This window comes from Micromonospora sp. RP3T, assembly GCF_003027925.1.
Classification (GTDB): domain Bacteria; phylum Actinomycetota; class Actinomycetes; order Mycobacteriales; family Micromonosporaceae; genus Micromonospora.
In genome coordinates, this window is the sequence record NZ_PYPS01000033.1 from 1 (window position 1) to 54654 (window position 54654).

The 54654-nt window shown below is 73.4% G+C and carries 61 protein-coding genes and 2 pseudogenes (1 of these 63 only partly in view); 27 read left to right on the forward strand and 36 right to left on the reverse strand.

Annotated elements, in window-relative coordinates; translation table 11 throughout:
- The 6 genes and pseudogenes from C8054_RS23815 to C8054_RS33370 all read right to left on the reverse strand — a co-directional run.
- Window positions 1–469: biotin/lipoyl-binding protein (locus C8054_RS23815; protein ID WP_146179959.1), on the reverse strand; the 469-nt coding region annotated here is incomplete at its 3' end.
- 49 nt (window positions 470–518) lie between these two features.
- A complete protein-coding gene (locus C8054_RS23820) occupies window positions 519–2348 on the reverse strand; it encodes a hypothetical protein (RefSeq protein ID WP_233220131.1) in 1830 nt (609 codons plus the stop codon).
- Window positions 2349–2493: 145 nt separating this feature from the next.
- Window positions 2494–2829, reverse strand: coding sequence for a YrdB family protein (locus C8054_RS23825; RefSeq protein WP_107160383.1), 336 nt, complete (start codon window positions 2827–2829; stop codon window positions 2494–2496).
- Window positions 2826–3395, reverse strand: coding sequence for a TetR-like C-terminal domain-containing protein (locus C8054_RS23830; protein ID WP_107160385.1), 570 nt, complete (start codon window positions 3393–3395; stop codon window positions 2826–2828). The genes C8054_RS23825 and C8054_RS23830 overlap by 4 nt, the downstream gene beginning before the upstream one ends.
- Window positions 3388–3603: pseudogene (locus C8054_RS33365) on the reverse strand (alpha/beta fold hydrolase); the annotation flags it as partial. The pseudogene C8054_RS33365 and the gene C8054_RS23830, both read right to left, overlap by 8 nt.
- A 97-nt stretch (window positions 3604–3700) precedes the next feature.
- Window positions 3701–4183, reverse strand: a pseudogene (locus tag C8054_RS33370) (alpha/beta fold hydrolase); the annotation flags it as partial.
- Between the two features lie 77 nt (window positions 4184–4260).
- Here C8054_RS33370 and C8054_RS23840 point away from each other — a divergent pair.
- Window positions 4261–4665: a VOC family protein gene (locus tag C8054_RS23840; RefSeq protein ID WP_107160388.1), complete on the forward strand. Its 405-nt coding sequence runs from the start codon at window positions 4261–4263 to the stop codon at window positions 4663–4665.
- 1 nt (window position 4666) lies between these two features.
- On the opposite strand, the gene C8054_RS23845 is transcribed toward C8054_RS23840, so the two are convergent.
- Window positions 4667–5587, reverse strand: coding sequence for a proline dehydrogenase family protein (locus C8054_RS23845; protein ID WP_107160391.1), 921 nt, complete (start codon window positions 5585–5587; stop codon window positions 4667–4669).
- Between the two features lie 73 nt (window positions 5588–5660).
- Here C8054_RS23845 and C8054_RS23850 point away from each other — a divergent pair, with 73 nt between their 5' ends.
- The 3 genes from C8054_RS23850 to C8054_RS23860 are packed head-to-tail and all read left to right on the forward strand — an operon-like array spanning window position 5661 to window position 7687.
- Window positions 5661–5933, forward strand: a complete 273-nt coding sequence (locus C8054_RS23850) for a hypothetical protein (RefSeq protein WP_233220142.1) — start codon at window positions 5661–5663, stop codon at window positions 5931–5933.
- A 1-nt stretch (window position 5934) separates the two neighbouring features.
- Window positions 5935–7101 (forward strand): glutathionylspermidine synthase family protein, encoded by a 1167-nt coding sequence (locus C8054_RS23855; RefSeq protein ID WP_107160405.1) that lies wholly within the window; start codon window positions 5935–5937, stop codon window positions 7099–7101.
- A 19-nt stretch (window positions 7102–7120) separates the two neighbouring features.
- Entirely contained in the window at window positions 7121–7687 is a 567-nt protein-coding gene (locus tag C8054_RS23860) for a CGNR zinc finger domain-containing protein (RefSeq protein WP_107160407.1), read from the forward strand.
- A 21-nt stretch (window positions 7688–7708) separates the two neighbouring features.
- Here C8054_RS23860 and C8054_RS23865 read toward each other — a convergent pair whose 3' ends face one another.
- Together C8054_RS23865 and C8054_RS23870 are read right to left on the reverse strand one after the other, a co-directional pair.
- Window positions 7709–8515, reverse strand: a complete 807-nt coding sequence (locus tag C8054_RS23865; protein ID WP_199199899.1) for a sugar phosphate isomerase/epimerase — start codon at window positions 8513–8515, stop codon at window positions 7709–7711.
- A gap of 76 nt (window positions 8516–8591) precedes the next feature.
- Window positions 8592–9536: a Ppx/GppA phosphatase family protein gene (locus C8054_RS23870; protein ID WP_107160409.1), complete on the reverse strand. Its 945-nt coding sequence runs from the start codon at window positions 9534–9536 to the stop codon at window positions 8592–8594.
- 74 nt (window positions 9537–9610) lie between these two features.
- Between C8054_RS23870 and C8054_RS23875 the strand changes: the two genes are divergently transcribed.
- Window positions 9611–10417, forward strand: a complete 807-nt coding sequence (locus C8054_RS23875; protein ID WP_107160412.1) for a hypothetical protein — start codon at window positions 9611–9613, stop codon at window positions 10415–10417.
- Between the two features lie 45 nt (window positions 10418–10462).
- Here C8054_RS23875 and C8054_RS23880 read toward each other — a convergent pair whose 3' ends face one another.
- Window positions 10463–11041 (reverse strand): TetR/AcrR family transcriptional regulator, encoded by a 579-nt coding sequence (locus C8054_RS23880; RefSeq protein WP_107160414.1) that lies wholly within the window; start codon window positions 11039–11041, stop codon window positions 10463–10465.
- A 140-nt stretch (window positions 11042–11181) separates the two neighbouring features.
- Here C8054_RS23880 and C8054_RS23885 point away from each other — a divergent pair, with 140 nt between their 5' ends.
- Complete coding sequence (locus C8054_RS23885) at window positions 11182–11835, forward strand: NADPH-dependent F420 reductase (protein WP_107160416.1); 654 nt, start codon at window positions 11182–11184, stop codon at window positions 11833–11835.
- 51 nt (window positions 11836–11886) lie between these two features.
- Here the strand turns inward: C8054_RS23885 and C8054_RS23890 are convergent, their stop codons facing one another.
- From C8054_RS23890 to C8054_RS23900, 3 genes are all read right to left on the reverse strand, one after another.
- Complete coding sequence (locus tag C8054_RS23890; protein WP_107160418.1) at window positions 11887–12438, reverse strand: hypothetical protein; 552 nt, start codon at window positions 12436–12438, stop codon at window positions 11887–11889.
- A gap of 497 nt (window positions 12439–12935) precedes the next feature.
- Window positions 12936–13619, reverse strand: a complete 684-nt coding sequence (locus C8054_RS23895; RefSeq protein WP_107160420.1) for a response regulator transcription factor — start codon at window positions 13617–13619, stop codon at window positions 12936–12938.
- A gap of 21 nt (window positions 13620–13640) precedes the next feature.
- A complete protein-coding gene (locus C8054_RS23900; RefSeq protein ID WP_107160581.1) occupies window positions 13641–14921 on the reverse strand; it encodes a cell wall metabolism sensor histidine kinase WalK in 1281 nt (426 codons plus the stop codon).
- Between the two features lie 190 nt (window positions 14922–15111).
- Between C8054_RS23900 and phoU the strand changes: the two genes are divergently transcribed.
- The gene (gene phoU, locus C8054_RS23905; RefSeq protein ID WP_107160422.1) at window positions 15112–15756 is read left to right on the forward strand and encodes a phosphate signaling complex protein PhoU; all 645 of its coding nucleotides are present in this window, start codon (window positions 15112–15114) and stop codon (window positions 15754–15756) included.
- A gap of 101 nt (window positions 15757–15857) precedes the next feature.
- Here the strand turns inward: phoU and C8054_RS23910 are convergent, their stop codons facing one another.
- Entirely contained in the window at window positions 15858–16625 is a 768-nt protein-coding gene (locus C8054_RS23910; protein WP_107160424.1) for a phosphoglyceromutase, read from the reverse strand.
- 150 nt (window positions 16626–16775) lie between these two features.
- On the opposite strand from C8054_RS23910, the gene C8054_RS23915 reads away from it, so the two are divergent.
- Window positions 16776–18101, forward strand: coding sequence for an MFS transporter (locus tag C8054_RS23915; protein WP_107160426.1), 1326 nt, complete (start codon window positions 16776–16778; stop codon window positions 18099–18101).
- A gap of 80 nt (window positions 18102–18181) precedes the next feature.
- Window positions 18182–19432, forward strand: coding sequence for an MFS transporter (locus C8054_RS23920; protein ID WP_107160428.1), 1251 nt, complete (start codon window positions 18182–18184; stop codon window positions 19430–19432).
- A gap of 369 nt (window positions 19433–19801) precedes the next feature.
- Here the strand turns inward: C8054_RS23920 and C8054_RS23925 are convergent, their stop codons facing one another.
- The 3 genes from C8054_RS23925 to mshA form a co-directional block, all read right to left on the reverse strand.
- Window positions 19802–20665, reverse strand: a complete 864-nt coding sequence (locus tag C8054_RS23925; RefSeq protein WP_233220157.1) for a hypothetical protein — start codon at window positions 20663–20665, stop codon at window positions 19802–19804.
- 188 nt (window positions 20666–20853) lie between these two features.
- The gene (locus tag C8054_RS23930; protein WP_107160583.1) at window positions 20854–21387 is read right to left on the reverse strand and encodes a YbjN domain-containing protein; all 534 of its coding nucleotides are present in this window, start codon (window positions 21385–21387) and stop codon (window positions 20854–20856) included.
- Window positions 21388–21432: 45 nt separating this feature from the next.
- Window positions 21433–22794, reverse strand: a complete 1362-nt coding sequence (gene mshA, locus C8054_RS23935) for a D-inositol-3-phosphate glycosyltransferase (protein WP_107160432.1) — start codon at window positions 22792–22794, stop codon at window positions 21433–21435.
- Between the two features lie 171 nt (window positions 22795–22965).
- Between mshA and C8054_RS23940 the strand changes: the two genes are divergently transcribed.
- Window positions 22966–23730 carry an SDR family NAD(P)-dependent oxidoreductase gene (locus C8054_RS23940; protein ID WP_107160434.1) on the forward strand — a complete coding sequence of 255 codons (765 nt, stop codon included), beginning with the start codon at window positions 22966–22968 and terminating at the stop codon, window positions 23728–23730.
- Window positions 23730–24530 carry a class I SAM-dependent methyltransferase gene (locus C8054_RS23945; RefSeq protein WP_199199900.1) on the forward strand — a complete coding sequence of 267 codons (801 nt, stop codon included), beginning with the start codon at window positions 23730–23732 and terminating at the stop codon, window positions 24528–24530. The genes C8054_RS23940 and C8054_RS23945 overlap by 1 nt, the downstream gene beginning before the upstream one ends.
- Here the strand turns inward: C8054_RS23945 and C8054_RS23950 are convergent.
- A complete protein-coding gene (locus C8054_RS23950; RefSeq protein WP_107160436.1) occupies window positions 24514–25611 on the reverse strand; it encodes a UDP-N-acetylmuramate dehydrogenase in 1098 nt (365 codons plus the stop codon). The two genes, C8054_RS23945 and C8054_RS23950, sit on opposite strands and share 17 nt — an antisense overlap.
- A gap of 70 nt (window positions 25612–25681) precedes the next feature.
- Between C8054_RS23950 and C8054_RS23955 the strand changes: the two genes are divergently transcribed.
- The 7 genes from C8054_RS23955 to C8054_RS23985 all read left to right on the forward strand — a co-directional run bounded on the left by C8054_RS23955 (window position 25682) and on the right by C8054_RS23985 (window position 33201).
- A complete protein-coding gene (locus tag C8054_RS23955; RefSeq protein WP_107160438.1) occupies window positions 25682–26437 on the forward strand; it encodes a maleylpyruvate isomerase family mycothiol-dependent enzyme in 756 nt (251 codons plus the stop codon).
- Between the two features lie 177 nt (window positions 26438–26614).
- Window positions 26615–27922, forward strand: a complete 1308-nt coding sequence (locus C8054_RS23960; RefSeq protein WP_107160440.1) for an extracellular solute-binding protein — start codon at window positions 26615–26617, stop codon at window positions 27920–27922.
- Window positions 27923–27991: 69 nt separating this feature from the next.
- Complete coding sequence (locus C8054_RS23965; protein WP_107160442.1) at window positions 27992–28981, forward strand: carbohydrate ABC transporter permease; 990 nt, start codon at window positions 27992–27994, stop codon at window positions 28979–28981.
- Entirely contained in the window at window positions 28978–29811 is an 834-nt protein-coding gene (locus C8054_RS23970; RefSeq protein WP_107160444.1) for a carbohydrate ABC transporter permease, read from the forward strand. Before C8054_RS23965 ends, C8054_RS23970 begins: the two co-directional genes overlap by 4 nt.
- A complete protein-coding gene (locus C8054_RS23975) occupies window positions 29808–31175 on the forward strand; it encodes a GH1 family beta-glucosidase (protein WP_107160446.1) in 1368 nt (455 codons plus the stop codon). Before C8054_RS23970 ends, C8054_RS23975 begins: the two co-directional genes overlap by 4 nt.
- Before the next feature lie 19 nt (window positions 31176–31194).
- Window positions 31195–32202 carry a LacI family DNA-binding transcriptional regulator gene (locus C8054_RS23980; protein WP_107160448.1) on the forward strand — a complete coding sequence of 336 codons (1008 nt, stop codon included), beginning with the start codon at window positions 31195–31197 and terminating at the stop codon, window positions 32200–32202.
- A gap of 93 nt (window positions 32203–32295) precedes the next feature.
- Entirely contained in the window at window positions 32296–33201 is a 906-nt protein-coding gene (locus tag C8054_RS23985; protein ID WP_107160450.1) for a GNAT family N-acetyltransferase, read from the forward strand.
- A gap of 102 nt (window positions 33202–33303) precedes the next feature.
- Here the strand turns inward: C8054_RS23985 and C8054_RS23990 are convergent, their stop codons facing one another.
- Entirely contained in the window at window positions 33304–33819 is a 516-nt protein-coding gene (locus tag C8054_RS23990) for an O-acetyl-ADP-ribose deacetylase (protein ID WP_107160452.1), read from the reverse strand.
- Between the two features lie 26 nt (window positions 33820–33845).
- Entirely contained in the window at window positions 33846–34637 is a 792-nt protein-coding gene (locus tag C8054_RS23995; RefSeq protein ID WP_107160455.1) for an EI24 domain-containing protein, read from the reverse strand.
- A 108-nt stretch (window positions 34638–34745) separates the two neighbouring features.
- Between C8054_RS23995 and C8054_RS24000 the strand changes: the two genes are divergently transcribed.
- A complete protein-coding gene (locus C8054_RS24000) occupies window positions 34746–35792 on the forward strand; it encodes a YafY family protein (protein WP_233220145.1) in 1047 nt (348 codons plus the stop codon).
- On the opposite strand, the gene C8054_RS24005 is transcribed toward C8054_RS24000, so the two are convergent.
- The gene (locus C8054_RS24005; protein ID WP_107160457.1) at window positions 35783–36697 is read right to left on the reverse strand and encodes an SDR family oxidoreductase; all 915 of its coding nucleotides are present in this window, start codon (window positions 36695–36697) and stop codon (window positions 35783–35785) included. The genes C8054_RS24000 and C8054_RS24005 overlap by 10 nt on opposite strands.
- A 75-nt stretch (window positions 36698–36772) precedes the next feature.
- Here C8054_RS24005 and C8054_RS24010 point away from each other — a divergent pair, with 75 nt between their 5' ends.
- Window positions 36773–37444, forward strand: a complete 672-nt coding sequence (locus C8054_RS24010) for a nucleotidyltransferase domain-containing protein (protein WP_107160459.1) — start codon at window positions 36773–36775, stop codon at window positions 37442–37444.
- 104 nt (window positions 37445–37548) lie between these two features.
- Entirely contained in the window at window positions 37549–39858 is a 2310-nt protein-coding gene (locus C8054_RS24015; RefSeq protein WP_233220152.1) for a trypsin-like serine protease, read from the forward strand.
- Window positions 39859–39910: 52 nt separating this feature from the next.
- Here the strand turns inward: C8054_RS24015 and C8054_RS24020 are convergent, their stop codons facing one another.
- From C8054_RS24020 to C8054_RS24040, 5 genes are all read right to left on the reverse strand, one after another.
- Window positions 39911–40648, reverse strand: a complete 738-nt coding sequence (locus tag C8054_RS24020; RefSeq protein WP_107160463.1) for an alanyl-tRNA editing protein — start codon at window positions 40646–40648, stop codon at window positions 39911–39913.
- A gap of 11 nt (window positions 40649–40659) precedes the next feature.
- Window positions 40660–41547: an alpha/beta fold hydrolase gene (locus C8054_RS24025; protein WP_107160465.1), complete on the reverse strand. Its 888-nt coding sequence runs from the start codon at window positions 41545–41547 to the stop codon at window positions 40660–40662.
- Window positions 41544–41858: a DUF2516 family protein gene (locus C8054_RS24030; protein WP_107160467.1), complete on the reverse strand. Its 315-nt coding sequence runs from the start codon at window positions 41856–41858 to the stop codon at window positions 41544–41546. The genes C8054_RS24025 and C8054_RS24030 overlap by 4 nt, the downstream gene beginning before the upstream one ends.
- Before the next feature lie 72 nt (window positions 41859–41930).
- Window positions 41931–42608 (reverse strand): hypothetical protein, encoded by a 678-nt coding sequence (locus tag C8054_RS24035; protein WP_107160469.1) that lies wholly within the window; start codon window positions 42606–42608, stop codon window positions 41931–41933.
- Window positions 42605–43252 carry a helix-turn-helix domain-containing protein gene (locus tag C8054_RS24040; protein ID WP_107160472.1) on the reverse strand — a complete coding sequence of 216 codons (648 nt, stop codon included), beginning with the start codon at window positions 43250–43252 and terminating at the stop codon, window positions 42605–42607. Before C8054_RS24040 ends, C8054_RS24035 begins: the two co-directional genes overlap by 4 nt.
- A 112-nt stretch (window positions 43253–43364) precedes the next feature.
- Between C8054_RS24040 and C8054_RS24045 the strand changes: the two genes are divergently transcribed.
- Complete coding sequence (locus C8054_RS24045) at window positions 43365–44162, forward strand: alpha/beta fold hydrolase (protein WP_107160474.1); 798 nt, start codon at window positions 43365–43367, stop codon at window positions 44160–44162.
- Between the two features lie 85 nt (window positions 44163–44247).
- Here C8054_RS24045 and C8054_RS24050 read toward each other — a convergent pair whose 3' ends face one another.
- The 4 genes from C8054_RS24050 to C8054_RS24065 all read right to left on the reverse strand — a co-directional run bounded on the left by C8054_RS24050 (window position 44248) and on the right by C8054_RS24065 (window position 47779).
- Entirely contained in the window at window positions 44248–45207 is a 960-nt protein-coding gene (locus C8054_RS24050) for an asparaginase (protein ID WP_107160476.1), read from the reverse strand.
- A gap of 94 nt (window positions 45208–45301) precedes the next feature.
- Window positions 45302–46129, reverse strand: a complete 828-nt coding sequence (locus tag C8054_RS24055; protein ID WP_107160479.1) for a 3-keto-5-aminohexanoate cleavage protein — start codon at window positions 46127–46129, stop codon at window positions 45302–45304.
- Window positions 46130–46241: 112 nt separating this feature from the next.
- On the reverse strand, window positions 46242–47351 hold the full coding sequence (locus C8054_RS24060; RefSeq protein WP_107160481.1) for a folate-binding protein YgfZ: 1110 nt from the start codon (window positions 47349–47351) through the stop codon (window positions 46242–46244).
- Complete coding sequence (locus C8054_RS24065) at window positions 47348–47779, reverse strand: Fur family transcriptional regulator (protein ID WP_107160483.1); 432 nt, start codon at window positions 47777–47779, stop codon at window positions 47348–47350. Before C8054_RS24065 ends, C8054_RS24060 begins: the two co-directional genes overlap by 4 nt.
- A 68-nt stretch (window positions 47780–47847) precedes the next feature.
- On the opposite strand from C8054_RS24065, the gene C8054_RS24070 reads away from it, so the two are divergent.
- Complete coding sequence (locus tag C8054_RS24070) at window positions 47848–48708, forward strand: aminotransferase class IV (RefSeq protein WP_107160486.1); 861 nt, start codon at window positions 47848–47850, stop codon at window positions 48706–48708.
- A gap of 71 nt (window positions 48709–48779) precedes the next feature.
- Here C8054_RS24070 and C8054_RS24075 read toward each other — a convergent pair whose 3' ends face one another.
- Both C8054_RS24075 and mtfM read right to left on the reverse strand, forming a co-directional pair.
- Complete coding sequence (locus C8054_RS24075; RefSeq protein WP_107160488.1) at window positions 48780–49406, reverse strand: FABP family protein; 627 nt, start codon at window positions 49404–49406, stop codon at window positions 48780–48782.
- Window positions 49372–49476: a small membrane protein MtfM gene (gene mtfM, locus C8054_RS33280; protein ID WP_013288813.1), complete on the reverse strand. Its 105-nt coding sequence runs from the start codon at window positions 49474–49476 to the stop codon at window positions 49372–49374. The genes C8054_RS24075 and mtfM overlap by 35 nt, the downstream gene beginning before the upstream one ends.
- A gap of 12 nt (window positions 49477–49488) precedes the next feature.
- Here mtfM and C8054_RS24080 point away from each other — a divergent pair, with 12 nt between their 5' ends.
- The 3 genes from C8054_RS24080 to C8054_RS24090 all read left to right on the forward strand — a co-directional run bounded on the left by C8054_RS24080 (window position 49489) and on the right by C8054_RS24090 (window position 52374).
- Complete coding sequence (locus tag C8054_RS24080; RefSeq protein WP_107160490.1) at window positions 49489–49863, forward strand: DsrE family protein; 375 nt, start codon at window positions 49489–49491, stop codon at window positions 49861–49863.
- Between the two features lie 76 nt (window positions 49864–49939).
- Entirely contained in the window at window positions 49940–50323 is a 384-nt protein-coding gene (locus C8054_RS24085; protein WP_107160492.1) for an SCP2 sterol-binding domain-containing protein, read from the forward strand.
- Entirely contained in the window at window positions 50320–52374 is a 2055-nt protein-coding gene (locus C8054_RS24090) for a glycogen debranching N-terminal domain-containing protein (protein ID WP_107160494.1), read from the forward strand. The genes C8054_RS24085 and C8054_RS24090 overlap by 4 nt, the downstream gene beginning before the upstream one ends.
- A gap of 9 nt (window positions 52375–52383) precedes the next feature.
- Here the strand turns inward: C8054_RS24090 and C8054_RS24095 are convergent, their stop codons facing one another.
- Both C8054_RS24095 and C8054_RS24100 read right to left on the reverse strand, forming a co-directional pair.
- Window positions 52384–53235 (reverse strand): hypothetical protein, encoded by an 852-nt coding sequence (locus tag C8054_RS24095; RefSeq protein WP_107160497.1) that lies wholly within the window; start codon window positions 53233–53235, stop codon window positions 52384–52386.
- A 137-nt stretch (window positions 53236–53372) separates the two neighbouring features.
- On the reverse strand, window positions 53373–53612 hold the full coding sequence (locus C8054_RS24100; RefSeq protein ID WP_107160499.1) for a winged helix-turn-helix domain-containing protein: 240 nt from the start codon (window positions 53610–53612) through the stop codon (window positions 53373–53375).
- A 285-nt stretch (window positions 53613–53897) separates the two neighbouring features.
- On the opposite strand from C8054_RS24100, the gene C8054_RS24105 reads away from it, so the two are divergent.
- Entirely contained in the window at window positions 53898–54152 is a 255-nt protein-coding gene (locus tag C8054_RS24105; RefSeq protein ID WP_107160501.1) for a hypothetical protein, read from the forward strand.
- A 131-nt stretch (window positions 54153–54283) separates the two neighbouring features.
- On the opposite strand, the gene C8054_RS24110 is transcribed toward C8054_RS24105, so the two are convergent.
- Together C8054_RS24110 and C8054_RS24115 are read right to left on the reverse strand one after the other, a co-directional pair.
- A complete protein-coding gene (locus C8054_RS24110) occupies window positions 54284–54616 on the reverse strand; it encodes a DUF1416 domain-containing protein (RefSeq protein ID WP_107160503.1) in 333 nt (110 codons plus the stop codon).
- Window position 54617: 1 nt separating this feature from the next.
- Window positions 54618–54654 carry the 3' portion of a sulfurtransferase gene (locus C8054_RS24115; protein WP_107160505.1) on the reverse strand. Its footprint extends 812 nt past the window's final position, so the window shows 37 of its 849 coding nt (coding positions 813–849); its start codon lies beyond the right edge, outside the window; the stop codon is at window positions 54618–54620.

Consider the following 54654-nt stretch of genomic DNA (forward strand, 5'->3'; position numbering starts at 1 on the left):
CCTTGCCGGCGGCGGCGCGGGCGGCGGCGAACGCCTCGGCGGCGGCCCGGTCGGTGCCACGCCGGTCACCGCCCAGGTCGCCGACGCCGACACCCCGGCCGGCCCGCTTCGCGGCGCGCAGCGCGTCCCGCGCCCGGGCGAGGCGCTCCCGGGCGGACGGCGAGTCGATCACCGCGAGCACCTGGCCCCGGGTGACCCGCTGTCCGGGCTGGACCTTCAGGCCGGCCACCGTGCCGTCGGCGGGGGCGGTGAGCGTCGCCGCCGCCCGCGCGGTGACGGTGGCCGGCGCGTCGATCACCTCGGTGACCGGCGCGCGCCCCACGGCGGCGACGCTGACCGCGGGCGTGTCGTCGCCGCACCTGGCGGCGGTGGTGCCGGTCAGCGCGACGGCGGCGAGGAGGGCGGTGACGAGACGAGGGCGGCGGGCCGCGGGCAACCGCGGCGAGGGGGTGCGGGCCACCCGGCCCATGCTACGACCCGTCGACCGGTGTCGACGCTTCGGCGCGTCGGGTCGCCGCTCACCCGGCGGCCGACCGGACGTAGGCGACGCAGTCGTCGTGCAGCGCCGGCCACGGATCGCCGAACACCTCCTCGGCGGCCTCGTCCGGCGCGCGGCGCTGGTGCACCACGGCCCGGAAGAAGTCCAGCACCCGCTGCTCGCCGTACCTGTCGACCAGGTGGCGCACCGCCAGGTACCCGACGCCGTAGGCGCCGCCGACCCGGTCGTCGGTCGCGTCGTCGGCCGGCGCCACCGCGTCCAGCCGGCCGGACCACCCGCCCCGGAGCAGCTTGCGCACCTCGGCCAGCCCCTCGTAGCGGTCCACCGGCTGGCCGTCCGCGCCGGCGTACTCGGCCAACCCCTCCACCAGCCACCAGTCCGCGCGGTCCGCGTAACCCTGGTCGGGCAGCGAGGCGGCGTGCGTCAACTCGTGCCGGAGCAGGTCGTCGACGCCGGCCGGGGCGAGGCTCTGCGCGTTGAGCACGACGTCGTGGCGGCCACCGCCGACACCCACCGCGTAACCGGCGGTCCACTTCGGCCGGCCCCCGCCGTACCAGCGCTGCCACTCGGCCCGACCGGCGTAGTACACCAGGTACCGGTCCGGCGGCGGGCCGACCGCGTACCGGTCGGCGGCCCGGGCCGCGGCCTCGGCGCGGGCGAGCAGGCCGGGCAGCTTGGCCCGCTGGGCCGGCGTGGTGGCCACCAACGCCCGCTCACCGACCGCCACCGCCAGGTCGTCCACCTCCCACGGGCGTACGCCGGTCGGGTCCGTCCGGGACGGCTCCACCGCCACCAGCCGTGGCTCCTCCCCCACCATCCGCCACCGGGTGCCCAGCTCCGCCGTGCTCGGCGCGCAACCCGGCACCACGAAGCAGTAGCCCACTGTCACGGTCAGTCGCCACTGACCGGGCTGCCCGTCCACCGCCACCGGCACCCGCTCGGTGCCGGGCCGCCACGTGGTGACCCGGAGCGCCCGCAGCGCCGCGTACCGCCGGGTGAGCGCCGGCCGCGCCGTCGGCTCCGCCACGGCGAGGAAACCGGCCTGGTCGCCGCGCAGCAGCGCGCTGCCCTGCCGGTCGAGCTGCGCGACCATCCGCGCGGCGAGTTGCCGCTCGGCCGCCGTACCGGGCGCCTCCCGGCCCGCCGTCTGCTGGCCGGCCGCGTCCGGCGCGAGCTGCCGCAGGAGTACGCCGGGCACCGCGCCCGCGACCAGCCCCAGGGCCAGCCCGAGCACGGTCCAGAGCGGCCACCGCCGCCGCGTCCCGGTCGTCGGGGTCGGGGCGGGCACGGCGGGTACGACGGCCGCCTGCGCCGCCGCCGCTCGGGTGGGCGGTGCGGTCGGGGCCGCATCCGGCACGGCCGGGCTCGACACCGGCGCAGTCGGTGCCGGCGTGCTCGGCCCCGGCGTGCTCGGCCCCGAAGCGGTCGGCTCCGGGGCAGGCGACTCGGGGGCAGGCGACTCCGGGGCACGGGTCGGGTTCGGCTCCGGGGCCTCCGGCTTCTCGGCCGGCTCCGCACCGGGCAGGGGCGGAGCCGGCGTCACGGCGGGGCCGGATGCGCCCGCCTCGGTGGGCACGATCGGGCTCGGGCCGGAGCCACCGGCCTCACCCGGCTCAGCGGCGGCCGGGCTCGGGCCCGCGGCCACCGACGGCGGGCCGGCCACGGTCGGTCGAGGGGTGACCGGGTGCGACGGGGACGGACCGTCCGTCGACGTTTCCGCTGCCGGAACGGGGTGTGTCGACGCCTCGTCGACATCGGTCCGTGGGCGCTGCCCCGCGCCGTCATTCCCGGCGCCCGGCTCGTCGCCGTCGACTACCCGGCCGGAGGGCTTGTCGTCGCCGTCGGTCACCGGCGAAGGGTACGACCAATCGGGCGTTCCGGGAAAGAGTCCTGCGAGTGTCCCTTCGCTCGCATCTCGCATCAGATCTTGGAAGGAATTGGCCCGTACCGGGGCCCTCCGCTTCCAAGATCTGCCGTGCCCCGGTCGGGTGCGGTCAGACGGGGGTGCCGGCGCGGGTGAGGAGCGTTCTGGTGCCCGCCCAGAGGAGCACGAGCGCCGCGCCCGCCGGGAGGTGGCCGGTCAGGGCCAGCAGCGTCCCGCCGGTGAGGAAGCAGGTGGCCTGGACGCCGAGCTTGGCCGCGGCGGGCAGCGGCACGGTGGCGCGGGGCGAGCAGAACAGCCCCCAGACCAGGGCCAGGATCAGCGGCGCGCCCAGGCCGGCGAGCAGCCGCACCGGCCAGCCGGCGTCGAGCGTGAAGCCCCAGAAACCGGCGGCCGCCAGCAGCGCCACCTCCAGCAGGAAGATGCCGCCCAGCAGCGCCGCCTTCACCGGGACCGCCAGCCGCGGTACGCGAGGTCGAGCCCGTCGATCATCCGGTCGAACGAGCGGTCGACGTCCCGGGGCAGCCCGAAGCCGCCCGCCGCCTCCAGCGTGACGAACCCGTGCACGGTGGCCCGGAACATCCGGGTGGCGTCGACGGCGGCGTCCCCGTCGATGCCGTACCCGCGCAGGATCGCGAAGATCGCGTCGACCGCGCGTTCGGCGGCGGCCAGGTGCTCGGGGTCGGCCGGGTCGGGTGCGCGCTGGGTGGCCGGGTAGCGGCCGGGGTGCCGCCGGGCGTACGCCCGGTAGGCGGTGGCGACCGCGCGCAGCGCGTCGTCGCCGGCCCGGCCCGCGGCGGCGCTGGTCAGCACGTCGGCGATCTCGGTGGTGGCGAGCACGGCGAGCTTCTGGTGCAGCGCGTCCACGCCCCGCACGTGCTTGTAGAGGCTGGGCAGCGCGACGCCGAGCCGGGCGGCGAGCGCGGCCAGGGTGAGCCGGTCGTGGCCGACCTCGTCGGCCAGCACGGCGGCCTCCCGGACCACCGTCGCCGGGGTCAGGCCGGCCCTAGGCACGCGCGGTCACCGCCAGGAACTCGACCAGGTCGGCGGCGGTGGCGTCGGGCTGGTCGGCGTGCGGGTAGTGGCCGGAGTCGGCGATCATGCGCGCCTCGGCGACGGCGAACTGCCGGCGGGCGGCCCGCGCCTCGGCGCCGGGGTCGGGGAAGTCCGGGTCCTTCGTGCCCATCAGCACCAGCACCGGCTGGGCGCACCGCGCGGGCCCGCGCGGTCCAGTGCGGGTCGACCGGCGCGACCACGCCGCGCACCGCGTCCATCCGGCCGCGCAGCCTGGCGACCAGTTCCTTCCGGTACGCGGCGTCGTCGGCCGGCCGGCCGCAGGGGAAGAGCGTGCGGTGGAACATCCCGAACAGTCGTGGGCTGCGCAGCACGGCGGCCTGGAGCGCGCGCATCACCGGGCTCGGCTTCGGCCGGCTGACGAACGGGCTGATCTGCACGATGCCACTGACCAGCTCCGGCGCGTCGGCGGCGGCGAAGACCACGCCCGCCCCGCTGGACGAGCTGCCGACCAGCGTGGCCGGCCCGCCGTCCAGCTCGCGCACCACGGCGAGCAGGTCGCCGCCGACCTCGGCGGGGGCGTACGTGGGCCAGTGCGGGCTGGAGTCGCCGTGCCCGCGCACGTCGATCGACGCGACCCGGTAGCCGGCCGCCACCAGCAGCGGCGCCAGGTGGCGGAACGCCGCCCGGTTCTCCCCCATGCCGTGCGCGAGCACCACCAGCGGCCCCGCGCCGTGCACCTCGTAGGCGATCGTCCCGCCGCTTCGCGCCACCTGGCTAACTGTCATAGCCTGAAGGCTAATGACATTAGCTTTGCGCGTCAAGGCTTGACCTCAACACGACCTGAGGTCGGACGATCACCGACATGCCGATCTCCGCCGACACCCACGTACGCCTGGCGCGGCCCAGCCGCGACCTGGCCGCAGCCGTCCGGTTCTGGGCCGACGGCCTGGGCCTCGACGTGCTCTACCGGGGCGCGCCCGACGGGCCGGGCGAGCACGACCTGGGGTTGCTCGGCCTTCCCGGCGCGGCCTGGCACCTGGAACTGGTGGGCGGCGCGTCGCCGACCGTCGAACCCCGTCCCACCGAGGATGACCTGTTCGTGCTCTACCTCGACGGCCCGGTGGAGGACGGCCTGGTGACGAGACTGGAACGGGCCGGCGGGACCAGGGTCTCCGCCGGCCCGTACTGGGACAGGTGGGGGATCACGTTCGCCGACCCGGACGGCTATCGCCTCGTGCTCTGCACCCGGACCTGGTCGAACGACTGACTCACTTCTTCGACATCACCGCACGGCCGAAGAACGCCAGGTTGGCCGGGCGCTCGGCCAGCCGCCGCATCAGGTAGCCGTACCACTGGTCGCCGTAGGGGACGTAGGTGCGCACCGTGTAGCCCTCGCCGACCAGGCGCTGCTGCTCCTCCGGTCGGATGCCGTAGAGCATCTGGAACTCGAACCGGCCCGGGTCGCGGTCGAACCAGCGCGCCCGGTCCTCGCCGATCGCGATCAGGCGCGGGTCGTGGGTGGCGAGCATCGGGTAGCCGTCACCCGCCATCAGCACGTTCATGCAGCGCACGTACGACTTGTCCACCTCTCGGGCGGACTGGTACGCCACCGACTCCGGCTCCTTGTACGCGCCCTTGCACAGCCGCACCCGGGACCCGGCGGCGGCCAGCTCGCGGCAGTCCGACTCGGTCCGCCGCAGGTACGCCTGGAGCACCGCGCCGGTCGACGGGTGGTCCTTGCGCAGCTTGGCCAGCACGTCCAGCGTCGAGTCGGTGGTGGTGTGGTCCTCCATGTCCAGCGTGACGGTGGCGCCGGCCGCGTCGGCCGCCACGCAGATCTGCCGCGCGTTGTCGTACGCGAACTGCTCGTCGAACGCCTGGCCGAGCGCGGACAGCTTCACGCTGACCTCGGCGGCCGGGGTGAGGCCGGCGGCGCCGAGCAGGCGCAGCAGGGTGAGGTACTCGTCCCGGGTGGCGTTCGCCTGCTCCGGGGTGGTGGTGTCCTCGCCCAGGTAGTCGAGGGTGACCGCTTGGCCGTCGCCGACGAGTGCACGGGTCGCGCGCAACGCGTCGTCGGTGCCGGCGCCGGCGACGAACCGGCGGACGACGTCCCGGGTGAACGGGGCCGTCGCGACGAGCCGCTCCACCTGGGATGACCGGGAGGCGGCGAGGATGACGGAACGGAGCATGAGCCGAGCGTAACGCCCACCCCCACATCCGCGCCGGGTACCCGAAGTGGCGACGATCAGCTACAACGTTCACGTGGAACGACACCCCCGCCGCCGGCTCCGCTCCGCCACCGTGCAGCTCGGTGCGCTGACCGCGCTGGCGCTCGCCCTCTCCGGCTGCAACAACGGCTACGACGACGACGATGACGACTGCGCCCTCGGGCCGGCCGGCGGGGGCGGTGACACCGTCGCGGTGGCGCTGCGGGTCCCCGCGCCGGCCGCCGCGCGCGGCGACGCCGCCCCGAGCACCGCCGCGCTGCCCGACCGCGGCGGCTTCGGCACCTTCCTCGCCTCCTGCGGCGGCTGACGTGCGCCGCGAGGCCAGCACGCCGCGCCCCGACTGGGACGACACCATCCGGGCCCAGGGCCTGGTGTACGTGGACACCGAGCTGCCCGACGGCGAGATCATGTCGTACTGGGACGAGACCGCGGCGTACGCGTTCACGTTGGACGAGGTGCTCCGGCTGGAGGAGGCGACCGAGGAGCTGCACCGGATGTCGGTGGCCGCCGCCGAGCACGTGGTGGCCCGCCGCCGCCACGCCGAGTTCGGCATCCCGGAGTGGGCCGCCGAGGCGGTCGCCCGCTCGCTGCGGGAGGCCCCGCCGACGCTCTACGGCCGCTTCGACCTCGCCTACGACGGCAGCTGGCCGCCGAAGATGCTGGAGTACAACGCGGACACCCCGACCGCGCTGGTCGAGGCCAGCATCGTGCAGTGGTACTGGCTGGAGCACACCCACCCGGACGCGGACCAGTGGAACAGCCTGCACGAACGGCTGGTCGGCGCGTGGGCCAAGATCGGCGCCGGGCTGCACGACCCGCGCGTGCACGTGCTCTGGTCGAACGAGGAGGAGTCGGGCGAGGACCAGATCACCGCCGGCTACCTCGCCGAGACGGCCCGCCAGGCGGGGCTGGACGTGACGCTCATGCCGATCCAGCGGGTCGGCTGGGACGGGCGGCGCTTCGTCGACGCCGACGACCGGCCGATCACCACCTGCTTCAAGCTCTACCCGTGGGAGTGGATGCTCGCCGAGCCGTACGGGCCGCCGGCGCTGGACCCGGGCACGCCGACCACCTGGATCGAGCCGGCCTGGAAGCTGCTGCTGTCGAACAAGGCGCTGCTGGCCGTGCTCTGGGAGCTGCACCCCGGGCACGAGCTGCTGCTGCCGGCGTACCTCGACTCGCCACGCGGGATGTCCGAGTACGTGGCCAAGCCGTTGCTCGGCCGCGAGGGCGGCTCGGTACGCATCGTGACCGGCGACACCGAGATCACCAACCCGGGGCTCTACGGCGACGAGGGCTTCTGCTTCCAGGAGTTCCGCGCGTTGCCCCAGTTCGACGGCAACCACATGGTGCTCGGCAGCTGGATCGTGGATGGCGGGTCGGCCGGCGTGGGCGTACGCGAAAGCGAGAGCCTCATCACAGACGGTTACGCGCGGTTTCTGCCCCACTACATCGACGCGCCGCGTCCGCGCTGAGTCGTCTACCGTTGGTCCCGTGAACTTCGACGCGTACGCCCGGACCGGGGTCGAGCTCGTCAACGCCCGGCTGGACGACCTGGACGGCCTGCGGGCCCTCTTCCCGGACGAGAACGCCTGGATGCGCGACGAGGTCGCGGAACGGGACCTGGCGATCTTCCGGCGGGCGCAGAAGCGCCTCCGGGACGTCTTCGAGTACGGCACGTCGGGGCGCGACGCCGACGCCGTCACGGAGCTGAACGCGCTGCTGGAGGCGTTCCCGGTGCAGCCCCGCATCTCCGGGCACGACTCCTCCGACTGGCACATGCACGTGACCAGCCGGGGCGCGTCGGTCTCCGCGGAATACCTGGCCGGCGCGGTCTGGGGCCTGTCGGTCTGGCTCTGCGAGTACGGCAGCGCCCGGTTCGGCGTCTGCGCGGACGAGCGCTGCGGCAACGTCTACCTGGACACCTCGTCGAACTGCTGCCGGCGGTTCTGCTCGGAGCGCTGCGCCACCCGCTCGCACGTGGCGGCGCACCGGGCCCGCAAGCGCGCCGCGGTCGGCGAGCAGCCGGTGCCGGCCCAACCGCTCGCCCCGGTGAGCTGACACCCACCGACGCGGGTCGAGTCAGGCGTCGACCGGCGAGGGGGCGGTCAGGTTCGCGCGGGCGAACTCCAGCGCCTCGCGCAGATCCGCCTCACGGACCGCGCGGCTCTTCGCGCCCCGGGTGGTCACCTCCACCGCCACCGAGCCGGTGAAGCCGCGCCCGGCCAGCGAACGGAGCAGCTCCGCGCAGGGCTGACCGCCCCGGCCGGGCACCAGGTGTTCGTCCCGCCCCTCGCCGGTGCCGTCACCCAGGTGCACGTGCGCCAACCCGGCGCCCATCCGGTCGGCCATGGCCAACGCGTCGGTGTGCGAGGCCGCGCAGTGCGACAGGTCCAGCGTGTAGGAGGCGTACCCGGTGTCGGTCGGGTCCCAGCCCGGCACGTACGGCACGAACTGCCGGCCGGCCATCCGCACCGGGAACATGTTCTCCACCGCGAACCGGAGCCCGCCGAAGCGCCCGGCGGTGGCCTCCAACCCGTCGCCGAACGTCCGCGCGTAGTCCCGCTGCCAGGTGAACGGCGGGTGCACCACCACGGTCGGCGCCTCCAGCGTCTCGGCCAGCTCGGCGGCCCGGCGCAGCCGCTCCCACGGGTCGGCGCTCCACACCCGCTGGGTGACCAGCAGGCACGGCGCGTGCACCGAGAGCACCGGAATGCCGTAGTGCTCGGCGAGGCCGCGCAGCGCGCCCGCGTCCTGGCTCACCGGGTCCGTCCAGACCATCACCTCGACGCCGTCGTAGCCGAGCGCGGCGGCGAGCTGGAACGCCGCCGCGGTCCGTTCGGGAAAGACCGAGGACGTGGACAGGAGCACCGGCACGCGGGAAGTCACACCCCTCAGGGTAGCCGCCCCCGCCAGGAGGCATCAGGACGAGCACCCGCAAAGCGCCCGTAGCGAGCGCCCCGGATCACATCGGCGCGAGCTGATCCAGCCGACGCAGGATGACGCCCTCCCGCAACGCCCACGGGCAGATGTCCAGGCTGTCGACGTCGAGCCGGCGCATCACCGCCTCGGCCACCACCGCGCCGGCGAGGAGCTGGTGGGCCCGCTGCGCGCTGACCCCCTCCAGCTCCGGCAGGTGGGCCGGTGGGATGTGCCGGACGAAGCCGAGCACCTGCCCCAGCCCGGTGCGGGTCAGGCTGCGCCGGGCCCAGAGACCGGCACCGGACGGCGCGGCCCCGGCCAGCCGGGCCAGCGTGCGGAACGTCTTCGAGGTCGCCACCGGACGCTCCCAGCCCACCTCGGTCAACTGCTTCACCACCGGGTCGAGCTGCGCGTCCACGTACTCCCGCAGCCCCTCCACGGCCTCGGCGGACGGCGGCAGCAGGCCGGCCGGATCGACCGCCAGCCGCTCCCGGCTGAGCCGGCCCGCGCCGAGCGGCAGCGAGACCGCGACGTCCGGATGCTCGTCGATGCCGGCGGCCAGCTCCAGCGAGCCGCCGCCGATGTCCATCGCCAGCAGCCGGCCGGCGGACCACCCGAACCACCGCCGCACCGCGAGGAACGTCATCCGCGCCTCGTCCGCGCCGGAGAGCACCTCCAGCCGTACGCCGGTCTCGTCGCGGACCCGGGCCAGCACCTCGCCCGCGTTGGTGGCGTCCCGGACCGCGCTGGTGGCGAACGCCAACAGGTCCTCGGCGCCCAGCCCGTCGGCCGCCGCACGTGCCATGCCGACCGCCTTGACCAGCCCGTCCGCGCCCGCGTCGGTCAACGCGCCGTCCGGGCCGATCTGCTCGGCCAGCCGCAGCACCACCTTCTCGGAGTGCGCCGGCCAGGGGTGCGCGCCGTGGTGGGCGTCGACCACCAGGAGGTGCACCGTGTTGGAACCGACGTCGAGGACACCCAGTCGCATGGGAAAGACCCTAGGGGCAACACGTTTCGTCGGCTCGCCGGCCGGGCGGAGAGAGCACGCGTACGCTGGTCCGGGTGACAGGGCAGATCGAGCTTCGCGTGCTGGTGGACGACCCGGACGACCCGCGCAGCCGCGAGGTCGGGCTGGATTTTCCCCGGGAGTGGATCGAGTTCGTCGACCCGGCCGACCCGAAGCACGTCGTCCGCGCCGACCTGACCTGGCTGCTCTCCCGCTGGACGTGCATCTTCGGTCAGGGCTGCCACGGCATCGTCGCCGGGCGGGCCGCGGACGGGTGCTGCTCGCACGGCGCGTTCTTCACCGACTCCGACGACGAGAAGCGGGTCCGGGCGGCCGTCAAGCGGCTCACGCCGGAGACCTGGCAGCACTTCCGTCGTGGCTTCAAGAACTGGACCGAGAACGACACGGTCGACGGCAAGACGCCGGCCCGGCGCACCGCCACCCGGGACGTGGACGCGCCCTGCGTGTTCCTCAACGACGCCGACTTCCCCGCCGGCGGCGGCTGCGCGCTGCACGCCCAGGCGCTACGCGACGGTGTGCACCCGCTGGAATACAAGCCCGACGTCTGCTGGCAACTGCCGGTCCGCCGGGACCAGGAGTGGCACAAGCGGCCGGACAACACCAAGGTGCTCATCTCCACGCTGGCCGAGTTCGACAGGCGCGGCTGGGGCGCGGGCGGGCACGACCTGGACTGGTGGTGCACCTCGTCCACGGACGCGCACGTCGGCGCCGAGCCGATGTACGTCTCCTACGGCCCGGAGCTGACCGCGCTGATCGGCGCGCCCGCGTACGCGAAGCTGGTCGAGCTGTGCGCCGCCCGCCACCGCCAGGGCCAGATCGCCCCCCACCCCGCGAGCGAGTAAGGAAGGGCCCCTTCTTAACGCCTCCGGTAGAGCAGGGGCCCCCGCTTAACGCCTCGGGAGCGCCGCGTCGATCAGGGCGCGGGCGCTCCGCTTCGCCGCGTCGGCGATCGCCGGATCACCGTCGAGGACGCCGCCGGCCAGGCCACCGTCGAGCAGCAGGGTGAGCTGGCGGGCCAGCGACTCCGGCTCGGCCGCGCCGGCCTGCCGGGCCAGGCCGGTCACCCAGTCCCGGACCGCGTTCTTGTGCGCGACGGTGCGGGCGTGCACCGGGCTGCCGGCCGGTGTCTCCGCAGCGGTGTTGATGAACGCACAACCGTGGTAGCCCTCCCGGCGACAGGCTCCGCCGAGCGCGTCGAACATGCCGACGAGCTGCTCGCGCGGGTCGGCCCCGGCGGCCTCCGCCGCCGCCCGGAGCGCCGCCGACCAGGCCAGGTCCACCTTGTCGAGGTACGCCAGCACCAGGTCGTCCTTGCTCGGGAAGTGCTTGTAGAGCGTGGCCTTGGCGACGCCCGACTCGGCGATGACGGTGTCGACCCCGACGCCGCGCGGCCCGTACGCGTAGAACAGCCGGAACGCGGTCTCCAGGATGCGTTCCCGGGCAGCGCCGGCAGGGGTGCGGGCCATGGTTCCTCCTCGTACGACGCCGCAGAGTCTACAGACAGGTACGTCTCCTCGGGCCTGGCAGTAGACAGACCTGTCTGTTAGCCTGGATCGCACCGAGCACGTTCAGCGAAGCTCGGCCGAGACCGGAGGACGGATTCGTCATGCGCATCGCAGTACTGGGCACCGGCATGGTGGGCCGGGCCATCGCCGCCCGCGCCGCCGAGCTGGGCCACGAGGTGACCGTCGGCACCCGGGATGTCGTCACCACCCGGGACGGGAGTTGGGGCGAATGGGCCGGCGGACATCCGGGGATCGTCCTGGCCGGGTACGCCGACGCCGCCGCCGGGGCGGACCTGGTCGTGAACGCCACCAACGGCGACGGATCCCTGCCCGCCCTCGACGCGGCGGGTGCGGAGAACCTGGCCGGCAAGATCCTGCTCGACATCGCCAACCCACTCGACTTCAGCCAGGGCTTCCCGCCCACCCTCTCGGTGCTCAACGACGACTCGCTCGGCGAGCGGATCCAACGGGCGTTCCCGCGTACCCGGGTGGTGAAGGCGCTCAACACGCTCACCGCCGACCTGATGGCCCACCCCAAGCAGCTCGCCGACGGCGACCACACCGTCTTCGTGTCGGGCGACGACGCCGACGCCAAGGGCGTGGTCACCGAACTGCTCACCAGCTTCGGCCACACCGACGTGCTCGACCTGGGCGACATCACCACGGCGCGGGGCACCGAGATGCTGCTGCCGATCTGGCTGCGTCTCTACGGCCGACTGGGCACGCCGCTGTTCAACGTGAAGGTCGTGCGCTGAGCGCACGCAGAAGGCCGGCACCCGTGTCCGGGTGCCGGCCTTCGCGCTGTCTCAGCTGTTCCAGTGCTTGGTGACGAGGTCGGTGGCCTGCTTCTCCCACTGGGCGTACGCGTCCGGGTAGGCCGACACCTGCACCGTCTGGGCGGCCTCGGTCAGCGGCATGTCCTGCCAGCCGTCGACCTGCTTCAACCCCTTCAGGAACGCCAGCGTCGAGTACTCCGGGTCGGTGATCTGCTCCGGCGTGCCCCAACCACTCGACGGGCGCTGCTGGAACAGACCCAGCGAGTCGTGGTCATTCTTGTCGCCGAGGTGGCCCAGGTTCTCCAGCTTCGACTCCTGCAACGCCGTCGCGATCGAGACGACCGCCGCCCGCTCCGGCAGCCCGGCCTTCTTCGTCGCGGCGATGATCGCCTTCACGTTGGCCGTCTGCTCGTCGTTCAGGTTGATCGTGGACTGCTCACCCTGCACGCTCGCCACCGCGACCGGCTTCGCCGTGGCGGCGTGCGCGGACTCGACGTGACCGGCGATCGGACCGGCGAACACACCACCGGTGAACGCCAGACCAGCAATACCCAGCACACTCTTACGCAGCATCGTGTTCATCAGAAGGGCTCCATTCGGGGGTCAACGCACCGGGGGGTGCGGGCACCGTCAGGCGCACAACAAGTTCTCGGGGGGATCCGGCTGCTCGCGGGGCGGGGGCCTCGACGCGGCGCCGGAAGACTGTGCAACGACCGGGGCCCCACCGTCATTCCCAGGGGCCTGGCGGGCGATCGCCTTCCTCGGCCGTGCACGGGGATACAACGCCGCGACCCCCCGACCCATTCCGCCGTCAGCGTGCCGCCCACCACCACCCAAACGGACAAATCACCCACGGGGCCCGTTCGGCAGTAAGCCACCCGCACCTTGAATCGCCCAGACACCCACACCGACACCGTTCCACCCACCGGCCCACGCCGCCCTCAGCGGAACACCACGGGAGCCCCCGCACCACATTCGACAAAGCGCCAGCGATCATGAAGTTGACGGGACCTGGTGTCCGATTTGTCGGTGCCAACTTCATGATCGACGCAGACGGGCAGGCGGGCTGTCGGGGTGGGTTACGGCTCGAACTTGTAGCCCAGGCCCCGGACCGTGACGATGTAGCGCGGCGCGGACGGTTCGGGCTCGATCTTGGAGCGCAGCCGCTTCACGTGCACGTCGAGCGTCTTGGTGTCGCCCACGTAGTCGGCGCCCCAGACGCGGTCGATGAGCTGCCCCCGGGTGAGCACCCGGCCGGCGTTGCGCAGCAGCAGCTCCAGCAGCTCGAACTCCTTGAGCGGAAGCTGGACGCCCGCGCCCTCCACGGTCACCACGTGCCGCTCGATGTCCATCCGGACCGGGCCGGCGGCCAGCGTCGGCGCGCCCGACTCGCTCGCCTCGGTGCTCTGCCGGCGCAGCACCGCCCGGATCCGGGCAACCAGCTCACGGGGCGAGTACGGCTTGGTCACGTAGTCGTCGGCGCCGATCTCCAGGCCGACCACCTTGTCGATCTCGCTGTCCCGGGCGGTGACCATGATGATCGGGACGTGCGACCGCTGGCGGAGCTGGCGGCAGACCTCGGTGCCCGACATCTCCGGCAGCATCAGGTCGAGCAGCACGATGTCGGCGCCGGTCCGGTCGAACTCGGTGAGGGCGGAGGTGCCGGTCGCGGCGACCGAGACCTCGAACCCCTCCTTGCGGAGCATGTAGGACAGGGCGTCGGAGAACGACTCCTCGTCCTCGACCACCAGTACGCGGCTCAACGGGTGTTTCCTTTCCTGTGGTCAGACCTGCCGGAGCTCGGCCGGGCCGGCCTCGATCCCAGCGGAGGCGAGTGTCGCCTCCAGGTCGTCCGGGGGGCGGGCAGGCAGCCGGAGGGTGAACGTCGAGCCCCCACCAAGGGTGCTCGACACATCCACCCGACCGCCATGGTTGCTGGCGATGTGTTTCACGATGGCCAGCCCCAGGCCGGTGCCACCGGTCGACCGGGAGCGGGCCTGGTCGGCGCGGTAGAAGCGCTCGAAGATCCGGTCGACGTCGTTCGGGGCGATGCCGATGCCCTGGTCGGCCACCGCGATCTCGACGTGTTCGTCGGTGGCCCGCGTGGTCACCCGGACCGTGGTGTCCTCGGCCGAGTAGGTGACCGCGTTCTCCACCAGGTTGGCCACCGCGGTGGCGAGCTGGCTGTCGCTCCCGTACGCGGTCAGGCCCCGCTGCCCGGCCACGACGATCTCCACCCGGCGGGCGGTGGCCGCGGTGCGGGTCCGGTCGACCACCTCGGCGAGCACCCAGTCCAGCGAGACCGGCTCGGGCGGGGGCTGGGGTTCGGCGCCCTGGAGCCGGGTCAGCTCCAGCAGCTCCTGGACCAGCCGGCCGAGCCGGGTCGACTCGTGCTGGATCCGCTCGGCGAACCGCCGCGCGGCGATCAGGTCCTCGGACAGGCCGGGCCCGTCGTCGACGGCCGGCTCGGTGGCGTCCACCAGCGCCTCGGCGAGCAGTTGGAGCGCACCGATAGGGGTCTTCAGCTCGTGGCTCACGTTGGCCACGAAGTCGCGGCGGACCCGGGCCAGACGGTGTGACTCGGTGACGTCGACCGCCTCGATCGAGATGAAACCGGCGCCGAGTCCCATGGCCCGCAGGTGCACGCCGAGCGGGTTGTCACCGGCGCTGTCGCGACCCCGGGGCAGGTCCAGCTCGATCTCGCGACGCACGCCCGTGCGGCGGACCTGACCGGCCAGCGTACGGATCAGCGGATGCGCCGCGATCGAACCCGGCGTCGCCCCGGCCCGGAGCAGGCCCATCGCGCGGGCCGCCGGGTTCACCAGCACCGGCACGTCGTTCGGGTCGAGCACCACCACGCCGGCGCGCAACGAGTCGATCGTCTTGCGGCCGAGCCCGGAGAGGCCCCCCTGCGCTTCGTCCGGAATCGTCGGCCTCCCTGCGTCCCGGCGGGCGGTCCCGCCGCCCCGCGACGCCCACCGGCGCCGCAACTGTCCCACCGGCCCGGACAGCATCGACCCGGCGACCAGTCCGGTCACCAGCGCCACGGCCACCGCGATGGCCACCGCCCATTCCACCCGGCGATCGTAGGGTCATTGTTAACCCAGGGATCGGTCAGAACGGGATGAACCACTCTCGCTTCCGGGAATGTTCACCCACGGGTCCCGCGTCGTTCATCCGCGTTCACCCTGGTGCCGGCCGTCCGGCCTACCGTGGGGCGCGCACCTGCTCATGCCGTACCCGAAGGAAGTGACGATGCGCGACGAGTTCCGGGCCGACCTGCAGATTGTCAGCCAACTGCTGGTGGACATGGCCGAGGCGGTGCGCGCAGCAATGCGGCAGGCCACCAGAGGGCTGCTCACCGCGGACCGCGTGGCGGCCGAGACGGTGATCGCGCGGGACGCCGAGATCGACGATCTCTACCGGCACGTGGAGGAGCGGGTCTGCGACCTGCTGGCGCGGCAGGCGCCGGTCGCCTCCGACCTGCGGGCCATGATCACCGCGTTGCACGTGGCGGCCGACCTGGAGCGGATGGGCGATCTGGCCGATCACGTGGCCAAGACGGCGTTGCGCCGGCACCCCTCCCCCGCGGTGCCGGCCGAGCTGCGGCCGGTCTTCACCGACATGGCCGGTATCGCGGACCGGATGGCCGAGAAGATCGGCGCGGTGCTGGCCGAGCCCGACGCGGACGTCGCCGCCGAACTGGACCGCGACGACGACGTGATGGACGACCTGCACAAGAGCCTGTTCGGCGTGCTGCTCGGCGACGACTGGCCGTACGGGGTGGAGACCGCTATCGACGCGACGCTGCTGGGCCGCTTCTACGAGCGTTTCGCCGACCACGCGGTGAACGCCGGTGAGCACGTGGTCTACCTGATCACCGGCTCGTCGTCCGCCTGACCGACCCACCCGGGGGGAAGGAGGGGCCCCTTCTTAACAGGGGAGTGTTAAGAAGGGGCCCCTCCTCTACCAGAGGCGTTAAAAGGGGGCCCCGCCTTACATCAGCGGCCCTGGTTGGCTACGGCGGCGGCAGCCGTCTTGGCCGCCTCGGGGTCCAGGTAGGTGCCGCCGAGCACCTGGGGGCGCAGGTCGGCGTCCAGGTCGTAGCGCAGCGGGATGCCGGTCGGGATGTTCAGCTTGGCGATGGCCTCGTCGGAGATCTGGTCGAGGTGCTTCACCAGGGCGCGCAGTGAGTTGCCGTGCGCCGCCACCAGCACCGTCCGGCCGGCCAGGATGTCCGGCACGATCGAGTCGTACCAGTAGGGCAGCATCCGGTCGACGACGTCCTTGAGGCATTCGGTGCGCGGCATCAGCTCGGTCGGCAACAGCGCGTACCGGGGGTCGCCGACCTGCGACCACTCGTCGTTGTCGTCGATCGGCGGCGGCGGCGTGTCGTACGACCGGCGCCAGAGCATGAACTGCTCCTCGCCGTACTCGTCCAGGGTCTGCTTCTTGTCCTTGCCCTGGAGCGCGCCGTAGTGGCGCTCGTTGAGCCGCCACGACCGGCGTACCGCGATCCAGTGCCGGTCGGCGGCGTTCAGCGCCAACTCGGAGGTGCGGATCGCCCGGCGCAGCAGGCTGGTGTGCACCACGTCCGGCAGCAGGTCGTGCTCACGGAGCAGTTCGCCGCCGCGCCGCGCCTCGGTCTCGCCCTTCTCGGTCAGGTCGACGTCCACCCAGCCGGTGAAGAGGTTCTTGGCGTTCCAGTCGCTCTCGCCGTGCCGCAGCAGGACCAGCGTCCCGATGGTGGGCCCTTCGCTCGCAGTCATGCCGATCATCCTGCCGTACCGGCCCGGCGGACACGCGGGGACCGGTGGTGACGACCACCACGTGGAAATGCGGGTGACCGGCGTTCCGGCAGGCTACTAAGTTGTAAGGCGTCTGAGTTTGATCGGTCATTACCAACGGGGGCGTCGGGGATGCGGACGGTACGGGGCTGGTTCCGGGACACGGCGGGCGGCTTGCCGCGTTCCTTCTGGTACCTCTGGACCGGCACGCTGATCAACCGGCTCGGCTCGTTCGTGCTGATCTTCCTCGCGATCTACCTGACCCGGGAGCGCGGTTTCTCGGCGGTCCAGGCCGGCCTGGTGATCGGCCTCTGGGGCGTCGGTGGGGCGATCGGCACCACGGTCGGCGGCACGCTCACCGACCGCTGGGGGCGGCGGCCCACGCTGCTGACCGCGCACCTCGGCGCGGCCACCATGATGGTCGGGCTCGGCCTGGCCCGCCCGCTCTGGGCGGTGGCGGCGGGCGCGCTGCTGCTCGGCCTGTTCGCCGAGGCGGCCCGTCCGGCGTTCGGCGCGATGATGGTCGACGTGGTGCCGGAGTCCGACCGGCTCCGCGCGTTCTCGCTCAACTACTGGGCGATCAACCTCGGCTTCGCCTGCGCCGCCGTGCTGGCCGGGCTCGCCGCCCAGGCCGGGTACCTGCTGCTCTTCCTGGTGGACGCGACCACCACGCTGGTCACCGCCTTGATCATCTTCACCCGGGTCAAGGAGACCCGGGTCGCGCCGACGGTCGTGGTCGCCAAGGGCGCGGCGGTTCCGGCCGGCGCGCTGCGCACCATCCTCCGGGACCGGGTCTTCCTCGGCTTCGTGGCGCTCAACCTGTTCGCCGCGCTGGTCTTCCTCCAGCACATCTCGATGCTGCCCATCGCCATGGGCGACTCCGGGCTCAGCCCGGCCACCTACGGCTCGGTGATCGCGCTCAACGGCGTGCTCATCGTGGTCGGGCAGCTCTTCGTGCCCCGGCTCATCTCCGGCCGCAGCCGGTCACACGTGCTGGCGCTGTCCGCGCTGATCATGGGCGTCGGGTTCGGGCTGACCGCGTTCGCGGACACGGTCTGGCTCTACGGCCTCACGGTGCTCATCTGGACGCTCGGCGAGATGCTCAACTCGCCCTCCAACGCCACCCTGATCGCGGAGCTGTCGCCGGCCGCGCTGCGCGGTCGCTACCAGGGCGTGTTCTCCCTCTCCTGGCAGCTCGCCGGCGCCAGCGCGCCGATCCTCGGCGGCCTGCTGCGGGAGCAGGCCGGCAACACCGCGCTGTGGCTGGCCTGCGCCGCGATCGGCGCGCTGACCGCGATCACCCACCTGGTCTCCGGTCCGGCCCGGGAACGGCGGGCCGCCCAACTCCGCACCACCGGCACCCCGGTCACACCGGTCACCCTCACCCGCACCCCGGCGCCGGAGTCGGCCGAGGCCGCGGCGGCGTCCCCAGCCGCACCGGTCCGGGCCGGTTCCTGAGTACGCCCGCGCGCACCCGCCACCGACCCGGTCGCTACCGTGTCGGAAGGAATCAGTAAGGAAACCTTCCTGGAGGACGGGTGCACGGCCTGCGACGCTGGTGGGACGACACGGCCGGCGGGCTGCCCGCCACCTTCTGGTACCTCTGGTCCGGCCTGCTGATCAACCGGGCCGGCGCGTTCGCGCTGCTGTTCCTGTCGCTCTACCTCACCGCCGCGCGGGGCGCCTCGCCGTCGCTGGCCGGGCTCGTCGTCGGCGCCTACGGGATCGGCGGCGCGGCCGGCACGCTGCTCGGCGGCGTCCTGGCCGACCGCTGGGGCCGGCGGGCCACCCTGCTCGCCGCCCACCTCGCCGCCGCCGGGCTGATGGCCGCGTTGGCGTTCAGCCGGCACCTGGCGGTGATCGCCGTGCTGGCCACGCTGGTCGGGGTGGCGCACTCGATGCCGAGCCCCGCGTTCGTGGCGGCCATCGTGGACGTGGTGCCGGAGGCCCGCCGGTCCCGCGCGTTCAACCTCCAGTTCTGGGCGTTCAACCTGGGCATGGCGGTGGCCTCGCTGCTGGCCGGGGTGCTCGCCGAGGCGAGCTTCCGGGCGCTGTTCCTGGTCGACGCCGGGGCCACCCTGGCGGCGGCGGTGGTCATCGCGCTCACGGTGCCGGAGACGCTGCGCCACCGTCCGGTGGTGACCCCGGAGGCGGTGGTGGGACGGCGACCCGGACTGCACACCGCGCTGACCGACCGCACCTTCCTCACCTTCGTCGCGCTGACGTTCCTGCTGGCGGTGCTGACCATGCAGACGTCGACGATCATGCCGCTGGCGATGCGCGCGGACGGCCTGCGCCCGTCCGCGTACGGGCTGGTGGTGGCGCTCGGCGGGGCGCTGATCGTGGCCGGGCAGCTCTTCGTGCCGCGGCTGATCGAGCCGTACCGGCGCTCGACCGTCCTGGCCGTCTCGACCGGGCTGATGGCGCTCGGCTTCGGCACGCTGACCGTCGCCGACGGGCTGCCGCTCTATCTGGGGGCGGCGGTGGTCTGGACCGCCGGGCAGATGCTCGCCGCGCCACCGAACGCGCAGATCAACGCGGATCTCGCGCCACCGGAGCTGCGCGCCCGTTACCAGTCGGTGTTCTACCTGACGTTCCCGGCGGCGTCCTTCGTGGCGCCGGCGCTCGGCGGGCTCAGCCTGGAGCGGCTCGGCGACCGGCACTGGCTGGTGGTGGGCGGGCTGGGCCTGCTGGCCGCTGCCGGCCACCTGATCGTCGGGCCGCCACGGGAGCGCCGGGTCGCCGCGCTGCGGGCCGCGTCCCGACCGGTGCAGACGATCCACCGGTGAGAACGGCCGAGCGCCCACCCCGACCCCCGTCGAGATGGGCGCTCGCACCGTACGCCCGGCGGCGGCGGGCGACACTCACCCCCGTAAGCGTCGCCCGCTCGCGCCGCCGGTTTCCCCGGGCGGCACCGTCCCCCAACGGTGTGCTCCGCCCGATCTTCGCGTCGCGCCTGCGCGGATCTGATCGATCCGCCGCTCCCCCGAACGAAAACAAGCGGGACGCGGTGCAATAAAGTTAGTTCGCCCGGATTCCGGATTCAACCCGGATCGCTGTCTTACCCGTCACAGCATCCGTGTCGGGAATCCGGCTGTCCCTGCTGCGGCCTCCCGGATGGCCAACACGCGGATTCCCGCCGGCCATTCCCGTAAACCTCAGCCGTCCTCGCGATTCGGGTTCTCGGTACGGAAGAAGTTGCTCTGCCGGCCGTCCCGCAGTTGCTCCTGGTAGATCAGATTCAGCCGCCGTGAGTCGAACGTCCGGAACCAGGCGTCCCAGGTGATCTCCCGGAGCCGGCTGCTCTCCCGGTAACCCGGCAGGTTGAACGTCAACACGCCGGGCCGGTCGCCCCGCTCGGTGCCGGCGATGGTGGCCGGTTTCGCACCCCGGGCCCGCGCCCACCGCTGGATCACCTCGTGGTTGCGGGTCACCAGGCTGCGCCCCGGACGCTCCGGACGGTCCGCGAGAGACGTGATGAGCTGGGACGATCCGATCGACCGACTGGACGCCGGCCCACGCGTCGGCGCGGCCTGCGCCCGCGCCGGAGCCGACTTCCGTGCCGGCGCCGCCTTCGCCCCGGACGACGTGGCCCTGGCCCGCGCCGGTGCCGCCTTCGCGCGAGCGGGCAATGCCCCGGCCCGCGCGGGTACCGCCTTCGCGCGGGCCGGTGTCGCCTTCGCGCGGGCGGCGGTCGCCTTGGCGCGGGCGGGGGCCGCCTTGCGCGTACCCGTCGCCTTGGCCCGGGCGCCGGTGGCCCGGGTGGCCGGCGCGGCCTTGGCCGCGGAGGTGGCCTTCCGGCGGGCCGGCGTGGCCTTCCGGGCGGCGGCCTTCTTCGCCGCGGTGGTCTTCTTCGCCGCCGCCGGCCGACCGGCCGGGCCGGTGCTCCGCCGGGCCGCGCCGCCGCGCCCCTCCGCGCGCATGGTGCGCGCGAGCGTCCTCACCAGCTCCGGCTTGCGCAGCGTGGAGGTCCCGGAGACCCCGCGCCGGCGGAGCTGGCCCCGGATGTCGTCGACCTTCATCCGGGAGATCTCGGACTCCGACACCTTCGGGGTGTTCGGCGTCCGGTTACCGGTGTGCCGCTTGGTCCGGGTCGCGGTCGTGCCGCGACCTGAGCTGTTGCGCTGAGCCATGGGACACGCTCCTCGACAGTCCGTCCTCGGCGCGCGGCGGGTCCCGATGCTCCGCACCGCGCGAGGCGGCATACCCGTCAGGCGGGCCCTGAACCTCCGGCGGCCGGGCCGGCCGGGGTCGACGGCTCGAAGAGGTGGGCGAACGCGGCCAGGTTGGCGGTCGACTCGCCGCGCTTCACCCGCCACTCCCACTCCCGGCGGATGGCGGTCCCGAAGCCGATCTCCAGCATGCTGTCGAACGACTCGTCGGCATAGGTCAGCACGGAGCCGAACAGGCGGTCCAACTCGTCGGCGTCGAGCCCGGCCAGGTTGACCCGGCCGGTCAGGTAGACGTCGCCGGCCGCGTCGATGGAGAACGAGACGCCGTACATCCGCGCGTTGCGCTGCAACAGCCAGGCCCACAGCTCCTCGCGGCGCTCGTCCGGCTGGCGCATCACGAACGCCTCGATCCGCAACGCGTGCTCGCCGACGATCAGGTTGCAGATCGTCTTGAGCTTGTGCGTGCCCGGCAGGGTCACCGCGTACGACGCCTCGCCGGTGGACTCCCACTCCAGCTCGCGCTCCGCGCAGACGGCCTCGATCAGCGCGGCGACCTCACTCGTACGGCTCATCGCGTCCACTCTACGGTCGGCCGGGCCTGCTCGCCCGACGGGCGGTCACCAGGAGCAGCTCAGCGCCGGGTCACCGAGCCGGCCGGCCAGCCGGGCCCGGTGCTCGGTGATCGCCTCCCCGTATACCGCGAGCAGCCCGGAGACGGTCCGGTGCCAGGAGAAGTCGCGGGCGTGCCGCTCGGCACCTCGGGCCAGCACGGCGCGACGCCCCCGCTCGGGCAGCAGGCGGGCCAGGGCGTCGGCCCAGTCGACCGGGTCGTGCCCGTCGATCAGCATCCCGCTGACGCCGTCGCGTACCGCGGTGACCAGTCCGCCCACGGCGGCGGCCAGCACCGGCGTGCCGCAGGCCTGCGCCTCCAGCGCGACCAGCCCGAACGACTCGTTGTGCGACGGCACCGCGACCAGGTCGGCGGCGCGGTAGAGCGCGGGCAGGTCGTCGCCGGTCCGCGGCGGGAGGAAGCGGACCCGGTCGGCCACGCCGAGCGAGTGGGCCAGCTCGATCAGCGCGGCGGGCCGGTCCAGCCCGCTGCCGCTGGGGCCGCCGCAGATCACCACCGTCAGCTCGTCGGCGAGTGCCGGGTCCCGTTCGCGCAGCGCGGCGACGGCGCGGACCAGCACGTCCGGGGCCTTGAGCGGCTGGATGCGGCCGACGAACGCGACCACGTACCCGTCGACCGGCAGACCGAGCCGGTGGCGGGCGGCCCGGCTCGCGGCCTCCCGGTCACCGGCGGCCGGGCGGAACCGGTCCAGGTCCACGCCGGGTTCCACCACGGCCACCCGGTCGGGCTCGGCGGCGTACCTGTCGAGCAGGTCGCGGGCCTCCACGCGGGTGTTGGCGATGAGTCGGTCCGCCTCGGCGACCACCTGCTCCTCGCCGATCACCCGGGCCTTCGGCTCCGGCCGGTCACCGGCCGCGAGCCGGGCGTTCTTGACCTTGGCCAGGGTGTGCGCGGTGTGCACCAGCGGAACGCCCCAGCGCTCCTTGGCCAGCCAGCCGACCTGGCCGGAGAGCCAGTAGTGCGAGTGGATCAGGTCGTAGTGGCCGGGCGGGCGGGCCGCCTCGGCACGCAGCACGCCGGCGGTGAACGCGCAGAGCTGCCCGGGCAGCTCCTCCTTGGTCAGCCCCTCCAACGGCCCGGCGGTGACGTGCCGGACGGTCACCCCGGGCGCCATCTCGACCACCGGGGGCAGGTCACCGGCGGTGGCCCGGGTGAAGATCTCCACCTCGACGTCGGCCTCGGCCAGCCGCCGGGCGACCTCCAGGATGTAGACGTTCATGCCGCCCGCGTCGCCCGTGCCGGGCTGGTGCAGCGGCGAGGTGTGCACCGACAGGGTGGCGATGCGGCGCGGCCGGGGCCACGGCAGGGCACCTCGCTGACGACCGACACCGGTGTGCACATCCGCCACGTCCGCTCCCTCTGTCACGGTTGATGCCGTCCCGCACGACCGGCGCCTCTCGGTCAACCCGTACGCCGGGTGTCATCTTCCCCATCGGGGTTCGGAAATACCTGTCGCGGGTTCCCGGGCGTGACGGACCTCATCACGTCGCGGGCCGCGACGGCGGGAGAGAATGACCGGATGACTGCAGTCGCCATCGTCACCGGAGCGTCCAGCGGGATCGGCGCGGCCACCGCCCGCCGGCTGGCCGCCGAGGGTTTCCACGTGCTGGCCGCGGCGCGGCGTACCGACCGGCTGGCCGCGCTGGTCGCCGAGATCGAGGCGGCCGGCGGCACGGCCACCGCGGTGGCCTGCGACGTGACCTCGGACGAATCGGTCGCCGGCCTGGCCGCCGCGGCGGCGGCCGCGCCCGGGCCGGTCACGCTGCTGGTGAACAACGCCGGCGGCGCACGCGGCCTGGACCCGGTGGAGACCGCCGACGTCGGCGACTGGCAGTGGATGTACGACGTCAACGTGCTCGGCACGCTGCGGGTCACCAAGGCGCTGCTGCCCGCGCTGGAACGCTCCGGCGCCGGCACCGTGGTGATCGTCAGCTCGACCGCCGGGCACGTCGTCTACGAGGGCGGTGGTGGCTACACGGCGGCCAAGCACGCGCAGACCGCGATCGCCGGCACGCTCCGCCTGGAGTTGTGCGGCCGACCGGTCCGGGTGGTCGAGATCGACCCGGGCATGGTGCGGACCGAGGAGTTCGGTCTGGTGCGGTTCGACGGTGACGCGGAGCGCGCCGAGGCGGTCTACGCCGGCGTGGCCGAGCCGCTTGTCGCCGACGACGTGGCCGACTGCGTCGCCTGGTGTGCCACCCGCCCGCACCACGTCAACGTCGACCGGCTCGTGGTCCGCCCGCTGGCCCAGGCCGCGCAGCACAAGGTGCACCGGGTGACCTGATGAAGCCCCTGGGCGTCGTCACCCGGGGCACGACGAACCCGAACCGGCTCCGGCGGGTGGACAACTGGATCGTCGAGAACTGCGGCGACGCGCTCCGCGCCGCCGCCGATCCGCTGGTGGTGGACCTCGGCTACGGCGCCACCCCGGTCACCCCGGTCGAGCTGCGGGCCCGGCTCGCGACCGGCGTCCGTGCGGACGTGCGGGTGGTCGGGCTGGAGATCGATCCGGTACGCGTGGCCGCCGCCCGGCCGGCCGCGGACCCGCCCGGGCTGACGTTCGCCCGGGGCGGCTTCGAGCTGGCCGGGTTGCGTCCCGTCCTGGTACGGGCGTGCAACGTGCTGCGCCAGTACGACGAGAGCGAGGTCGCCGACGTCTGGCGCACGATCGTCGGGCAGCTCGCGCCGGGCGGGCTGCTGGTCGAGGGGACCTGCGACGAGCTGGGCCGGCTCGGCGCCTGGGTGCTGCTGGACGCCACCGGCCCGCGCACGCTCACGCTGGCCGCGAAGCTGACCACGCTGGAGAGCCCGGCGTCGCTCGCCGAGCGGCTGCCGAAGGCGCTGATCCACCGCAACGTGCCGGGTGAGCGCGTGCACGAGCTGTTCGGCGCGCTGGAGCACGCCTGGCGCTCGGCCGCCGGCTACGCCCCGTTCGGCCCCCGCCAGCGCTGGCTGCGCACCGTGGCCGCCCTGAAGGAGGCAGGCTGGCCGGTCCAGGACCGCCCCCGAGCCTGGCGCCACGGCTACCTGACCCTCCCCTGGCCCGCCGTCGCCCCCACCGACGGGGTCAGATGGTGCAGTTGACCAGGACGGGCTCGGGGTGGAGGGGGACGCCGAAGCGGGCGTGCACGCCGTCGCGGATCTCCCGGGCCAGCGCCACCAGCGCGGCGGTGCTGGCGGTGCCGGACCGGTTGGTGAGCGCCAGCGTGTGCTTGGTGGAGATGGCGACGCCCTCCGGGCCGGCGTACCCCTTGCCGAAGCCGGCCTGTTCGATCAACCAGGCCGCGCTGATCTTCACCACGTCACCGGCGCCCGGCCAGGCCGGCGGCTCACCCACGCCCAGGTCGGCCGTGCGCACCCGGAGCAGCTCGTACGCCTCGCGGTCGAGCACCGGGTTGGTGAAGAACGAGCCGACCGACCGGGTGTCCGGATCGGCCGCGTCGAGCACCATGCCCTTGCCGGCCCGCAGTCGGCGCACGGTGGCCCGGGTGTCGGCCAGTGGCGCCCGGTCCCCCACCTCGACGCCGAGCGCGCGGGCCAGCTCGGCGTAGCGGATCGGGGTGGACAGCGGCGAGCGGGTGAGCCGGAAGTCGACCGAGAGCACCACCCAGCGGTCGCTGTACTTGAAGATGCTGCCCCGGTAGGCGAACCCGCAGTCGGCCGCCGGGAGGTGGACCACCTCGCGGTGCGCGCGGTCGTACGCCTCGACCGCGACGATCGTGTCGGCGACCTCCTGGCCGTACGCGCCGACGTTCTGGATCGGCGTCGCGCCGGTCGAGCCGGGGATGCCGGAGAGGCACTCCAGCCCGGCCCAGCCGCGCTCGACGGTGGCCGCGACCAGCTCGTCCCACGGCTCGCCGGCGGCCACGCGTACCGTGACGGTGTCGCCGTGCTCGGCGACGACCGTGAGGCCCCGGGAGCGGACGAGCACGACGGTGCCGGGGAAGCCCTGGTCGCCGATCACCACGTTGCTGCCGCCGGCCAGCACCAGGACGGCCTGTCCGCGGGCCTCCGCCGCCCGCACCTTCGCCACCAACTCGGCGGCGTCGCCGGCGATCTCCAGCCGGCCGGCCGGGCCGCCGAGCCGCAGCGTGGTGTAGCGCGCCAGGGTGGCCGGATCGGTCGGTCCGGCGGCGGTCGTCGGTTCGGCGTAGACGTCTGGCACGCCTTTCACCCTAGGCTGAGGGGTAGCCGTGGCACCCACTGGTGGCCCGGTCACCCCCGGGAGGATGGCGATGAGCAGACTGCACCACACGAAGGACTTCTGGATCGGCGCGTTGCGGACGGAGGGCCCCGCGTTCGCCACGGCGGTGGCGGAGGCGCCTCCGGAGACACCCGTGCTGTCCTGTCCCGGCTGGACGGTCACCGATCTCGCCCATCACCTGAGCCGCGCCTACCTCTGGGTGGGCACGGTGCTGACCGCCGGTGGCACCGGCCGTCCGGAGCGGCACGAGGTGGAGCCGCCGGCCGGTCTCACCCCGGCCCAGTGGTACGCCCAGGAGTACGAGCGGCTGACCGCGCTCCTGGAAGGGCTGGACCCGGAGGCGCCGGCGTGGAACTTCGCGCCCCAGCCGAAGAAGGCCGGTTTCTGGCCGCGCCGGGTGGCGCACGAGACGGCGGTGCACCGCTGGGACGCCCAGCTCGCCATCGGCGCGGGCGACCCGATCGAGGCCAAGCTCGCGGCCGACGGCGTGAGCGAGGTGCTGGACACCTGGCTGCCGGCGGGCCGGCGGGTGCGGTCCGGCCAGTGGCACGGGGTGGTCCAGTTGACCGCCACCGACGCCGCGCAGGAGTGGTACCTGCGGTTGCGGGGCGAGGGGGTCGCGCTGTTGGACACCGCGACGATCCTGGACCACGACGACCACCGGGCACGGGCGCAGGTGACCGGCACGGCAAGTGATGTGCTGCTGGCGCTGATGGGTCGGATCAGCTTCGACACGCTGGGCGTGGCCGGCGACCGCACCCTGTTGGACGGGCTGCGGGTGGGCTGACCGAGGCGGCGATACCGGGCGGAGAGGGGCGGGAACGGCCCTCTCCGCTTTTTTCGGGCAGTAAGAGAGCGCTCTCTTGACAGGATCGAGGGCATCGACCACGCTCTCGTGAGAGCGCTCTCTGAGTACCGGAACCGCCCTCCACCACCCGTTACGACCCCGAGAGGTCAGGACAGCATGCTCACCTTCACGCGCCGTCGACTGGCGGCGGTGGCCCTCGTCGCCGCCACCGCACTGCTCGGCACCACCGGCTGCGGCGGCGGCGACGAGCCCGCCGGCGACGGGCCGGTCACGCTCACCGTCGACGTCTTCGGCCAGTTCGGCTACGCGGACCTCTACCAGGAGTACATGGCCAGCCACCCCGACGTGAAGATCGTCGAGCGGGGCACCGGCAGCAACCTCGACGAGTACTCACCGAAGCTCACCCAGTGGCTCGCCGCCGGCAAGGGCGCCGGCGACGTGGTCGCCATCGAGGAGGGGCTGCTGGTCGAGTACAAGGCCAACCCGCAGAACTTCGTGAACCTGCTCGACCACGGCGCGGCCGACCTGAAGGGCAACTTCCTCGACTGGAAGTGGAACCAGGGGCTCACCGCCGACGGCAAGCAGCTCATCGGTCTCGGCACCGACGTCGGCGGGATGGCCATGTGCTACCGCAAGGACCTGTTCGCCAAGGCCGGCCTGCCCACCGACCGGGAGGCCGTGTCCAAGCTCTGGCCCACCTGGCAGGACTACGTCAAGGTCGGCGAGCAGTTCACCGCGAAGAAGACCGGCGCCGCGTTCCTCGACGCCGCGACGAACACGTTCAACACCATCCTGCTCCAGACCGCCGGCAACACCAGCGGCTACAGCTACTACGACACCAGCAACAACCTGGTCGTGGGCAGCAACCCGGCGGTACGGCAGGCGTACGACACCACCATGGACATCATCGACTCCGGCCTCTCCGGCAGGTACGGCTCCTGGTCCGAGGAGTGGGTCTCCGCGTTCAAGCAGTCGAAGTTCGCCACCATCGCCTGCCCGGCGTGGATGACCGGCGTGATCGAGGGCAACGCCGGCCCGGCCGCCAAGGGCAAGTGGGACATCGCCCAGATCCCCGGCAACGGCGGCAACTGGGGCGGCTCCTTCCTCGCCGTGCCGAAGCAGAGCAAGCACCAGGCCGAGGCGATCGAGCTGGCCAAGTTCCTGACCAGCGCCAAGGGTCAGATCGGCGCGTTCAAGCTCAAGGGCCCGCTGCCCTCGTCCCCGCAGGCGCTGGCCGACCCGGCGATCGTCGACTCGAAGAACGCCTACTTCTCCGAGGCCCCGGTCGGCAAGATCTTCGCCGAGGGCGCCAAGAACCTGAAGCCGGTCTACATGGGCCCGAAGAACCAGGCCGTCCGCACCGAGGTGGAGAACGCCGTGCGCACCGTGGAGCTGGGCAAGCGCTCCCCGCAGCAGGGCTGGACCGACGCCGTCGCCAACGCCGAGAAGGCCGCCGCCAAGTAACCCGAGCAGCGCGTGCGGGCGGTCCCGGCGACGGGTGCCGCCCGCACGGCGGAGAGGAGTTCTCAGGTCATGGCCGTCCAGCTCGACGCCCGCCCGCCGGTCGCACCGGCCCCCCGGCACAGCCGTCCCGTCCGGGGCGCCCGGCTCAGCCGGTTCGACACGAAATACTCGCCGTACCTCTACATCGCCCCGTTCTTCCTGCTCTTCGGCGTCTTCGGGGCGTACCCGCTGGCGTACACGTTCTGGGTCTCGCTGCACGACTGGGACCTGCTCGGCGCGGAGCACCCGTTCATCGGCCTCGACAACTACAGCCAACTCCTCGCCGACCCGGACTTCTGGCACTCCGTGGTCAACACGCTGGGCATCTTCGTCATCTCCACGGTCCCGCAGCTGCTGGCCGCGCTCTGGCTGGCCAACCTGCTCAACCGCCAGCTCCGGGCCCGCACCACGTGGCGGATGGCGGTGCTGGTCCCGAACGTCACGTCGACCGCCGCGGTGGCGATCGTGTTCGCGGTGCTGTTCGGCCGCGAGTTCGGCATGATCAACTGGCTGCTCGACCACGTCGGCGTGAGCGCGATCGACTGGAAGGCGAACAGGTTCGCCGCCTGGGTAGCCATCTCCACCATGGTCGACTGGCGGTGGACCGGCTACAACGCGCTGATCTTCCTGGCCGCCATGCAGGCCATCCCGCGCGACCTGTACGAGTCGGCGTCGATCGACGGCGCCGGCCGGGCCCGGCAGTTCTGGTCCATCACCGTGCCGCTGCTCAAGCCCACCATCATCTTCGCGGTCATCATCTCCACCATCGGCGGCCTGCAACTCTTCACCGAGCCGCGGATGTTCAACTCCGGCACCAACGCGATCCGCGGCGGGCCGCTGCGCGAGTCGCAGACCGTGACCATGTACATGTTCGAGAACGCGTTCGCACCGCACTACAACTTCGGTTACGGCTCCGCCATCGCCTGGCTGCTCTTCGCGCTGATCGCGGTGGTCGCGGCGATCAACGTCCTGCTCCTGCGCCGGCTCGGCGGCGGCTCCCGCAAGGAGGTCTCCCGATGACCCGCGTCTGGTCGGCCAGCCGGCTCACCTACCTGGCCCTGGGGCTGTCGGCCCTGCTGTCGATCTTCCCGATCTACTGGATGTTCGTGGTGGCCAGCCGCACCAGCGACGCGATGGGGCAGGTCCCGCCACCGCTGACGCCCGGCGGCAACCTCGGCGCCAACATCGCCCGGCTGTTCGACAACACCGACGCGTACTTCCTCACCGGCCTGATCAACTCGACGATCGTGGCCGTCACGGTGACCGTCTCGGTGGTCTTCTTCGCCACGCTCGCCGGGTTCGCGTTCGCCAAACTGCGCTTCCGTGGACGCAACGCGCTGCTGCTGGTCATCGTCGCCACCATGATGGTGCCCACCCAGCTCGGCGTGATCCCGCTCTACCTGCTGATGACGAAGTTGAACTGGAACGACCGGCTGCCCGCCGTGATCGTGCCGGCGCTGGTCACCGGCTTCGGCGTGTTCATGATGCGGCAGTACGCCGGCCAGGCGGTCAGCACCGAGCTGATCGAGGCGGCCCGGATGGACGGCTGCAACACCGCCCGGATCTACTGGAACGTGGTGCTGCCCGCGCTACGCCCGGCCGCCGCCGTGCTCGGCCTGCTCACGTTCATGACCACCTGGAACGACTTCCTGTGGCCGTACGCGGTGCTCAACGACCCGGAGAACCCCACCGTACAACTGTCGCTGCGGGCCCTCTCCGACGGTTACTACCAGGACATGTCGCAGGTGTTCACCGGCACGGCCATCGCCACGTTGCCGCTGCTGCTGGTCTTCGTCCTGTTCGGCCGCCAGATCATCGGCGGGATCATGGAAGGTGCGGTCAAGGCATGACGGATCTCCGATTTCCCGAGGGCTTCGTCTGGGGGGCGGCCACCGCCGCGTACCAGATCGAGGGCGCTGCCCGCGAGGACGGCCGCGGCCCGTCGGTCTGGGACACCTTCAGCCGTACGCCGGGCGCGGTGCACTCCGGCCACACCGGCGACGTCGCCTGCGACCACTACCACCGGTACGCCGAGGACGTCGCGTTGATGGCCGAGCTGGGGCTGCGCGCGTACCGGTTCTCGGTGGCCTGGCCCCGGATCCAGCCGGACGGCACCGGCCCGGTCGAACCGCGCGGGCTGGACTTCTACGACCGGCTCACCGATTCGCTGCTGGCGCGGGGCATCGACCCGATCGTCACGCTCTACCACTGGGACCTGCCGCAGTCGCTCGAGGACCGGGGCGGCTGGACCGTCCGGGAGACCGCCGAGCACTTCGCCGACTACGCGGTCGCGGTGCACCGCTGCCTCGGCGACCGGGTCCGCACCTGGACCACGCTCAACGAGCCGTGGTGCTCGGCGTACCTCGGCTACGGCAACGGGGTGCACGCGCCGGGCCGGCAGGACGCCGGGGACGCGTTCCGGGCCGTACACCATCTGCTGCTCGGCCACGGCCTGGCCGCGCGGGCGCTGCGCGCGGCCGGCGCGGAGACGCTCGGGATCACGCTCAACCTGGCCGACGTGCAACCGGCCGACGCCGCCAGCGCCGCCGATGCCGAGGCGGTACGGCTCGTCGACGGGCTGCACAACCGGATCTTCCTGGACCCGCTGACCGGCGCCGGCTACCCGGAGGACGTGCTGGCGCACGTCAGCCGGATCGTGGCGACGGACTTCGTCCGGGACGGCGACGAAAAGATCATCGCCGCGCCGCTGGACCTGCTCGGCCTGAACTACTACTCGCCCACCTACGTCGCCGGGCGGCCGGACGGCGCGGGCGGCAGCGCGTACCCGGGCACCGAAGGCGCGGTCGAGTTCCTGCCGGCGGCGGGGACGCTCACCGACATGGGCTGGGCCGTCGAGCCGGCCGGGCTCACCCGGCTGCTGGAACGGGTGGCCGCCGACCACCCCGGGCTGCCGCTGATGATCACCGAGAACGGCGGCGCGTTCCCGGACGCCACCCGGGACTCCTCCGGGCGGGTGGCCGACGCCGACCGGACCGCCTACCTCGACGGACACCTGCGCGCGGCACACCAGGCCATCGCCCGTGGCGTCGATCTGCGCGGCTATCTCGTATGGTCGTTGCTGGACAACTTCGAATGGGCCGAGGGTTACCGGAAGCGGTTCGGGATCGTCCACGTCGACTACCTGACCCAGCGGCGCACACCCAAGCAGAGCGCCCGCTGGTACCAGGAGGTGATCGCCCGGAACGGGCTGTGACGAGGTGGTGGTAACGGGGATGACGACGGCACAACGGCCGACCCTGGAGGCGGTGGCCCGGCGGGCCGGCGTCTCCCGGGCCACGGTCTCCCGGGTGGTCAACGGCTCGACCACGGTCGCCGAGTCGATCCAACAGGCGGTGCGTCGGGCGGTCGAGGAACTCGGGTACGTCCCGAACCTCGCCGCCCGCAGCCTGGTCACCCAGCGCACCGACTCGGTCGCGCTGGTCATGCCCGAGGCGGCCACCCGGGTCTTCTCCGACGACCAGGTCTTCCCCGGCATCATCCGGGGCGCCGCCCAGGAGCTGGAGGCGGCCGACAAGCAGCTCGTGCTGATGCTGGCCGGCTCGCCGGCCGGGCACGAGCGGGTCGAGCGGTACACCACCGGACGGCACGTCGACGGCGTGCTCTTCGCCTCGCTGCACGGCGAGGACCCGCTGCCCGGCCGGCTCGCCCGGCTCGGCATCCCGGTGGTGTGCAGCGGCCGGCCGCTCGACGGCGCCGACGTGCCGTACGTCGACGTGGACCACGAGGGCGGCGTCACCCGGGCGGTGGAGCACCTGATCGCCACCGGCCGGCGGCGGATCGCCACCATCGCCGGCCCGCAGGACATGGTCGCCGGCATCGAGCGGCTGATCGGCTACCGCACCGCGCTCACCGCCGCCGGGCTGCCGGAGCTGGTCGCGTACGGCGACTTCACCCGGGAGTCCGGCACCGCCGCGATGCGCGAACTGCTCGCCGCCGACCCGGAGCTGGACGCGGTGTTCGCCGCCTCCGACCTGATGGCGCACGCCGCCCTGCGGGCCCTGCGTGAGGCCGGGCGGCGGGTGCCCGGGGACGTGGCGGTGATCGGGTTCGACGACATCGAGACGGCCGCCTACACCGAGCCGCCGCTGACCACGGTGCGGCAGCCGATAGTGGAGCTGGGCCGGGCGATGACCCGGCAACTGCTGCGCATCGCCGCCGGCGAGCACGTCGAACAGGCGCTGATGCTCCCGACGGAGCTCATCCTCCGCGACTCCGCGTAAGGCGGGGCCCCCTGTTAACGCATTCCGCATAGCAGGGGGCCCCGCTTAACAAACCGGTCGCGGCGTCGACGTGGGGTGGCTAGCGTCGCCCGGATGAGTGAAGCCCTGATCCGGCCCGCCCGCGTCGACGACGCGCCCGCCGTGGTGGCGCTGCGCGCGCTGGTCTTTCCCTACCTGGTACGCGGCGTCGAGTCGACCCGCCGGATGATCGGCCAGCCGCCGCCCGGCGAGGACTGGGCGGCCTGGGTCGCCGAGGCGGACGGGCAGGTGGTCGGCTGGGTGTCGGCGTACCGCAACACGCAGACCTCGACGCCCGGGGTCGGTGAGATCTCCACGCTGCACGTCCACCCGGAGCACCGCGGCCTGGGCGCCGGCACCGCGCTGCTCGACACCGCGCTCGCCCACGTTCGCGCGCTCGGGTCGACGCGGGTGCTCGGCAACGCCCGCGAAGAGTCGCTCCCGTTCGCGCAGCGGCACGGCTTCACGCCCAGCCGCGAGCTGCGCTACTCCGCGCTCGACCTCGATCCGACCCCACCGGCGCCCGAGCCGCCGCCGGGCGTACGGCTGCTGCCGACCGCCGGGCTCGACCCGCGCCGGGTCCATCGGGTGGACTCCGAGTCGGCCCGCGACGAACCGGGTGACGTGCCGACGGACGCGCTCGGCTACGACCTGTGGCTCCACGAGTGCTGGGAGAACCTCGGGCTGGACCGGGAGGCCAGCACCGTCGCCGAGATCGACGGCGAACTGGTCGCGGTGAGCCTGGTGAAACGCGACGGCGACCGGATGTGGTCGGACTTCACCGGCACGCTGCCCGGGTACCGGGGTCGGGGGTTGGCCCGGCTGACCAAGCAGGCCGCGCTGCACGCCGCCGCCGCGCGCGGGGTGCGGACCGCGTACACCTCCAACGACGAGGCGAACGCGCCGATGCTGGCGATCAACGCGGCGCTCGGCTACCGGCCGGTCGACAGCCAGTGGTCGTGCCGGCGCACGCTCACCTGAACCGCCCGGCGACCCGGCGGCCGTGCCGGGCGCGCGCTCCGCGCTCGGCGAACCGGTGGCCGTGCCGGCGCACGCTCAGCCTCGTGCCGGCGCACGCTCAGCTCAGCGCCCGGCGGCGACCCGCACCGCGGTCGCGTGCGCGTCGGCGCCGAACAGCACCAGCCGGGCCTCGACCAGGTGCGCCGGGTCGGCCGCGTGCAGCACGGTCAGCGCCTGCGCGACCGCGTCCTCGACCGGCCAGCCGTAGATCCCGGCGGAGATCAGCGGGAACGCGACGGTCAGCGCGCCCAGCTCGTCGGCGACGCGCAGGCTGTTGGCGTAGCAGTCGCGCAGCACCGCCGAGCGGTCCTCGCGCGGCGAGAAGACCGGCCCGACGGTGTGCACCACCCAGCGCGCCGGCAGGTCGCCGGCCGTGGTGGCGACCGCCTGCCCGGTCGGCAACCCCCGCCCGTAGCGGGAGGCGCGCAGTGCCCGGCACTCGGCCAGGATCGCCGGCCCGCCGCGCCGGTGGATCGCGCCGTCCACGCCCCCACCGCCGAGCAGCGACGAGTTCGCCGCGTTGACGATCGCGTCGACCTGCTGGGCGGTGATGTCGCCCTGGATCAGCACCGTGTCCATGGTGTCAGCGCTCCTCGTCCACGGTGTCAGCGCTCCTCGACGTGCTGGCCGAGCGACCGGCGGGTCAGCAGGGCGGCCCCGGCGACGGCGGCCGGCATGACCAGCACCGCGCCGAGCGGGATCAGGAAACACAGGAAGACCGCCACCCCGAAGCCCAGCGCGGTCGGCCGGTCCGCCCGGAGCTTCGACCGCCGGTCCGGCAGCCGCATCCCGCGCCGCTGGAACGGCGCGCCGACCAGCTCCAGCGCCAGGAACCAGCCGCCGACCAGGGCTCCGACCACCGGCACCACCGTCTGCCCCACCAGCGGGATGAAACCGGCCACGAACAGGGGTACGCCGATCAGCGCGGAGATGGCCACCAGGCGCAACGAGTCGGCGATGCTACGCCGCATCGAGGCCCAGAACGGCACGTCCACCTGGTCCGGGGTGCCGCCGAGGCGGTCCTCGACCCGCTCGGAGATGGCCTCGTAGAACGGGTCGCCGACGGCCAGCGTGACCGCGGTGAACGTGAGCACCCCGACCAGCGCGGCCACCCCGACGACGGCCAGCCCGGCGGCGACCCGCAGCAGCCCGCGCGCGGTCGACGACCAGTCGTCGGCGAACGGGGTGAGCCAGGCGGCCAGGTCGTCCACGAAGTAGAGCAGGGTGGCGAAGAGAGCCAGGTAGAGCACGCCGGAGATGAGCGCCGGCACCACACCGAGCAGCATCAGTTTCGGACTGCGGACGTACATGCCGAAGCCACGCAGCAGCAGGCCGGCGCCGCCGAGGAAGCGGGTCGCCGCGCCGGTGACGGGCGCGACGGTACGGGAGGCGTTCACGACGGCACAGCCTAGTGGGCCCACGCACCCCGCCCGGGTGAGGTGTTAGGAGGGGCCCCCTCCAATCCCTATGCGTTAAAAGGGGGCCCCTCCTTACACAATGGGTGGGTGCGTGCGTCGCGGCTGATCTCGTTGGTGCTGCTGCTCCAGTCCCGGGAGACGATGACGGCGGCCGAGCTGGCCCGCGAACTGGAGGTCTCGGAACGCACCGTCTACCGGGACGTGCTGGCGCTCTCCGCCGCCGGGGTGCCGGTCTACGCCGACCGGGGCCGGGCCGGCGGCTACCGGCTGCTCGGCGGCTACCGGACCCGGCTGACCGGGTTGAGCCGCGACGAGGCCGAGGCGTTGTTCCTGGCCGGGCTGCCCGGGCCGGCCGGCGACATGGGACTGGCCGACGCGGTGGCCGCCGCCGAGTTGAAGGTGCTGGCCGCGCTGCCGCCGAGCCTGCGGGACGCGCCCGCGCGTACCGGTCAGCGGTTCCATCTGGACGTGCCGGGCTGGTTCCGGGAGAGCGCGCCGCCGCCCCGGCTGGCCGAGCTGGCCGGGGCGGTCTGGCGGGACCGGACCGTCGAGCTGCGCTACCGGCGCGGTGGCCGGGAGGTGACCCGCGCGCTGGCGCCGTACGGGCTGGTGCTGAAGAACGGCGTCTGGTATCTCGTCGGCCGTGTCGGCGACGGGTGGCGGACGTACCGGGTGGACCGGGTGGTCGACGTCGAGGTGGGCCCGGAACGCTTCGACCGGGACGAGCGCTTCGACCTCGGGGAATACTGGCGGGAGCAGGCCGGGGCGTTCCTGCGCGACCTGCTGCGGGACCGGGTCACCGTGCGGCTCGGGCCGGCCGGGCTGCGGGTGCTGCGGCACCTGGTGGACGCGCCGTTCGTGTACGAGGAGGCGGTCGCCGCGGCCGGCCGGCCCGACGGGCAGGGCCGGCTGGTGCTCCGGCTGCCCGTCGAGTCGGTCGACGTGGCGTACGCCCAACTGCTGGCGCTCGGCCCCGAGGTGGAGGTGCTGGCGCCGCCGGAGCTGCGGGCCCGGTTCGCCGAGGCGGCCCGCCGCGCGGCGGCGCTCTACGCCGACCCGCCACCGGACACCGGGCCGCCCCGGGGCGTCGACCCGCCCGGAGACGGACCGTCCGGGGACGCCGGTCAGCGGTAGCCGGTGTCGTCGGCCGGCTTGCCCGGCGCGACCACCTCGTCGTGGTAGCGGGACCAGTGCGGGCGGGTGCCGTCGAGGTCGGTGAAGCCGTACTCCTGGGCCAGCCCGCCGCTGTCCAGCGACTGCCCGTTCCAGCGGGCCCGGTCCGGGTCGGCGGCCAGCGCGACCACGGCCCGGCCCACGAACGCCGGCGTCTCGGACATGACGAAGTGCGGGTCGGTGGTCGCGCCGTCGCGCCAGTTCGCCTCCGTCACGCCGAAGTGCTCCAGCATCGCCTCGGAGCGCAGCCAGCCGGGGGTGAGCGCGACCGCGGTGCCGCCGTGCGGGGCCAGTTCGTGCGCCTGGGTGAAGCCGAGCCTGTTCACCGACACCTTGGCCAGGTCGTAGAAGACGGAGAGCCGATAGGTGGTGTCGTTGTACGCCTTCGTGCCGTCGCCGATCTCCACGACCAGCCCGCCCGGGTTGCGGATCAACAGCGGCAACGCGAAGTGGCTGGTGATGATGTGGGTGTCGACGGCCAGCCGCAGCGTCCGGAAGCCGGCGTCGAGCGGCTGCTCCCAGACCGGCTTCTCCCAGGTGATCAGCGGGTCCGCGCCCCAGATGTCGTTGACCAGCACGTCGAGCCGGCCCTGCTCGGCGTCGATCCGTTCGACCAGCTCGCGTACCTGTTCCGGGTCGAGGTGGTCGACGGCGACCGCGATGCCGGTGCCGCCGGCGGCGGTGACGAGCTCGGCGGTCTCCTCGATGGTCTCCGGCCGGTCCATCTCCGAGCGGCGGTCCCGGGTGGTGCGGCCGGTGGCGTAGACGGTGGCTCCGGCGGCGCCGAGCTGGACGGCGATCTGCCGGCCGGCGCCCCGGGTCGCGCCCGCGACGAGCGCGACCTTTCCGGTCAGTGGTGAGTTCATGGGTCCACCGTGTCACCGATACCTGACAGCCGAAGTCTGGTTTTCCGAAGCGGATGGATCCGCGATCATGACGGCATGCACCTGCTGCTCTCCGGCATCGTCGGCTCGGTCGCGTACGGGCTGGCCGGCCCCGGCTCGGACACCGACCGGCTCGGCGTCTTCGCGGCGCCGACGGTGGCGTTCCACGGCCTGCGTCCGCCCCGGGAGTCGGTGGTCACCACCGAGCCGGACGTCACGCTGCACGAGGCCCGGAAGTACGCGCTGCTGGCGCTGAGCGGCAACCCGACCGCCACCGAGCTGATGTGGTTGCCGGACGACTGCTACGAGACCCGGACCGGCTTCGGCGATCGACTGATCGGCATCCGGTCGGCGTTCCTCAGCGCGCCCCGGGTCCGGGACGCCTATCTCGGCTACGCCTCGCAGCAGTTCCGGAGGCTGACCACCGCGCCGGCGGACGTGGGCGGCCGGCGACGGTCGGCCAAGCACGCCCGGCACCTGGCCCGGCTTCTGCACCAGGGCCGGGTCCTCTACGCCACCGGCGTGCTGGAGATCCGGCTGGCCGACCCGGAGTGGTTCCGGGCGTTCGGCGAGCGGGTCGCCGGTGGCGCGCTGGCCGAGGCGCAGGCGCTGGTGGCGAGCGCCGAGGCGGACTTCGCCAGGATCCGCACGCCGCTGCCGGAGCGCCCGGACGAGGAACCGGTGGAGCGGTGGCTGCTCGACGTCCGGACGGCCCACCTGCCGCACTGACCCATACGGACCCATATGCCCTTCCGGGGTCACCAGGATGTGAAGAAGTCGATACGGTGCGCTGCGTCGGACCGTGAAACGGCCGACGCACACGGGGAGGACACATGATTGACAGGCGTCGCCGTATGTGGGCGATCGTCGCGGTGGGCGGGTTGGCCGCCGCACTGCTCACTGGTGGGACCGCATCGGCAGTGGCCGGCGGTGCGGAGGTGCCCGACGGCGGCTTCCCGTTCACCGCCAAGATCAGTTTCGGTGACCTGCGCAGTTGCACCGGGGCGCTCGTCGCCAGCCGCTGGGTCGTCACCGCGAAGTCGTGCTTCGCGGACGGCACGGCACCCGTGGCCGAGGGCGCACCGGGCCGCCCGACCACCGCCCTGGTGGGGCGGACCAACCTGGCCGGGCAGGCCGGGCACCGACTCGCGGTCACCACGGTCGTCCCGCACCCGACCCGGAACGTGCTGCTCGCCGAGCTGTCCGCGCCGGTCACCGACGTGACGCCGGTGGCCTGGTCCAGCACCGCGCCCGCGCCGGACGAGACACTGCGGGTCACCGGCTACGGCCGGACCGCGACCGAGTGGGTGCCCGACCGCCTGCACACGGCCACCGTCAACGTCACCGGCGTGGGGGCCGCCACGATCGACGTGGACGGCACCTCGACGGCGGCGACCATCTGCCGGGGCGACGGCGGCGGGCCGGCGTTCCGGGAGACGGGCTCAGGCGTCGCGCTCGTGGCGATCAACGACACCAGTTGGCAGCACGGCTGCCTCGGCGAGACGGAGACCCGCACCGGTGCGACCCAGACCCGCCTGGACGACCTGGGCGACTGGTTCCGGCAGAGCGTGCGCCTCCAGCCGTACGCGTTGACCAACACCGTCACCGGCGAGTTCAGCGGGGACCAGCGCGACGACCTGCTGGCGGTCGAGGCGGGCACCGGCAGGCTGTGGCTCCACCCGGGCACCACCACCGACCGACTCTGGGGTGACCGGGTGCAGGTCCGGCCCGACGTCACCTGGGGCGCCTACCGCGACCTGATCGCCGGCCACTTCGACGGGGACGCCTACGAGGACCTGGTCGGCATCGAGACCGCCACCGACAAGCTCTGGCTCTTTCCGGGCACCGGCACACCCGCGGTGCTCGGGCCGCGCGTGGAGGCCGGCGTCGGGTGGGGCGACTTCACCGACCTGGTCGCCGGCCGGTTCAACCGCGACGGCTACGAGGACATCGCGGCGGTCGCGCTCAGCACGGGTCAACTCATGATGTGGCCGGGCACGGCGCCCGGCGGTGCCTTCTTCAGCACCCGCACCGAGATCGGGTCCGCCGGCTGGACCAGCCTCCGCGACCTGGTCGCCGGCCGGTTCAACCGCGACGGCTACGACGACGTCGTGGCCGTGGACAAGGCCACCGGCAATGTCCTCATGTATCCCGGCACCGCCGCCGGCGGAGCCTCCTGGGGCACGAGGAGCGCGATCACTGCCGGCGGCCGGACGCTGAGCGCGGTCACCGCCGGCCGGCTCAACCCCGACGGGTACGACGACCTGCTCGCCACGGAGGGCGACCAGACCTGGCTCTATCCCGGCACCAGCGCCGGCGGCCCGCTCGGTGCGCGGGTCACGCCGCTCGGCCGGGTCCCGGCGCTCCAGCCGCACGGCCTGCTGGAGGCGGTCACCGGCGAGTTCACCCGCGACCAGTACGCCGACCTGATCGGCGTCGAGCGGGTCACCGGCCGGCTCTGGCTCTACCCGGGCACGGGCACCGGCCGCTGGGGCACCCGGGTCGTGGTGGGCGTCGGCTGGACCGGCATGCGGGACCTCACCGTGGGCCGGTTCACCGCGGACAACTACGACGACCTGCTCGCCATCGACTCCACCGGCAACCTCTGGCTCTGGCCGGGCCTGGCGGGCGGCACCGACTGGGGCCCCCGGAGCACCAAGCCGGTCGGCGTCGGCTGGCAGGGCCTGGAGCGGCTCACCACCGGCCGGTTCAACGACGACACGTACGACGACCTGGTCGCCGTGGACAAAGCCACCGGCAAGCTGCGCATGTGGCCCGGGCGCGGCAACGCGACCTGGTCGACGGGCGTCGACCTGGACACGTCGAACTGGAACGCCCTGGGCGCGGTGGCGCGGGGCCGGTTCAACCGCGACTCGTACGACGACCTGACGGCGGTGGAGAAGAGCACCGGCAAGCTGTGGCTCTACCCGGGCCGGAGTGGGGGCGGGTTCGGCTCCCGGGTAGAGGTGTTCGGCAGCGGCTGGGCCGGCCGGGACGAGCTCGTCTCGATCCGGTTCGACCAGGACGGTTACGACGACCTGATCGCGGGCGAGGCGGCGAGCGGGCGGGTATGGGTCCATCCCGGCACCGCCGCGGGTGGCGCGGCGTGGGGCGACCCGACGGAGTTCGGTCCGCTGGGCTGACCCTGGGTTCTTCGCGTGGGGCCGGCGGCACGTCGCCGCCGGCCCTTGCGGGTCAGTCCGCCAGGCGGACCCGGACCCGGCGGTTGGCTCGGCCCTTGCTCTCCACCTTGACCACCTGGACCTTGCCGATCTGGGCGGTGGAGGCGACGTGCGTGCCGCCGTCGGCCTGCACGTCCAGCCCGACGATGTCGACGATCCGCACCTCCTGCTCGTCCGGCGGGATCAGGTTGGACTGGGTGCGGATGATGTCCGGCAGCGCCAACGCGTCGGCGCGCGGCAGCACCCGGACCGCGACCGAACGGTCGGCGGCCACCTCGGCGTTCACCAGCTCCTCGATGCGGGTCTTGAAGTCCGACGGCACCTCGGGGAGGTTGAAGTCCATCCGGGCCTCCCCCGGTTCCATGTTGCCGCCGGTGACCAGCGCACCGAAGTCCCGGAACACCACGCCGCAGAGCACGTGCAGCCCGGAGTGGGTCCGCATCAGCATGGTCCGGCGGGCGTCCTCCACCGCGCCGGTGACGTCGACGCCGACCGGCGGCACCGGGTCACCCTCGGCCGGGATCAGCCACAGGTCGTCGCCCTTGCGGGTGCCCACGATCCGGGTCTGTACGCCCTGCCAGAGCAGCACCCCGTGGTCCGGTGGCTGGCCCCCGCCGCCCGGGTAGAACGCCGACCGGTCCAGCACGATGCCCTGCTCGGGGTCGGCCGCCAGCACCCGGCACGTCCACTCGCGCAACGTGGGGTCGGCGAGGTCGAGGCGGTGCGTACGGCCGTGGTGTGTGACGCCCATGCCGCCCGACGTTACCCGTTGAGGAACGACGAGATGCGCTCCCGCACATCGGCGCGTTCGGTCCAGAGCACGCCGGGCCGGTCGTACACGTGCAGGGTGGCGGCCGGCAGCGCGGCGGCGAGCTGCTCCGCGACGGCGACCGGGTGCAGGTCGTCGTCGACGCAGCCGATCACCAGCGCCGGGGCGGTGACCGCGGCGAGCGCGTCGGCGTCGTCCAGCGGGGCCTGGCCGGGCAGGCTGGCGAGGCCGGGCGCGAGCCCGTCGCGCAGCAGTTGATCGAGCCGTTGCCGCAGGTAGGCCCAGCCGGCCGGGGTGTTGCGGACCGACGGTGGCAGCTCCAGCGACACGACCTCGGCGAGCGCGTGCGCGTCGCCGTCGGCCACCGCGTCGAGCAGGCCGGTGAGGCGGGCCCGCGCCACCTCGCCGCGCGGCGTGTCCAGCACCGCGGGGAGGAAGAAGACGAGTTTCTCGAAGCGTTCCGGGCTCTCGGCAAGCAGCCGGCACAGCGCGCCCGCGCCGAGGCTGGCGCCGAACGCCCGGGTGGCGCCGCCCAGGTCGGCGACGGCCCGCAGGTCACGGGCGAGGTCGAGGTAGGTCCACGGCCCGGGTGGGGAGTCGGACCGGCCGTGCCCCCGGAACTGGAAGAAGACCCGCCGGCCGGTGACGCCGCTGCCGAACGGCCGGGTGGTGGCGATGCCGTTGCCCAACCCGTGCGCGAACACGGTGACGGGCTCGCCGACGCCGGTGACCAGGCGTTCCAGGCTCACCCCGTGCGGGGTGTCGACAAGTTCCGTCTCCGGCTCGGGCAGCGCCGGCCGGCCGGTCCGTGGCCCGCCGGGGCCGGGCCCCCAGGTGCGGGGGCCGCCGTCCGGTGGCGGGGGCCAGCGGAAACCTCTCACCAGGACCCTCGGCCGTCGTGCAGGTCCCGTAGGCCGGGTCGCACGTCGAGCAGGTAGATGAGGCCGGCCGCGATGCCGATCAGTCCGAAGAGGCTGATCGGGCCGAAGCCCAGCAGCGTCAGCAGCAGGCAGACCGCCAGGATGGCGACCCAGCCGCCCTTGGGCAGTGTGCCGAGGGCGGCGAAGCCGTCGCCGCGCTGGGTGAGTGCGTGCACCAGGGCCACGCCCTGGATGACCAGGGCGAAGACGAGCAGGATCAGCTGAATCACGGAGCGGACTTCGAACGCGAAGATCGGCGCGGCGTAGGCCATGTCGGCAAGCTTATGCCGAGACCCCGGAAACGTCCGACAGGACGCTGTCCGGGGCCTCGGTGGAGAGTCGGGTCACTCGGCGGCGGGGCGGGTCCGCTTCGTGGCCTTCGGCAGCTTCGCCGACGGGGTGTCCGGCTTGCCGGCAGCGGCCCGGGTGGCGGTCGCCTTGGTGGCCCGGGTCCGCTTCACGGCGGCCGGCTTGGCGGCCACCGCCTCGGCGACCTCGGCCGGGCTCGGCACCTCGGTCTTCGGGGCCTCGGCCGTCCCGGTCTTCGGGGCCACGGTCGACACGGCGGCCGGCGCGGTCTCGGCGGTCGCCTCGATGTCGGCGTTCACCGTGTCGGCGGCCTCCAGCACACCGGCGCCGACGACCCGCTCGCCCCGGGCGACCAGCTCGGCGTACGCGGCCAGGGCGCGCTCCTGCGCGGCGTACGCGCCGGCCACCACGGCGGCGGCGTTGCGGGTGGCGGCCTCACGGAGCTTGTCGAGCTGAGCAGCCTCGCGGAGCTGGTCGAGGTCGGTGGAGCGCAGCCCGGTGGCGGTCAGGTTGGCCGTCTTCAGCGTCTCGGTGGCCTTCTGGCGCAGCTCGTAGCTGGTGCCGACGGCCTTGCCGCCGAGGTCGGCCACGACCCGCGTGCCCAGGCCGCTGACCACGGTGGGCAGCTTGCGGAGCTGCTCCAGGGCCAGCTCGCCGGCGCCGGCGGCGGCGTAGAGGGGGGCGGGGATGCGGTTGGTCTTCGGCTGGGTCATGACTGCTCCTCTTCGGCCGCACCGGCGGCCTTCCGGGCCGCCCGGCGGGCGGTCGTGCGTTCACGGGCGGCGGTGGTCGGCGCGGGCGCGGGGCCCGCCTCGGTGACGGCTACCGATTCGAGGACGGCCTCGGTCGGGGTGCCGTCGGGTGTCACGGGGCCGGTCGCGGCCGGCGCGACGGTGGCCGGGGCCTCGGGCGCGGTGGCCGGCTCGGCGGCCTCCGTGGCCTCCGCCGGCTCGGGCGGGGCAGCGGTCGGCTCGGTGGGCTCCACCGGTCCGGCCGTGCCGGTCGCCTCGGCCAGGCGCGCGTTCTCCCGGCGGAACGTCTCGTAGATCTGGGTGAGCGACTGCTTCTGGGCCATGGTCAGCTCGGCGTCGACCGCGATGGCCGCGAGCACACCCTGCCCCTCCTTGTCGTCCAGCAGTCCGGCCCGCAGGTACATCGCCGGGGTGGAGACGCGTAGCGCGCTGGCGAGCTGCTGGAGCACCTCGGCGCTCGGCTTGCGCAGCCCGCGCTCGATCTGGCTCAGGTACGGGTTGCTGACGCCGGCCTGCTCGGCGAGCTGACGCAGTGAGATCTTCGCGTTGCGCCGCAGGTCGCGAATGAACCCGCCGACATCGGGAAGGTCCTTGCTGGTGGCCATGACTCAACGCTAGCGCGCGCTGCTAGCTGCTGCAAGCAAAGTGCTAGCCAGAGTTAGCGACGTCACCCGAAGTCGGTTGCGGGGTCGGCGTCCGCCTCCGTACCGTTCCGCCGTGACGAAGATCGAGATCAACGGCGCGGCGCTCGCCTACGACGAAGCGGGCAGCGGCAGCGTCGTGATGCTGCTGCACGCCGGCATCGCGGACCGGCGGATGTGGCGCGACCAGGTGCCGGCGCTCGCCGCCCGGCACCGGGTGATCGTCCCGGACCTGCGCGGCTACGGCGAGTCGGAGCTGCCGCCCGAGCCGTTTGCGCACCACGACGACGTGGTCGGGCTGCTCGACGCGTTGGGCGTCGAGCGGGCCGCGCTGGTGGGCTGTTCGTTCGGCGGCCGGGTCGCGGTGGACACCTCGCTGGCTCACCCGGACCGGGTGAGCGCGCTGGCGCTGTTCGGCGCCCCGCTCTCCGGCCACGAGTGGTCCGAGGAGACCGAACAGCTCTGGGAGGACCTGGTCGGCGAGGTGGACCCGGAGGACTTCGGGGCCACCGCCGCCGGGGAGGTGCGGTTCTGGGTGGTCGGCCCGAGCCGGGAGCCGGCCGATGTCGACCCCGAACTGATCCGGTTCGCCGAGGAGATGGACCGCCGGGCGCTCGCCGCCGAGCAGGCACTCAGCGCGGTCGAGGTGGGCGAGCTGGACCCGCCGGCCGCCGACCGCCTGGGCGAGCTGCGGATGCCGGTGCTGGCCGCGGCCGGCGCCGACGACATCCCCGACATCCGCCGCCTGGCCGACCGCATCGCCGCCGAGGCACCCCACGGGGTACGCCTCCCCGACGTCCCGAACGCCGCCCACCTGTTCCCCCTGGAGCACCCCACCGAGGTCAACACCGCACTCCTCGCCTTCCTCCCCTGACCACCCTTCGTTGATCTTGCAGTTGCCGCCCCGGCAAACCGGGCACGACGGGCGGGATGGGGGCCGCAAGTGCAAGATCAGCGGGTCACCAGAGGGGGCGGACGGCGCCTACCGGGAGGCCGCCGCCCAACAGGGGAACCTCGGCGTACTCGGTGAGGATGGGGGCGGTCAGGCCCAGCCGGATCAGGGCGGAGGTCAGGACCGGCATCCGCGGGCGGGCGGCACCGTCGTCGATCTTGAGGGCGACCGCGCCGACGCCCGGGACCGCCGCCGCGATCACCCCCTCCGCGCCGATCTTGGCGAGCAGACCGGGTACGCCACGCATCAGCCGGGTATCATCGGCCCGGGTGCCGCCGACCAGCTCCGGGTACGCGCGCATGGCGTCCGCCACGGTCCGCTCCACGGTGCCCGGCTCGGCGGTGACCAGCCGCAGGAACGCGCGCGCCAGCCCGGTCACCGACACGGCGTGCACGGGCGCGCCGCAGCCGTCCACCCCCACCGCCGCCGCCCGCTCCCCGGCGAACTCCTCGACGGTGGCGGTCAGCCGCTGCTGGAGCGGGTGCTCCGGCCGCCAGTACCCGTCCCCCGACCAGCCGGCGGCCCGGCAGGTCAACAGCATGCCGGCATGCTTGCCGGAGCAGTTCATCAGCACCCGGGACGGGCCGCCACCGGCCCGTAGCACCGCCTCCCGGGCGGCCTCACCGAACGGCAGGTCCGGCGGGCAGTGCAGCGCCTCCGGGGTCAGGCCGGCGCCCCGGAGCAGCGCGGTGACGCGTTCGACGTGGAACTCCTCACCGGCGTGGCTCGCGGCGACCAACGCCACGTCGGCCGGGTCGGTCAGCGCGAGCCCGGCCCGGAGCATGCCGATCGCCTGCATCGGCTTGTTCGACGACCGGGGGAAGATCGGCGAACCGACGTCGCCGGCGCCGGCGACCGGCGTGCCGGCGGCGTCCAGCACCACCACGGAACCACGGTGGACGCCCTCCACGAACCCGGACCGGACCACCTCGGCGAGCGGCACGCCGCCCTCGTACGTCTTTCCCACAGGGTGGACGGTACCGACGGGGCGATCACGGCCGGCAGCGGGGTGACCTGGGACGTCGGCCGCGCGCGTACAGGTGCGGGTGCTTGTCCGCCGCTTACACGCCGAGCAGCGCGCGGGCCTCGGCGGTGGTCAGCGGCGGGCGCTGGGCGAGTTGGGCGAAGCCGACCGCGCGCGCCACGAGCTGCATGTTGGACTCCACCGGGCGGCCCTTCGCGTAGGTGACCGTGTCCTCCATCCCGACCCGCAGGTGACCGCCGGTGGCGAGCGAGGACAGCATCACCGGGATGGTGCTGCGGCCGATGCCGGTGGCCGCGAACGTGGTGCCCTCGGGCAGGTCGCGGAGCATCTGCTGGGCGGAGACGAGGGTGGCCGTGGTGCCCGGCATGCCGCCCGGCACGCCCATCACGAAGTCGACGTGGACGTGCCCGCCGTGCGGCAGGCCGTACTTGCCGAGCAGCCGCTGCAACGCGGCGAGGTGGCCCAGGTCGAAGATCTCGTACTCGGGGACGACGCCCCGCTCCTGCATCCGGGTGTGCAGGTCGACGATGAACTCCCAGCGGTTGAGGAACACGTCGTCACCGAAGTTGACAGTGCCCATGGTGCAGGAGGCCATGTCCGGCCCGGCGTCGAGCACCGCGAGCCGGTGCGCCTCCGGGTCGGTCACCGCGCCGCCGGAGGAGAGCTGCACGATCAGGTCGGTGCTCTCCCGCAGCGCCGACACGGTGTCCCGCAGCCGGACCGGGTCGAGCGTGGGCCGCGCCTCGTCGTCCCGGATGTGGACGTGGATCACGGCCGCGCCGAGCGCCTCGCACTCCTTGGCGGTCAGCACCAGCTCGTCGAGCGTCACCGGCAGCGCCGGCACCTCCGCCTTGGCCGACTCCGCACCGGTGGGGGCAACCGTGATCAACGTCCCTGTCGTCATGCCCCGGATCCTAGACCGCTGCCCGACGCAGGGTCGACCGGAGGATTTCCGGCGCGGGCGGTGTTAAGAAGGGGCCCTTCCTCTACCGGAGGCGTTAACAGGGGGCCCTTCCCTACACGTCGACGGCGGCGGCGCTGTCGCCCACCATCAGGCGGGCGTCGTCGGGGGTGTTGCGCTTGAGCACGGCGAGCGCGATCTGCCCCAACTCGTAGTGGTGCACGGCGGTGCCGACGAAGCCGACCGTCCGGCCGTCCAGCGTGACCGGCGTGCCGGCGGGCGGCGGCTGGTCGGTGGTCACGCCGTCCAGGTGCAGCAGCGCGAGCCGGCGCGGCGGCTTGCCCAGGTTGTGCACCCGGGCCACCGTCTCCTGCCCCCGGTAGCAGCCCTTCTCCAGGTGCACGGCCGGGGCGATCAGGTCCACCTCGGCGGGGATGGTGCGGTGGTCGGTGTCCACCCCGGCCCGGGCCCGCCGGGCGGCCACCCGGATCGCCTCGTACGCCCACAGCCCGGCCACCGGCACGCCCGCGCCACGCAGCACGGTCACCACGTCGGCCATGGCCGGACGCGGCACCAGGAGGTCGACGCCGAGCGCCACCCGCCGGGCCCAGCCGCCGGACGGCAGCGGCTTGACGTCGTACACCACGGAGGGCCGCGCGGGCAGCTCACCGGAACGGAACTTCGGACCCGGCACCCCGAGCAGGTCGGGTGCGGCCAGGTCGGTGACGCCGAGCGTGCCGAGGGCGTCGACGGCCGCCGGCCCGACCAGCGAGAGCAGCGCGTGCCCGGCGGTCGCGTCGCGCGGGTCGACCTTGCTGAAGAAGCGCATCCTCTCCAGGTACGACAAAAGCCCGCCGGTCATCCCCGGCTCGGTGTCCAGCCAGGTGGTCTCGCCGTCCTCGGCGACCAGCGCGTGCTGCTCGACGTGCCCGTTCGGGGAGAGCACCAGCAGCTCGGTGCCCTGCCCGGGCGCCAGTGCGGCCAGGTGCTGGCTGGTCAGCGTGTGCAGCCAGCCGATCCGCTCCTCGCCGGGCACCGCGATGACGCCCCGGTGCGAGCGGTCGACCAGGCCCACGCCGGTGGCGAGGACGCGCTGTTCGCGCATCGGGTCGCCGTAGTGCGCGGCCACCGGCGCGACGCCGGCTGCCCGGTGGGCCGGGTCGGGCTGGTCCCGGGTCTCCTCGTCGATGGCGTCGGCGGCCACCGCGCCCGCGATGTCGATCATTTGCGTTCCCCGTCCTGTGCGCACCGGCCGCAGACCCCGAAGAGCGCCACGTGCCCGATGTCGACCTGAAATCCGCGCTGCCCGGCGAGCTGGTCGGCGAGCGGCCCGAGCATCTCCGGGGCGATCTCGTCGATCGCCCCGCACTCCCGGCACACCAGGTGCACGTGCTCGTGCTCGCCGGCCGCGTGGTAGGTCGGCGAGCCGTGCGACAGGTGGGTGTGGGTCACCAGGCCGAGCCGTTCCAGCAGCTCCAGCGTGCGGTAGATGGTGGTGATGTTGACCCCGGCCGCCACCTCGCGGACCGCCGTGTGCACCTGCTCCGGGGTGGCGTGCCCCAGATCCAGGACGGCCTTCAGGACCAGCTGCCGCTGCGCCGTGAGCCGCAGCCCGCGCGAGCGGAGCAGTTCCGCGAGGGAGGATTCCGACACCCTCCGATCATAGTTCGGCCGCCGCGCCGGTCCCGGTCGCCGCCGGGGTACGCCGCTACGCTGCGCCGGTGGAGGCGACCCGGGTGGCGGTGCCCGGCCGAGGGCTGGTCCCGGCCGGCGAGCCGGTGCTGCGCGGCGACGACCGGGGCGTCCTGCACGGCGACGGCTTGTTCGAGACGCTGCACCTGCGCGCCGGCCGGCCCTGGTTGCGCGACGCCCACCTGGCCCGGCTGGCCGCCGGCGCGGCGGCGATCGACCTGCCGTTGCCGCCGGTCGAGGCGCTGGTGGAGCTGCTGGACGCGGTGCGGGTCGGCTGGCCGCCGGAGACCGAGGGCGCGTTGCGGCTGGTCTGCACGCGCGGGCCGGAGGACGACGGCCCGCCCACGGCGTACGCCACGCTCGGCGAGGTGCCGGCGGCGGTTCGGCGGGCCCGGCGGGACGGGGTGACGGTGGCCACCCTGCCGCTCGGCGTGGCCGCCCGGTCCCGCCCCGAGCTGGGCTGGCTGCCGGCCGGTGTGAAGTCCATCTCGTACGCGACGAGCACCGCGGCCCGGCGCTGGGCGCGACGCGTCGGCGTGGACGACGTGCTCTGGGTCTCGACGGACGGCTACGTGCTGGAGGCGCCCACCGCGAACGTGGTGTGGCTGACCGCGGGCACGCTGCTGACCGTGCCGGCGGCGGCGACCGGCGTGCTGCCCGGCGTGACCGCCGACCACCTGCTGGCCAGGGCGCCCGAGCTGGGCCTGACCGCGGCCGAGCACCTGCCCACCGTCGCCGACCTGCACGACGCCGAGGCGATCTGGCTGACCAGCTCGCTACGCGGCCCCACCGAGGTCAGGTCCCTGAACGGAACCCCCCGCCCCCGCTCCCCCCTGACCGCCCACCTGCAATCCCTCCTGGGCTTCCCCCACCCGCCCTCCCGGCGTTGATCAAGGAGTTTGCGTCGGAGTTGATCTCCTTCTTGACGCAAACCTCTTGATCAACGCCCCGGGAAAGGGTGTCAGCCGGCTACTCGGGTCAGGCGGGCGGAGAGGTGGGGGGTCAGGGGGTGGCCCATGGCGGCCATCTCCTGGGCGTAGAGCAGGGCGCCCTCCACGATGCCGAACAGGCGGGCGCCGGCGGTGACCTCCTTCGCGGTGGCCGTGCGGACGACCGCGTCGGTGGTGAACTCGATCTGGGTGCCCTTGCGCTTGCCGATGTGCAGCTCCATCACACCGGTCGGCACGCTCATCAGCGCCTCGATCTCGTCGGTGACCCGCTCGCCGTCCAGCACCGGACGCCACCAGCCCACCTCGCGACCGGCCGGGCGGACCGGGCGGCTCTGCTCGTCCAGGATCCACGCCCGGGACTCGTAGAACAGGAACGGCCGGCCGTCGTGGCTGATCCGGATCTCCTGGGCGTAGTCGAAGTCCTCGATCGTCGGGAACCCGCCCCGGCCCCGGCCGCGCCACACCCCGATGTACGGCAGCAGCCCGTCCAGGCTCGGGTGCAACTTGGGACCGACGCGCAGGTCGTGGCTCTCCTCGTACGGGTACTCCTCGACCGGCGGCGCGTTCAGCCACGGCGGCTGGAGGGGATTCTCACTCACGGGTTCACCACTTACCTCTTGCGATTCGGACTGCGACATAGACCAGGCCGCCGGCGAGCGCGCCGAGACCGGCGACCAGCAGGCTGACGAACCCGATCTCGGTAACCATCCGGGCCATCCTATGCTGGGCGGCATGACGCGCACTCTCGTCGTCAAGGCCACCGCCGGCGCGGACGCCCCGGAGCGGTGCGCCCAGGCGTTCACCGTCGCCGCCACGGCGGCCGCGGCCGGGGTCGACGTGTCGCTCTGGCTGACCGGCGAGTCGACCTGGTTCGCGCTGCCCGGGCGGGCGGAGTCGTTCGAGCTGCCGCACTCGGCGCCGCTGGGCGAGCTGCTGCACGTGGTGCTGGCCACCGGCCGGGTGACCGCCTGCACCCAGTGCGCGGCCCGGCGGGACATCGGCCCGGACGACGTGATCCCGGGCGTACGCATCGCGGGAGCGGCGGTCTTCGTCGAGGAGGCCGTGGCCGACGGCGCGCAGGCTCTGGTCTACTGACCCGCGCCGGGTTGTCCATTCTGACCGGTGCGCCGATCCTGACCCGATATGTCGGGACCCCGCCTACCATTCGGATGTGAGTGAGGCGATCGAACGGTTCTTCGCGTCGTTGCCGGCGCGCGCCCCGGCCGTGCTGCGCAGCCCGATCGGCGGCACGCTCCGGATCGACCTGGCCGACGGCAACCGCACCGAGCACTGGTACGTGACGCTGGCGCCCGGGTCCGCCCGGGTCCGCCGGCAGGAGGACCGCCCACCCGACGCCGTGCTGACCGTCAGCACCGAACTCTTCGAGCGGCTGGTCACCGGCCGGGAGGCCGGGCTGGCCGTGGTGCTGCGCAACGAGGCCACGTTCGGCGGGCACGTCGTGCTGTTCCTGGCGCTCCGTCGCTTCCTGCCCGACCCACCCGGCGTGCGGGACCCGAGGGAGACCGCCCGTGAGCACGTCCGGCGGTCGGCGTGAAGGAACGGGTCAGCATCCTCGACGGCAACACGTTCCTGGTCAGCGACCGACGCGGCAACATCGAGCCGTCGTACGACTTTCCCACCGGGTTGTTCTCCTTCGACACCCGGTTCCTCTCCACCTGGATCCTCTCCCTGGACGGCCAACTCCTGCACGCGCTCTCCATCGACGACTCGCTGTCGTACAAGACGCGGTTCTTCATGGTGCCCGGCGAGCCGACGCACTACCTGGACGCCGACGTCTCGGTGATCCGCAGCCGCTCGATCGGCGGCAGCTTCGACGAGGAACTGACCCTGCTCAACCACTCCGAGCAGGAGAAGGAGTTCCGCCTCCGGCTCGACATCGCCTCCGACTTCGCCGACCTGTTCGAGATCAAGCACCAGCGGGAGAAGAAGGGCAGCACCACGCCCACCGTGGAGGAGAACGGGCTGCGGCTCACCTACCGGCGGCAGGGGTTCCACCGGGAGGCGAGGATCAGCAGCACCGCCCCGGCCGAGGTGGACCGGGGCGGGATGACGTTCCGCATCCGCGTCGGGCCGCACGGCGAGTGGACCACCCGGCTGCACGTCGCCACCATGATCTACGGTGCCCGGGGCGAGGACATCCGGGCCACACTGCCGCTGGGCGGTCACCGCTCGGTGGCGGCCATCGAGGCCGAGCACCACGAGCTGATCGAGCGCGCGCCGACGCTGGGCTGCGACTGCGAGCCGCTGGCCGGCGCGTACCGGCGCAGCCTCACCGACCTGGCCGCGCTCCGGTACGAGTCGATCACGCTCGGCGTCCGGTTGGTCGCCGCCGGCCTGCCCTGGTTCATGACGCTGTTCGGCCGGGACAGCATCTTCACCTCGCTCCAGATCCTGCCGTTCCTCCCCGAACTGATCCAGCCGACCATCCTGATGCTGGCCGGGCTCCAGGGTGGCCGGATCGACGACTTCCGCGACGAGGAACCCGGCAAGATCCTGCACGAGCTGCGCTACGGCGAGACCGCCGGCTTCGAGGAGCAGCCGCACTCGCCGTACTACGGCGCGGCCGACACCACCGCGCTCTTCGTGATCCTGCTCGACGAGTACGAGCGGTGGACCGGGGACGGGAAGCTGGCGCGGCAACTGGAGTACGAGACGCGGGCGGCGCTGGACTGGCTCGACACGTACGGCGACCTGCTCGGCACCGGTTACGTCTGGTACATGTCCCGCAACCCGGAGAGCGGGCTGCCGAACCAGTGCTGGAAGGACTCGCCGGACGCCATCTCCTACTCCGACGGCCGGCTGCCGGAGTTCCCGCGCGCCACCTGCGAACTACAGGGATACGCGTACGACGCCAAGCTGCGCGGCGCCCGGATGGCCCGCGAGTTGTGGGGCGACCCGGCGTACGCGGACCGGCTGGAACGCGAGGCGGCGGCGCTGAAGGAACGGTTCAACCGCGACTTCTGGATCCCCGAGCGGGAGTACTACGCGCTGGCGCTGGACCCGCAGGGGCGACGGGTGGACGCGCTCGCCTCGAACATCGGCCACCTGCTGTGGAGCGGCATCGTCGACGACGCCAGGGCGCCGGCGGTCGCCGCCCACCTGCTCGGCCCGCGCCTCTTCTCCGGCTGGGGCGTGCGTACGCTCGCCGACGACCAGGGCCGGTACAACCCGATCGGCTACCACGTCGGCACGGTGTGGCCGTTCGACAACTCGATCATCGCGTGGGGCCTGTGGAAGTACGGCTTCCGCGAGGAGGCCGGCCGGATCTGCGAGGCGATGCTGGACGCGTCCCGGTATTTCGACGGACGACTGCCCGAGGCGTTCGCCGGCTACGAACGCGGCCTCACCGACTATCCGGTGGAGTACCCGACCGCGTGCAGCCCGCAGGCCTGGTCAGCCGGCACGCCGCTGCTGCTGCTGCGCGTCATGCTCGGGCTGGAGCCGCAGGGCGAACACCTGATCATCGACCCGGCCGTGCCGCCGGGGATGGGCCGGGTGGAGCTGCTCGACATCCCGGGCCGGTGGGGCCTGGTGGACGCGCTGGGCCGCAGCCGCACCCCGGACGACGAGAACCGTGGGCACTGACCGGTCGGGTCAGGCTCGGCAGGGGCTGGTGACCGCCACCCGGACCCGCCCGTCGACACGCTCGGCCAGCACCGCCGGGTCACCCGGGCGGGCGTACCGGTCGGCGGAGTCCACCACCGGCGCGGCGCCGGCCCCGAACGCGGCGGCCAGCGGCTGGTCGGCCGTCACGCCGGCCTCGCCCCGGGCGGTCCGGGCCGTCCCACCACCCGGGCACGGCGCGGCCAGCACCTGGACCGGCCCGGTCGGGCCGCCCCAGCGGCCCAACGCGCGGGTCAGCGCGGCCGACTCGACGGCGGCGTCGACGGCCGGCGCCCGGTAGCCGTCACCGACCGGACGACAACCGGTGTCGGCGGTCAGCAACACCCGACCGGGCCCGCCGGAGCGCCCCTCGACCGCCACGAAGTCACCGGCGTCCGCGCGTAGCAACGGCTCACCGTCGAACGTCGAGACGCCCGCCCGCCACTCCGGCGGCAGCCGGTCGGCCACCCCGCGCAGCAGTTCGCGGACGTCACCGTCGGCCGTCGCCACCTCGATGCCGCGCTCCAGCGACGCGCCGGCGTCGATCGGCGTCACCCGGCAGCCCCGTTCCAGCCGGTCGGGCCGGAGCGCCGGCACCCCGGCCGACCCGATCGCGGCGGTCAGCTCGCCGATCGCCCGGTCCACCACCGGGCCGGCCTGACTCAGTGAACGCTGCTCCTTGACGGTGGGCGGATCGGTGCGCACCGACCACCAGGTCAGCCCGGCGAGCAGCACGGCCCACACCACCGTGGCGACCACCAACCAGCGCTGCCGTCGCCGGCGGGACGGCCGATGGTGGGGACCCGACGGCGGGGCGTACCCCGGCTGGACGACACCGCTCACCGCGCCATGGTGTCACGCCCCCACGACCCGCCGACCGTGACCGGTCACCCGGCTTGGAGATCTTGGAACGAAACGGCCATCATAGGGGCCTTTTCGTTCCAAGATTCACTCTCGTCTCAACTTACGGAAGATCGTTCTCAGGGCTTGCGCAGCCACGTCGCCGGGTCGGTCACGAAGACACCCTTGCCCTGATGCCGGTCAATCACTTCCAGCGCCTCAAGGCGCACGAAAACCAGGCGGATCGTTGATGCGCTCACCCTGTGCAGCTCGCACAGCTCGGCGATCGAGGGAAGCTTCTCCCCCGCTTTGAGTCGGCCGCTGCTGACGTCCGCCATGATCTCGTTAGCGATCTTGAAGTAATCCGGCAAAGCAGGCATGACACTCCTTGCGTGGCACCTGCGATTCGATCACGGGGCACGCGCGGGTAACAAGCCGAAGACACCAAACAGGCGAAGGTTGCCTTCAGTAACTTCAGTGACTATGTTGTCGGTTGAGCGCTCCTCGCGTGGCAACGAGCAGGGCTCTTCCCCCGGTCGGGGCGGGTGTCGGAGCTGGAAGGGACACGCCCGCCCCGGCCACCTTCCACGGCAGCGATCCGGCTGCCCTGACGGAGAGGTGGTCCTCATCGTGCCGAGGCTCCTCCGCCCGACCCGGGTGCTGCGATGAGCGCCGTGACCGACCGCGAGCGGTACGTCGTACACCTGACCGTGGCCGCCGACGACCTGCCGGCGGCGCGGCTGCTGGCCCGCGCGATCGGCCGGTCGCTGGCGTTCCTGCCCGAGCTGGTGCTCGGCGAGACGACGGTGTCCGAGGAGGGCGCGCCGGACGCGCAGCACCAGGTCTTCTGCGACCGGCGGCTCGGTGGGCGACGCCGCTGCGTCCGGCGGGTGGACCATCCCGACGGCTGCACGTCCTGACCCGGTGGTCCCCGGCACGGCTCGGGCCGGTCACCCTTGTGCGGGGCGACCGGCCCGAGCCGATGCGCGTGGTGCGGAGGTGTGAAGCGGGGGCCCCGCCTATACCGGAGGCGTTAACAAGGGGCCCCGCCTTACGCCTTCACGGTGATGGTGACCTCGTTGATGCCGCGGGCGGCCGTCACGGCCGTGTCGCCGTTGCCGTGCCGGGAGAGCGCCCGCAGCGTCCACGAGCCCGGCGCGGCGAAGAACCGGAACTGACCGGCCGGGGACGTCACCACCTCGGCGGTGAACTCGCCCGTCGAGTCGAGCAGCCGGACGTACGCGCCCGGCACCGCCTCGCCGGACTCGGCCAGCACCTGCCCGGTGATGACGGTTTCCTTCTCCAGGTCGAGGCTGGCCGGGAGCGGGGCGGCCTGGTCCGGCGCGGCGCAACCGGCAGCGGTCGGAGCGGTGGGAGCGGTCATGTCAGGCCTCCCCGGGCTCGTCGCCGAGCGCCACCGGC

What these genes read in the sequence shown, in the direction of transcription:
- C8054_RS24105 (WP_107160501.1), top strand. Translation starts at nt 53,898, where the DNA reads ATGAGCGCCGTGACCGACCGCGAGCGGTACGTCGTACACCTGACCGTG.
- C8054_RS24080 (WP_107160490.1), top strand. Translation starts at nt 49,489, where the DNA reads ATGCTGGGCGGCATGACGCGCACTCTCGTCGTCAAGGCCACCGCCGGC.
- C8054_RS23975 (WP_107160446.1), top strand. Translation starts at nt 29,808, where the DNA reads ATGACGGATCTCCGATTTCCCGAGGGCTTCGTCTGGGGGGCGGCCACC.
- C8054_RS24035 (WP_107160469.1), bottom strand. Translation starts at nt 42,608, where the DNA reads ATGACCCAGCCGAAGACCAACCGCATCCCCGCCCCCCTCTACGCCGCC.
- C8054_RS23890 (WP_107160418.1), bottom strand. Translation starts at nt 12,438, where the DNA reads ATGAACACGATGCTGCGTAAGAGTGTGCTGGGTATTGCTGGTCTGGCG.
- C8054_RS24055 (WP_107160479.1), bottom strand. Translation starts at nt 46,129, where the DNA reads ATGACGACAGGGACGTTGATCACGGTTGCCCCCACCGGTGCGGAGTCG.
- C8054_RS23930 (WP_107160583.1), bottom strand. Translation starts at nt 21,387, where the DNA reads ATGAGCCGTACGAGTGAGGTCGCCGCGCTGATCGAGGCCGTCTGCGCG.
- C8054_RS24100 (WP_107160499.1), bottom strand. Translation starts at nt 53,612, where the DNA reads ATGCCTGCTTTGCCGGATTACTTCAAGATCGCTAACGAGATCATGGCG.
- C8054_RS23840 (WP_107160388.1), top strand. Translation starts at nt 4,261, where the DNA reads ATGCCGATCTCCGCCGACACCCACGTACGCCTGGCGCGGCCCAGCCGC.
- C8054_RS23960 (WP_107160440.1), top strand. Translation starts at nt 26,615, where the DNA reads ATGCTCACCTTCACGCGCCGTCGACTGGCGGCGGTGGCCCTCGTCGCC.
- C8054_RS23910 (WP_107160424.1), bottom strand. Translation starts at nt 16,625, where the DNA reads ATGACTGCGAGCGAAGGGCCCACCATCGGGACGCTGGTCCTGCTGCGG.
- C8054_RS23925 (WP_233220157.1), bottom strand. Translation starts at nt 20,665, where the DNA reads ATGAAGGTCGACGACATCCGGGGCCAGCTCCGCCGGCGCGGGGTCTCC.
- C8054_RS24075 (WP_107160488.1), bottom strand. Translation starts at nt 49,406, where the DNA reads ATGTCGCAGTCCGAATCGCAAGAGGTAAGTGGTGAACCCGTGAGTGAG.
- C8054_RS23965 (WP_107160442.1), top strand. Translation starts at nt 27,992, where the DNA reads ATGGCCGTCCAGCTCGACGCCCGCCCGCCGGTCGCACCGGCCCCCCGG.
- C8054_RS23990 (WP_107160452.1), bottom strand. Translation starts at nt 33,819, where the DNA reads ATGGACACGGTGCTGATCCAGGGCGACATCACCGCCCAGCAGGTCGAC.
- C8054_RS23940 (WP_107160434.1), top strand. Translation starts at nt 22,966, where the DNA reads ATGACTGCAGTCGCCATCGTCACCGGAGCGTCCAGCGGGATCGGCGCG.
- mtfM (WP_013288813.1), bottom strand. Translation starts at nt 49,476, where the DNA reads ATGGTTACCGAGATCGGGTTCGTCAGCCTGCTGGTCGCCGGTCTCGGC.
- C8054_RS24110 (WP_107160503.1), bottom strand. Translation starts at nt 54,616, where the DNA reads ATGACCGCTCCCACCGCTCCGACCGCTGCCGGTTGCGCCGCGCCGGAC.
- C8054_RS23845 (WP_107160391.1), bottom strand. Translation starts at nt 5,587, where the DNA reads ATGCTCCGTTCCGTCATCCTCGCCGCCTCCCGGTCATCCCAGGTGGAG.
- C8054_RS23955 (WP_107160438.1), top strand. Translation starts at nt 25,682, where the DNA reads ATGAGCAGACTGCACCACACGAAGGACTTCTGGATCGGCGCGTTGCGG.
- C8054_RS23915 (WP_107160426.1), top strand. Translation starts at nt 16,776, where the DNA reads ATGCGGACGGTACGGGGCTGGTTCCGGGACACGGCGGGCGGCTTGCCG.
- phoU (WP_107160422.1), top strand. Translation starts at nt 15,112, where the DNA reads ATGCGCGACGAGTTCCGGGCCGACCTGCAGATTGTCAGCCAACTGCTG.
- C8054_RS24010 (WP_107160459.1), top strand. Translation starts at nt 36,773, where the DNA reads ATGCACCTGCTGCTCTCCGGCATCGTCGGCTCGGTCGCGTACGGGCTG.
- C8054_RS23985 (WP_107160450.1), top strand. Translation starts at nt 32,296, where the DNA reads ATGAGTGAAGCCCTGATCCGGCCCGCCCGCGTCGACGACGCGCCCGCC.
- C8054_RS23945 (WP_199199900.1), top strand. Translation starts at nt 23,730, where the DNA reads ATGAAGCCCCTGGGCGTCGTCACCCGGGGCACGACGAACCCGAACCGG.
- C8054_RS23980 (WP_107160448.1), top strand. Translation starts at nt 31,195, where the DNA reads ATGACGACGGCACAACGGCCGACCCTGGAGGCGGTGGCCCGGCGGGCC.
- C8054_RS24005 (WP_107160457.1), bottom strand. Translation starts at nt 36,697, where the DNA reads ATGAACTCACCACTGACCGGAAAGGTCGCGCTCGTCGCGGGCGCGACC.
- C8054_RS24040 (WP_107160472.1), bottom strand. Translation starts at nt 43,252, where the DNA reads ATGGCCACCAGCAAGGACCTTCCCGATGTCGGCGGGTTCATTCGCGAC.
- C8054_RS23880 (WP_107160414.1), bottom strand. Translation starts at nt 11,041, where the DNA reads ATGGCCCGCACCCCTGCCGGCGCTGCCCGGGAACGCATCCTGGAGACC.
- C8054_RS23870 (WP_107160409.1), bottom strand. Translation starts at nt 9,536, where the DNA reads ATGCGACTGGGTGTCCTCGACGTCGGTTCCAACACGGTGCACCTCCTG.
- C8054_RS24015 (WP_233220152.1), top strand. Translation starts at nt 37,549, where the DNA reads ATGATTGACAGGCGTCGCCGTATGTGGGCGATCGTCGCGGTGGGCGGG.
- C8054_RS24030 (WP_107160467.1), bottom strand. Translation starts at nt 41,858, where the DNA reads ATGGCCTACGCCGCGCCGATCTTCGCGTTCGAAGTCCGCTCCGTGATT.
- C8054_RS24020 (WP_107160463.1), bottom strand. Translation starts at nt 40,648, where the DNA reads ATGGGCGTCACACACCACGGCCGTACGCACCGCCTCGACCTCGCCGAC.
- C8054_RS24060 (WP_107160481.1), bottom strand. Translation starts at nt 47,351, where the DNA reads ATGATCGACATCGCGGGCGCGGTGGCCGCCGACGCCATCGACGAGGAG.
- C8054_RS23970 (WP_107160444.1), top strand. Translation starts at nt 28,978, where the DNA reads ATGACCCGCGTCTGGTCGGCCAGCCGGCTCACCTACCTGGCCCTGGGG.
- C8054_RS23885 (WP_107160416.1), top strand. Translation starts at nt 11,182, where the DNA reads ATGCGCATCGCAGTACTGGGCACCGGCATGGTGGGCCGGGCCATCGCC.